General features: G+C 66.3%; 38 protein-coding genes, 1 tRNA gene and 1 pseudogene (1 of these 40 only partly in view). 23 read left to right on the plus strand and 17 right to left on the minus strand.

Translation table 11 applies throughout. The annotated features are described in order from the left end of the window. Nucleotides 1-160: 160 nt before the first annotated feature. A tRNA-OTHER gene (locus CUR96_RS17880) sits at nt 161-252 on the plus strand. A 636-nt stretch (nt 253-888) separates the two neighbouring features. Here CUR96_RS17880 and CUR96_RS18890 read toward each other — a convergent pair. From CUR96_RS18890 to CUR96_RS17910, 6 genes are all read right to left on the minus strand, one after another. Then, nucleotides 889-1,896 (minus strand): helix-turn-helix domain-containing protein, encoded by a 1,008-nt coding sequence (locus CUR96_RS18890; protein ID WP_102194679.1) that lies wholly within the window; start codon nt 1,894-1,896, stop codon nt 889-891. Nucleotides 1,897-1,953: 57 nt separating this feature from the next. Next, nucleotides 1,954-2,904: an alpha/beta hydrolase gene (locus CUR96_RS17890; protein ID WP_219722018.1), complete on the minus strand. Its 951-nt coding sequence runs from the start codon at nt 2,902-2,904 to the stop codon at nt 1,954-1,956. A gap of 112 nt (nt 2,905-3,016) precedes the next feature. Beyond that, a complete protein-coding gene (locus tag CUR96_RS17895) occupies nt 3,017-3,901 on the minus strand; it encodes an ABC transporter ATP-binding protein (RefSeq protein ID WP_102194680.1) in 885 nt (294 codons plus the stop codon). Continuing rightward, nucleotides 3,898-5,631, minus strand: a complete 1,734-nt coding sequence (locus tag CUR96_RS17900) for a dipeptide/oligopeptide/nickel ABC transporter permease/ATP-binding protein (RefSeq protein WP_245861474.1) — start codon at nt 5,629-5,631, stop codon at nt 3,898-3,900. The genes CUR96_RS17895 and CUR96_RS17900 overlap by 4 nt, the downstream gene beginning before the upstream one ends. Nucleotides 5,632-5,687: 56 nt before the next feature. After that, the gene (locus CUR96_RS17905) at nt 5,688-6,629 is read right to left on the minus strand and encodes an ABC transporter permease (RefSeq protein WP_102194682.1); all 942 of its coding nucleotides are present in this window, start codon (nt 6,627-6,629) and stop codon (nt 5,688-5,690) included. 128 nt (nt 6,630-6,757) lie between these two features. After that, entirely contained in the window at nt 6,758-8,290 is a 1,533-nt protein-coding gene (locus CUR96_RS17910) for an ABC transporter substrate-binding protein (protein WP_180969096.1), read from the minus strand. A 357-nt stretch (nt 8,291-8,647) separates the two neighbouring features. On the opposite strand from CUR96_RS17910, the gene CUR96_RS17915 reads away from it, so the two are divergent. From CUR96_RS17915 to CUR96_RS17930, 4 genes are all read left to right on the plus strand, one after another. Then, nucleotides 8,648-9,640, plus strand: coding sequence for an alpha/beta hydrolase (locus tag CUR96_RS17915; RefSeq protein ID WP_245861494.1), 993 nt, complete (start codon nt 8,648-8,650; stop codon nt 9,638-9,640). After that, nucleotides 9,637-11,061 (plus strand): serine hydrolase, encoded by a 1,425-nt coding sequence (locus CUR96_RS17920; RefSeq protein ID WP_102194685.1) that lies wholly within the window; start codon nt 9,637-9,639, stop codon nt 11,059-11,061. Before CUR96_RS17915 ends, CUR96_RS17920 begins: the two co-directional genes overlap by 4 nt. Before the next feature lie 64 nt (nt 11,062-11,125). Further along, complete coding sequence (locus tag CUR96_RS17925; protein WP_146008180.1) at nt 11,126-13,951, plus strand: alpha-L-rhamnosidase; 2,826 nt, start codon at nt 11,126-11,128, stop codon at nt 13,949-13,951. Nucleotides 13,952-14,142: 191 nt separating this feature from the next. After that, a complete protein-coding gene (locus CUR96_RS17930; protein ID WP_180969098.1) occupies nt 14,143-15,408 on the plus strand; it encodes a multidrug effflux MFS transporter in 1,266 nt (421 codons plus the stop codon). Between the two features lie 42 nt (nt 15,409-15,450). Here CUR96_RS17930 and CUR96_RS17935 read toward each other — a convergent pair whose 3' ends face one another. Further along, nucleotides 15,451-16,470, minus strand: a complete 1,020-nt coding sequence (locus tag CUR96_RS17935) for a LacI family DNA-binding transcriptional regulator (RefSeq protein ID WP_102194688.1) — start codon at nt 16,468-16,470, stop codon at nt 15,451-15,453. Between the two features lie 343 nt (nt 16,471-16,813). Between CUR96_RS17935 and CUR96_RS17940 the strand changes: the two genes are divergently transcribed. The 11 genes from CUR96_RS17940 (at nt 16,814) to CUR96_RS17995 (ending at nt 36,743) form a co-directional block, all read left to right on the plus strand. Beyond that, the gene (locus tag CUR96_RS17940; RefSeq protein WP_219722019.1) at nt 16,814-18,202 is read left to right on the plus strand and encodes an ABC transporter substrate-binding protein; all 1,389 of its coding nucleotides are present in this window, start codon (nt 16,814-16,816) and stop codon (nt 18,200-18,202) included. Between the two features lie 20 nt (nt 18,203-18,222). Further along, nucleotides 18,223-19,164 carry an ABC transporter permease gene (locus CUR96_RS17945; RefSeq protein WP_102194689.1) on the plus strand — a complete coding sequence of 314 codons (942 nt, stop codon included), beginning with the start codon at nt 18,223-18,225 and terminating at the stop codon, nt 19,162-19,164. Next, complete coding sequence (locus CUR96_RS17950) at nt 19,161-20,957, plus strand: dipeptide/oligopeptide/nickel ABC transporter permease/ATP-binding protein (RefSeq protein ID WP_102194690.1); 1,797 nt, start codon at nt 19,161-19,163, stop codon at nt 20,955-20,957. Before CUR96_RS17945 ends, CUR96_RS17950 begins: the two co-directional genes overlap by 4 nt. Beyond that, nucleotides 20,950-21,786, plus strand: a complete 837-nt coding sequence (locus CUR96_RS17955) for an ATP-binding cassette domain-containing protein (protein ID WP_102194691.1) — start codon at nt 20,950-20,952, stop codon at nt 21,784-21,786. Before CUR96_RS17950 ends, CUR96_RS17955 begins: the two co-directional genes overlap by 8 nt. A gap of 137 nt (nt 21,787-21,923) precedes the next feature. After that, nucleotides 21,924-24,383, plus strand: a complete 2,460-nt coding sequence (locus CUR96_RS17960; protein ID WP_245861497.1) for an alpha-L-rhamnosidase — start codon at nt 21,924-21,926, stop codon at nt 24,381-24,383. Continuing rightward, nucleotides 24,380-26,779: a glycoside hydrolase family 3 N-terminal domain-containing protein gene (locus CUR96_RS17965; protein WP_102194693.1), complete on the plus strand. Its 2,400-nt coding sequence runs from the start codon at nt 24,380-24,382 to the stop codon at nt 26,777-26,779. Before CUR96_RS17960 ends, CUR96_RS17965 begins: the two co-directional genes overlap by 4 nt. Continuing rightward, the gene (locus CUR96_RS17970; RefSeq protein ID WP_102194694.1) at nt 26,772-28,298 is read left to right on the plus strand and encodes a glycoside hydrolase family 43 protein; all 1,527 of its coding nucleotides are present in this window, start codon (nt 26,772-26,774) and stop codon (nt 28,296-28,298) included. Before CUR96_RS17965 ends, CUR96_RS17970 begins: the two co-directional genes overlap by 8 nt. Before the next feature lie 259 nt (nt 28,299-28,557). Beyond that, nucleotides 28,558-30,273: a PKD domain-containing protein gene (locus tag CUR96_RS17975; protein ID WP_219722020.1), complete on the plus strand. Its 1,716-nt coding sequence runs from the start codon at nt 28,558-28,560 to the stop codon at nt 30,271-30,273. A gap of 82 nt (nt 30,274-30,355) precedes the next feature. Then, nucleotides 30,356-32,179, plus strand: coding sequence for a DUF5605 domain-containing protein (locus CUR96_RS17980; protein WP_102194696.1), 1,824 nt, complete (start codon nt 30,356-30,358; stop codon nt 32,177-32,179). Next, nucleotides 32,169-33,119, plus strand: coding sequence for an aldo/keto reductase (locus CUR96_RS17985; protein WP_102194697.1), 951 nt, complete (start codon nt 32,169-32,171; stop codon nt 33,117-33,119). Before CUR96_RS17980 ends, CUR96_RS17985 begins: the two co-directional genes overlap by 11 nt. Nucleotides 33,120-34,832: 1,713 nt before the next feature. Next, on the plus strand, nt 34,833-36,743 hold the full coding sequence (locus CUR96_RS17995; RefSeq protein WP_102194699.1) for a glycoside hydrolase family 127 protein: 1,911 nt from the start codon (nt 34,833-34,835) through the stop codon (nt 36,741-36,743). Nucleotides 36,744-36,966: 223 nt separating this feature from the next. On the opposite strand, the gene CUR96_RS18000 is transcribed toward CUR96_RS17995, so the two are convergent. The 6 genes and pseudogenes from CUR96_RS18000 to CUR96_RS18020 all read right to left on the minus strand — a co-directional run. Next, entirely contained in the window at nt 36,967-38,085 is a 1,119-nt protein-coding gene (locus tag CUR96_RS18000; RefSeq protein ID WP_245861500.1) for a Fic family protein, read from the minus strand. A 232-nt stretch (nt 38,086-38,317) separates the two neighbouring features. Further along, entirely contained in the window at nt 38,318-39,961 is a 1,644-nt protein-coding gene (locus tag CUR96_RS18005) for an amidohydrolase (RefSeq protein WP_180969099.1), read from the minus strand. Then, the gene (locus CUR96_RS18670) at nt 39,958-41,205 is read right to left on the minus strand and encodes an MFS transporter (protein WP_180969100.1); all 1,248 of its coding nucleotides are present in this window, start codon (nt 41,203-41,205) and stop codon (nt 39,958-39,960) included. The genes CUR96_RS18005 and CUR96_RS18670 overlap by 4 nt, the downstream gene beginning before the upstream one ends. A 48-nt stretch (nt 41,206-41,253) precedes the next feature. Then, nucleotides 41,254-42,282: an agmatine deiminase family protein gene (locus CUR96_RS18010; RefSeq protein ID WP_102194793.1), complete on the minus strand. Its 1,029-nt coding sequence runs from the start codon at nt 42,280-42,282 to the stop codon at nt 41,254-41,256. A 67-nt stretch (nt 42,283-42,349) separates the two neighbouring features. Continuing rightward, nucleotides 42,350-45,226, minus strand: coding sequence for an aminotransferase (locus CUR96_RS18015; protein WP_102194702.1), 2,877 nt, complete (start codon nt 45,224-45,226; stop codon nt 42,350-42,352). A 415-nt stretch (nt 45,227-45,641) separates the two neighbouring features. Next, a pseudogene (locus CUR96_RS18020) lies at nt 45,642-47,315 on the minus strand (amidase); the annotation flags it as partial. A gap of 153 nt (nt 47,316-47,468) precedes the next feature. Here CUR96_RS18020 and CUR96_RS18720 point away from each other — a divergent pair. Beyond that, complete coding sequence (locus CUR96_RS18720; protein ID WP_281255081.1) at nt 47,469-48,104, plus strand: TetR family transcriptional regulator; 636 nt, start codon at nt 47,469-47,471, stop codon at nt 48,102-48,104. A gap of 13 nt (nt 48,105-48,117) precedes the next feature. Here the strand turns inward: CUR96_RS18720 and CUR96_RS18030 are convergent, their stop codons facing one another. Genes CUR96_RS18030 through CUR96_RS18040 form a run of 3 tightly spaced genes read right to left on the minus strand, consistent with a single transcriptional unit; the run spans nt 48,118 to nt 51,202 of the window. After that, entirely contained in the window at nt 48,118-48,918 is an 801-nt protein-coding gene (locus CUR96_RS18030) for a sulfite exporter TauE/SafE family protein (protein WP_102194704.1), read from the minus strand. Beyond that, nucleotides 48,915-50,459, minus strand: coding sequence for a gamma-glutamyltransferase family protein (locus CUR96_RS18035; RefSeq protein WP_102194705.1), 1,545 nt, complete (start codon nt 50,457-50,459; stop codon nt 48,915-48,917). The genes CUR96_RS18030 and CUR96_RS18035 overlap by 4 nt, the downstream gene beginning before the upstream one ends. Next, nucleotides 50,456-51,202, minus strand: coding sequence for a FadR/GntR family transcriptional regulator (locus CUR96_RS18040; protein WP_102194706.1), 747 nt, complete (start codon nt 51,200-51,202; stop codon nt 50,456-50,458). Before CUR96_RS18040 ends, CUR96_RS18035 begins: the two co-directional genes overlap by 4 nt. Nucleotides 51,203-51,312: 110 nt before the next feature. Between CUR96_RS18040 and CUR96_RS18045 the strand changes: the two genes are divergently transcribed. From CUR96_RS18045 to CUR96_RS18055, 3 genes are read left to right on the plus strand one after another with little or no spacing between them, the layout of a single operon-like run. Beyond that, the gene (locus CUR96_RS18045; RefSeq protein ID WP_102194707.1) at nt 51,313-52,167 is read left to right on the plus strand and encodes an ABC transporter substrate-binding protein; all 855 of its coding nucleotides are present in this window, start codon (nt 51,313-51,315) and stop codon (nt 52,165-52,167) included. A 52-nt stretch (nt 52,168-52,219) separates the two neighbouring features. Beyond that, a complete protein-coding gene (locus CUR96_RS18050; protein ID WP_102194708.1) occupies nt 52,220-53,032 on the plus strand; it encodes an amino acid ABC transporter permease in 813 nt (270 codons plus the stop codon). An 8-nt stretch (nt 53,033-53,040) separates the two neighbouring features. Then, on the plus strand, nt 53,041-53,844 hold the full coding sequence (locus CUR96_RS18055) for an amino acid ABC transporter ATP-binding protein (protein WP_102194709.1): 804 nt from the start codon (nt 53,041-53,043) through the stop codon (nt 53,842-53,844). A gap of 42 nt (nt 53,845-53,886) precedes the next feature. Here CUR96_RS18055 and CUR96_RS18060 read toward each other — a convergent pair whose 3' ends face one another. Beyond that, on the minus strand, nt 53,887-54,498 hold the full coding sequence (locus CUR96_RS18060; protein WP_102194795.1) for a TetR/AcrR family transcriptional regulator C-terminal domain-containing protein: 612 nt from the start codon (nt 54,496-54,498) through the stop codon (nt 53,887-53,889). 211 nt (nt 54,499-54,709) lie between these two features. Between CUR96_RS18060 and CUR96_RS18065 the strand changes: the two genes are divergently transcribed. The 3 genes in view from CUR96_RS18065 to CUR96_RS18075 are tightly spaced (at most 49 nt apart) and all read left to right on the plus strand, a layout consistent with a single transcriptional unit that may run on beyond the window. Beyond that, nucleotides 54,710-55,150, plus strand: coding sequence for a DUF3237 family protein (locus tag CUR96_RS18065; RefSeq protein ID WP_219722021.1), 441 nt, complete (start codon nt 54,710-54,712; stop codon nt 55,148-55,150). Nucleotides 55,151-55,199: 49 nt separating this feature from the next. Continuing rightward, a complete protein-coding gene (locus tag CUR96_RS18070) occupies nt 55,200-56,759 on the plus strand; it encodes an ABC transporter substrate-binding protein (RefSeq protein ID WP_245861475.1) in 1,560 nt (519 codons plus the stop codon). A gap of 37 nt (nt 56,760-56,796) precedes the next feature. Continuing rightward, on the plus strand, nt 56,797-57,671 hold the 5' portion of the coding sequence (locus CUR96_RS18075) for an ABC transporter permease (protein WP_102194796.1). The gene runs 130 nt beyond the window's last position; the window shows 875 of its 1,005 coding nt (coding positions 1-875); the start codon lies at nt 56,797-56,799; its stop codon lies off the right edge, out of view.

A 57,671-nucleotide genomic window follows, 5' to 3' on the forward strand; every position in this document is an offset into this window, starting at 1 on the left:
CGTGCTGATCAGGGCAGTGGCCAAGTGTCCCCCAGGTGTCCCCGGGTGTCGCGAGGATACTGATTTAGCTAGCTCCACGCGTTTCCGAAGTGCGTCGCGTGCATCCTGAGAATCCCTGATCATCGGACTAAAGTTCAACTTTCCCGGGCTGATCAGGCCTGGGGACGTGGAATCGAAACGCTGCGAAAATCACCCTGCTAAGGTGGAGTCCCCTCACGGGGACCGAGGGTTCAAATCCCTCCGTCTCCGCCACAAAAAGTCCTGGTCATCACAAGTATTCCCACGTCAGGCGCTTCCCCTCTCACGCCTCCAGCGGAGACGCTTTTGGCGTTCAAGGGTCCCCCTGGGGGACCCCCGGGGGACCCCTGCGGTGCGCCACCCTCACCCCACTCCTGCAGGGTGCAGCACCCGCAGGAGCACCGCGCCGCATGATTCCGCGGCGGCGCATGGTCGGAGGCCGCTGGGGGACACCACCCCGCACAGGTGTTGCCCTCTGGTCGAGTATCGGCGTTCGACCTTGCCCTCGTCAGCAAGGGGCGTTTCTGCCCAACGCGGTTATCCACAGACGCCGCAGAACATCGATCATCGCCTCAACTCAGGTGTCCGGAAATGCGGGTCATGCTCCCGTGGCCGACATCCCGTCTGCGGAACCACGCCCGACGGACTGCGGCGCCATCGTAGCCGTCCACTTCGGTTGTGTACACGAGTTCAGGCGCGATGCTCTCGATCGGAGCTTCGGCTAGGGTCGAACGTCTTCAGCCGCGCTCGGAGCCGCGCCTTGTGTCCGGGGTCGGCGAGGTGGCGGCCGCGAATCCATCCGAGGAGCGCCTTCATCGACGCGAACCCGCTTTGCCGGTCGTGTTCGCAGCGTTGCGGTGAGGCCCGTCGCTACCGTGCACCTTCCCGGACGGCCTGGTGGCTGGGGGATCGGGATGCGCGCCTGAGGAGCAGGGCTAGTTGAAGGCGGAGCCGTCCATGGGGTTCGCGAATGTCCCACCCAAGTGCGCGTTCGGCCTGCTCCAGCCGATCTTGCAACGTGGAGTGGTGGAGGTGCAGTGCACGAGCGGCAGCTCGGAGACTCTCAGACCAGCAGATCGCTTCGCATGTCGCGAACATCCAGGGCGCCGTTGCCCCAGCCCGCATCAGAGCGGTCAAGTCGGGCATTTCCGTCTTCGATGTGTCGGCGGCCTGGATGAGTATGGCTACGCTGCCGAGCTCGTCGGCGTATACGACCCGGGGCCCCGGGTCGTGCTCTGTCCCTTCCGCTGTCAAGCGCAGAGCCAGCTGCGCCGCGCTGTGCGATCCCGGCAGATCGAGAACATCGACCAATGGCCCCACGCCCATCCGCCGGTCGGGCGGGAAAGGAGCTCCACCGGGGATCAGCAGAGTTGAGCCGTCGGCGAAGCAGGCCGCCCTGGCCGGACCGGACAGTCCGAGCCGGCGTGCGGCAACGACGCGGTCGGCCTCGGCCGCGCCGGCATCGAGGATCACCTCGACAAGAGCAGGATCATCGGCTGGATATATCGCTCGGGTGCGCTGCACCACAGTGAGTGCCGCAGCTGCTGCACGTTCCAGGATCATGGCGCCGACTGTGCCGGCGGGTCCGGGTCGCTCGAGCCAGATCCGCGCACCATCGGAGCCCACCGGTTCTGACGGCCACTCGGCATCAGGGGGGTCGCCCGGCTGTGCGACCAATCCGTCGGCGAGGACGCGGACGGTCAGCCTCCGTCCAGGGTCGACGAGTTGAACCGGGCACTTCGCCAGTGAGGCTGCACCGCGCACTATCGACTGGAGACCGGCTCTGGACGCGACTAGGGAGTCGAAGTGCGCGATGACCGCGAGTGCCTCTCCGGCCTCAGCGTCGATTGAGCTGAGCCGCACCGTCAGCTCATTCATGTCGATATTGTCCGTCGCGAGGACCGAACATGCCAGTGCCCCCGACGGGTGGTCCGATCACGGCGCCAGGAGGCGACGAAGCCACCTGATTCGGGCAGCTCGCGCGTCCTGAGAAAGCTGCGCGTGCGAGGCATAGACGTCGAAGCCGTGGGCGCCGCCCGGCCAGGCGTGAAGCTCTGCTTGTACGCCCACTTCCCAGAGTCGGCTCGCGTAGGACACCGTTTCGTCGCGGAAGATGTCGGAGGTGCCCACATCGAGGTAGGCCGGCGGCAGACCCGTGAGATCAGAGGCTCGTGCGGGTGCGGCATACGGAGAGACGTCCGGACCTCCCCGCGCGCCCCCGAGAAGGGCTGTCCAGGCGATCGTGTTGGCAGGGCGCGACCAAACGGTGGGGCCGATCTGATGGGATGAAACCGAATCGAGGCGGTCATCGAGCATCGGAGAGATGAGCATCTGGCCGACGGGTTCCGGGCCGCCCCTGTCGCGAGACATCAGAGAGATCGCGGCGGAGAGACCGCCGCCCGCGCTGTCGCCCGCCACGACGATGCGGGAGGGGTCGATCCCGAGCTCCGCCGCATGCTCCGCTATCCACACCAGCCCTGCGTAGCAGTCTTCCGCGGGCCCGGGGTGCGGTGTCTCCGGCGCCAACCGGTACCCGACCGAGATTACGACCGACCGGAGATCCTGCGCCCAGTCCAGCACCTGCGATAGCCCTGACCGGATTGTCCCCGCCACCATTCCCCCGCCGTGAGAGAAGTAGATGGCTGACGTCATGAACGGTGCACCGGCCGGCGTGCAGATCAGCAGGTCGACATCCGGGGACCCGGCGGGTCCGGGAATCGTGCGCTCGCTCACGGTGAAGGCGCCGTCCCTGCGAAGATCCTCATCCGTCAGTTCAGGCGAGAACGGATTAGGCAGTCGCAAGAGCGGAATGAAAGTCTCGGCGGTGATCGCTCGCCCGAAATGATCCATGTGTGGTGCCAGAACGGCGGCGATCTCAGGATCCATAGGCGGAGGGGGGCCGAAGTTCGCCATCGTCGCCGCCCCCGTCTGCTCGGCGTTGGGGGGCGAACCAGAGGTCATGGTTTCTCCTGGGGCATAGTCATCGGGCATCAGCGTGCTAGACAACGGCATCCTCGCCGAGGCCCTCGAGGTGGAGTCGGTCAAGGAGGTCTTGCCGCTCCTGTCGTCGCTGGCGTTGCAGAAGTGGGTGCGCGACGGGGGCTGCCATCTGAAGGCGTTGGGTGTACGGATGCTGGGGCTCATCTGAGACTCGCTCAGCGTCGCCGATCTCAACGATCTGGCCATGCAGCATCACTGCGATGCGGTGGCTCATCGCGCGAGCCACCGCGAGGTCGTGTGTGATGAACAGGTAGGAGACGCCGGTTCGCTCCTGAATCTCGATCAGCAGGTCCAGGATCTTCGCCTGGGTCGCGAGGTCGAGGGCGCTCGTCGGTTCGTCACAGATGATCAGCTTCGGAGAGATGGAGAGGGCTCGGGCGATGGCGATGCGCTGCCGCTGGCCGCCCGAGAACTCCCGTGCGGTACGCCGGCCGGCGTCTGCAGGTAGGTGGACTTTGTCCAGAAGTTCGCGAACAGCATTGTGACTTGTCTTGACGCCGCCGGCCCGCAGCGGCTCGCTGAGGATCTCTTCGATCGTCAGCGTCGGGTTGAGCGAGGAGTACGGGTCTTGGAACACGACCTGGATGTCCTTCGCGAGTCGGCGTCGTTCCTTGGGTGGCAGTGCGCCGATGTCCCGGCCGCTGTAGAGAACGCGCCCCGCAGACACCGGCGCCAAGCCGAGCAGCGCCCGACCGAGGGTCGTCTTGCCCGACCCGGACTCTCCGAGGAGCCCGACGGTCTCAGACTGCGCGATGTCGAGGGAAACTCCGGTGAGGACTCGTGCCGGCGAGGCTCGAAACCCGCGGCCGGGGTAGGTGACGTGCAGGTCCCGTATCGACAGGAGAGCCTCGCGGTCGTTGATATCGGCCTCCGTGCGGGTCATCGGCCGGCTCCGGATTCGGTTCGGACCCGTCGCGATGGCGCGCCGTCGAGGGTGGACCCAAGCAGCATTTGGGTGTAATCGTGAGACGGATTCGAGAACAGTTCGAGCGTCGGTCTGCTCTCGACGATCCGTCCTTGGTTCATGACGCTGACGGTGTCGCAGATGTCGGCGACGACGCCGAAGTTGTGGGTTACGAGGAGCATTCCCAGGTCGCGTTCGCGTTGCAGGTCACGCAGGAGTTGAAGGACGTCAGCCTGCACGGTGACGTCCAAGGCCGTGGTCGGCTCGTCCGCGACGATCAGTTCGGGGTCACCGGCGAGTGCTCCGGCGATCAGTACGCGTTGTGCCATACCCCCGGAGATCTGATGCGGGTACAGGTCGTAGACTGCGCGCGGATTCTTGATCCCGACCTCGCCGAGGAGGTCGACGAGCTGTTCCCGGGCCTGACGGCGACGAACGTCCTTCACCGCGCGCAGCCCGTAAGACAGCTGCTGGCCGACGGTGAACGTGGGGTCGAGGTTGGTCATCGGCTCCTGGGGGATGTAGGCGATCTGGCGGCCACGTACGCGCCGCATTCCGCCGGGCGTCGCCAGGAGGCCGGCGCCGTAGAACTGGATCGAGCCGCGAAGGACCACGGCCTCGGGCGGCAGAATGCCCAGGATCGCGAACGCGATCTGAGACTTTCCCGAGCCCGATTCGCCGACCAGGCCGTGGATCTGTCCACGTTCGACGACCAGGTCGACGCCATGGACGACTTCCACAACCGAGTCCGGCGAGTCGGGGTAACCGAGCGCGAGATCACGCACGCTGAGGAGAGGGGCCTCGACCGCCTGGACCGTCGTCGCTGTCGCGACGCTCGGCGCCTGTCGATCACGGAGGCGTTGGATGTCGGCTGCTTTCAGCGGTGCATATCGGCTGCTCGATTCCTGGAGGGCGTCCCGGGCGGCGTTGCCGAGGATGACAAGACACAGGGTCGTTACGCCGATGAGCACGGCGGGCCACACGACGGCCAGTCCGTTCACATAGATGTTCGTGAAGGCGTCTTGGAGCATTCCACCCCAGGAGGGTTCGCGGGGATTGCCGAGACCGAGGAACTCCAGTCCAGCCTGGATGGCTATTCCGGCCGCCAACACGTAAGAGGCATGAACGATCACCGGTCCACTGATCACGGGCAGAATGTGCCGCGACATGATCCGCGTGTCCGACAGACCCGCGACCTTTGCCGCATCGACGTACAGTTCATGCCTGACTTTCTGCACGAGTGAGCGAACGAGCCGGAAGAATGTCGGTGCGATCAGCACCCCGAAGATCGCCATCGTGATGAGCGTGTTAGGCCCGATGACCGTGTAGAGCGCGATCAGCAGCACGAAACCGGGGAGGGCCATCACAAAACTGGACACTGCATCTGTGGCGTCGTCTATGCGGCCACCGAAATAGCCGGCGATCAGACCCGAGCTGAGGCCGATCGTGGCCGACACGACCAGGACGACCAGGCACGCTTGGGCGGTGCCCAGGGTGGCGACCATGAGACGGCTGAAGATGTCGCGGCCGGCATGATCGCCCCCCAGGAGGAAGTCCGAGGAGAAGGGGGCGGCGTTCGTGAGCTCCAGTCGGGTGAGGTTCGGATCGAACGGCGCGAGCAGGGCAGACAGCACCCCGAAAAGCAGGATCGCGACCAGCACCAGCGCTGACACCAGGCCCAGCGGGTTGCGAAGGACACGACGCCACATTCGGCTCCGCGGTGCGGATGAGACCGTCGGTGCGACTTCGGCCGCGGCTATTCCACTCATGACAACCTGACCTTGGGGTTGACCCATCCGTTCGCCACGTCAGCGACGATGTTCACAAGCACGATCACCAGCGTGCTGAATACAACCACTCCCATGACGGCAGGCAGATCGCCGGTGAGCGACGTGGTCACGGTCCACCGCCCGATGCCGGGGAGGGCGAAGACCTGTTCGATGAGCACCGCTCCACCGATCAGACTGATCGTCTGCAACGACAGGACGGTGAGACCGGGGCTTGCCGCGTTTCGCAACGCGTGACGAAAGACGATCGCTCGTTCCGGCACGCCGCGCGATCGCAGCGTCCGTATGAAGTCCGCCTTCATCGCATCGACCATCGCGCCCCGGAACTGCTGGGCCGCGCCTGCGACCAGCTGAAACAGGATCGCCGCCACAGGAAGCGTCAGCGCTATTACCCAGCCGGCCGGGTCATCCGTGAAAGCCACATATCCCGTCGCCGGGAACACCCGAACGGCGATGGCGAGCATGAAGACCAGTGCGATCGCAACGAGGAAGCTGGGCAGCGCCGTGGCCGCTGTCGCCGTGAGCTGCAATACTCGGTCGACCCACCCTCCCTTGACGGCGGCGACCACGCCGATGACTACGCTCAGAAGCGTCGTGAAGACCATCGCGAGAAGCACGAGCGACAAGGTCACCGGGATCCGGGTCGCCATCATGTCGGTCACCTCCTCGCCGGTGAAGAAGCTGCGACCCAGGCTCCCCGTCAGCAGACCGCCCAGCCATCCGAGGTACTGCGTCAGCACCGGCCGATCGAGGCCGAGTTCCGCGACCCGCCGAGCGACCTGCTCGTCTGTCGCGTTCTCGCCGATCGACTGGCGCACGCTGTTCTCGCCGTTGGCGAAGACGAGCATGTACGTCACCGCCGTAACGACCAGGAACAGCACCGCACCGGCGACCAGCTTGCGGGCGAGGAATCGCAGCATTAGGACCTCCTTCCAGTCGTCCGAAGTGGTTTGGGCATGTCATCCCCGTGTGGGCTCGCAGGAACTACGCCGGCCTGGTCGACGGTCAGGTACCGCACCGCCGACCAAGCCTCGCGTGTGCGTAGAACCTATTTGAAGGTGTACAGGTAGGGATCCGCGCCGAGAAGCGCCTCGGCCGAAGCCCCGTCGTCAAACGCCCAGAAGTACTCGGGGTACCCGAGAGGGGCGAACCACGCCTCCTCCAAGATGAACCGGTTGATCTCCTGGAACACCTCATCGGCGTCCGGGCCCTGCGCGTAGGCCATCGTGATGAGTTCATTCAGCTGTGGGTCTTCGGTGTGGAAGACGTTCCAGACCGCGTCGGGCTCGATATAGCCCTCGAGGACGCTCAACGGCGCCCCCGACGGGAACTCGACATAGAAGAGGGGGAACTCCGCACTGAGGTAGCGCCCGATGAACTGTTCGGCTTGAACGCTGATGACGTTCGCGCGAATCCCCAGCTCGCCCAGCTGTTGCACCACCAGTGAAGTCACGGGCGATGAGAATCCCGCCACCTCGGGATAGTCGATCTCGAAACCGTCAGCGTAGCCTGCCTCCGCCATCAACTCCTGCGCGGCCTGGATGTCGTAGGGGTACTCTCCCGCGAGGTCTTCGGAGTAGGCGGCGGTCTGCCGGTTGAAGATCTGGTTGCTCGCGGTGCCCTTGCCCTGCCACAGTGCTTGAATGATGGCGTCACGATCGAAGACCATGTTGATCGCCTGACGAACTCTCACATCCGCCAGTGCAGGAACGATGCTGCCGGCGCGATCAGCGATGATGAGACCAGCCCAGTTCGTCTGGTAACTCAATAGCTCCAATCCCGCGTTCTCGGCCTGGGCCGTGCCCGCGACGGAAATCGGCGCCCCGTCGATCTGTCCCGACTGCAGAGCGTTCAGACGAGCGGTCTCCTCCGGCATCACGTTGAGTACGATCTCGTCGCGTGGGAAGGCCTCGGCGTTCCAGTAGTCGTCGTTGCGCTCGTAGACGAGCGTCGTCCCGCTGGTGCTTCGCTCGGCGTTGAAGGTGTACGGGCCGCTGCCCACCGGATTCGTCGCAAGATCGTCCGCGACGAGAGAGGCGGGACTGGCCAGGACCCCTGCGCTCCACGCGAGATATGTCGGGAGGAGGGGGTTCGGGGTTGCCGACGTCACGGTGAAGGTGAGGTCATCGACGACGTCGATTTCGGTACCGGCCAGGCGTACTGCGCCGGGACCTGTCGAATCCCGATAGTGCTCGAGGCTTGCTTTCGCCGCCGCCGCGTCGACGGGTGCGCCGTCCGTGAACGTCATTCCCTCCCGAAGCGTCAGGGTGAGCACGGTGGAGTCTTCGTTGAACGAGAATTCCTCGGCGGCGTTCGGTCCCGCGCTGCCGTCCACTTCATAGCGCAAGAGCGTGTCGAACACCGGCTGCCAGGTCAACACCGTCGGCCCGCCGTCGATCAGCTGCGCCGGGTCCCAGCTCGTCTTGTCGCCACCGATCGCAAGAACGAGCGGGGCGGTCGTCTCGTCTCCGGCGTCGGCAGAAGGCCCACCGCCGGTGCACGCTGCAACCGACATCGTGACCCCCAGGATCAGACTGATCGCACCCATCGCCTTGCGGTGCCTCGCTGGGCCGGTCGACACTGATCGCTTCCTCGACCGGGCCCTGACCTCTCGTGACGTGTTCTCGAGCTGTGACATCTCTGTCGCCCACTTCCTTGTCGGCAAAACTTCGTTCGGGTGATCACCGCGTGTACGGTTCCCCACAAGGTTGCTCGCGAACGCAGCGCCATACTAGCGTCATATGGCGGGAATCTTCCGCCAACTGGCGGGTGCGCCAGTGAGACCGCCTGGGCCAGATTGGCTGCTGAACGGGTCCCCCGGCTGTCCACTCGTTCATGGCCGACGATGCGGCTTCACCCGCCGAGAGAAGTATCCCACCCATGGCCGAGCGGGCAGCGGCATCCCGTCACACTCAAGCTCGAACAAGAGGAACACTCGATGGCGATTGACCCATTTTTCGCGCGACGGCTCGCCCCCCTGCGCGAATCGACATGGTCCGACATCCGCGACGATCCCACTCACAGGGCGGACTTCTTGGAGCCGCTGAAGGGATGGCGAATCCCGGAGGATGTAGAAATCACGGAAGGACGGGCCGCTCAGCCTGACGGCGTGGGGGTGCGAATCTATCGCGGACCGCGCCAGGGCGGGGCGCGACCGGGGCTGGTGTGGATGCACGGCGGCGGATTCAGCAGTGGATCTGTGGACATGTGCGAGGCGCACGTCGTCGCCGCTGAGCTGGCGAGCCGTGCGGGTGCAGTCGTGGTCTCGGTGGACTATCGCCTCGCGACCGGCGGTGTGCACTATCCCGTACCACTTGATGACGTCACGACCGCCTGGCGCTGGCTGGTCGCGGAACGCGCAAGCCTAGGGATCGACGGTGCCCTCTTCATTGGTGGAGCGAGCGCTGGCGCCAATCTGGCTGCCGGTGCGGCGCTTCGTGAACGAGACATGGGACGCGTGCTACCCGACGCCATGCTTCTCGCCTACGGCGTCTTCCACCTCCCCGGCCCGGGAGGAGGACACCCCGCAGCGGACTCCGGCGAGCTGCCGCCCTTCCTACGAGGGACCGCAGAAGCCGGCATGGAGATCATCCGCGGGTATCTGGGCACCCTCAACGCCATCCCGGCATACGCGTCTCCTGGTTCCACTGATCTTCGTGGCATGCCCCGAGCTGCGATCGTCGCCGCGGAGTACGACGAGCTGTACGCATCGAGCGCGTTCTTCGCAGCCCAGTTGGGGGATGCCGGCGTGGGGGCGACGACGTACCTCGCCAAGGGGATGATCCACGGGCACCTGAACTGGGGCATCGGACCGGAACTCCCCGAAGCAGAGCAAACCATCCAATTCTTCGCCGATCAGATTTCCGGCGCGGTGTCGGCCTCCAGGCGGCCGGCGGGCGGCACGGTCCAGCGCGCTAGGGCGCAAGCATGAACGCATCGCTGCCACGACGTGCCCCGTCAGAGCTCAACGTCGATGCCGCAGGCATCACCGCTTTCCTGGATGGGTTGGAGACGTCGGTTGACGTGGAACCGCACAGCATCGTGCTGCTTCGTGGAGGAGCTGTGATCGCCGAGGGGTCGTGGGCGCCGTATGCGGCGGAGCGTCCGCAGCTCTTGTACTCGCTGAGCAAGAGCTTCACCTCGACGGCGGCGGGGTTCGCATTCGACGAGGGGCTCCTCGCCCTCGACGACACCGTGCTGAGCTACTTCCCCGAGCTGGATGCCGAAGTCACTGACATCCGCGCACGTTCGATTCTCGTGCGGCATGCCCTCGCGATGGCGAGCGGCCATCACGCCGACACGATAGAGGAAGCGTTCGCCATCGACGCCGCGAACCTCGTGCGCGGCTTCCTGCTCACGCCGCCCGACAGTGATCCTGGCACGGTCTTCGCCTACAACCAGCCCGCCACCTACGCAGTGGCCGCCATCGTGCAAAGGGTGACCGGACAGCGCCTGACTGAGTACCTGCGTCCGCGGTTGTTCGACCCGCTGGGAATCGGCGACGTCGGATGGATTCAGGATGCCTCCGGGCGCCAGCAGGGATACAGCGGCCTGTTCGCCCCCAGCCACGCCATCGCGCTCCTCGGGCAGCTCTATCTGCAGCGCGGGAGATGGAAAGACGATCAGATCCTCTCCACCGCGTGGATCGACGAGGCGACCTCTCTCCGCGTCGTGACCACAAGGGAGGCCAACCCCGACTGGAGCGAAGGCTACGGATACCAGTTCTGGATGGCCCGACACGGATACCGCGGCGATGGCGCTTACGGGCAGTTCTGCGTCGTGCTGCCCGACCACGATGTCGTTCTCGCCCTCACAGGCCAAAGCTCCGACATGCAACGGGTCCTCGACTTGGTGTGGGAGCATCTGCTCCCTGCCTTCCGGCACGGCCCAACCCGGGATGTCGACCGAGAGGCCGACGCTCTGCTCGCGCAGCGGCTGTCCGCTGCCCAGCTTCCTCCAGTCGCGACGAACCTGGCGATCCCGGCCCCTCAGTCGCAGTCGTTCTCGCCAGAAGAGGGCAACGACTGTCCGGATCTGGCGCGACTAGACCTGACGGCCGACGCGCATGACCTCGCGTGGTCACTGACACTGCGCGACGGCGACGACCGACTCGAGGTCGTCCCGGGCCTGGGGGAGTGGAACGTCGACGGGGCGACGGCAGTCAGCGCCGGTCGGCTTGCACCCGGCGCTGAGACCGCCGCGGGTGAGCGCCTCGCCGTCGACGTCATCTTCCTCGAGACACCACATCGCCTTCACCTCGTGCTCGACCCCGCCTCTTCTCGCTTCACGGCGAAATGGGCCACAAACCCGCTGGGTGCCATGCCGTTGCGTGCGATGAGGATGCCGGAATAGTCGCCGCAGGACGGACGGCCCATCGTGGTAGCCACGAGCTGCCCCCGGAACCCGAAGGAATCGCGTGCCAAACGGAAACGGCTGTCACCATCTCACCGTTGAATACGCGGTCGCCCCCCACGACGTTGCGACGCCGAGGCCGCGCTTCTCCTGGATGACGGACGAACCGACCTTGGACCACGAGATCGAGGTTCGCGACCAGAACTTCACGCGCGCGTGGCAAGCCGTCGTGAGAGGCACGGAGACGAATCTCCTCGAGTATGCAGGCGACGATCTCTTGTCCGATAGTAGGTATCACTGGCGCGTTCGACCGCTCTCGGCAGAACCCGCCGGTCGTCCGTGGGCGGAGTCGGTCTTCGAAACTTCACTGCTGTACGTGAGCGACTGGGCGGCCGACTGGGTGGAACCTGTGCAGGACGACGCCGTCGTCGAACGGTGGAGCCTGCAGGACTGGGTGCGGGGCACCAAACCTGACGTCGGCGTTGCGGACCGGCTCAAGCCCCCCAAGTTGCTGCGTCAGCGATTCGAGGTGCGCAACGGCCTCGTCTCCGCGCGCCTGCATGCGACCGCGCACGGGGTCTATTCGGCGTGGCTGAACGGCGCTGTTGTCGGAGACGAAGTGCTCGCACCCGGATTCGACAGCTATGCGCATCGGGTGAGTGCCCAGCGGTACGACGTCACCGCGCAATTGGCCACCGGCGCGAACGTGCTCGCCTGGGCGCTCGCAGATGGCTGGTGGGCAGGACGGATCGGCTTGACAGGTTCAAGCGCTCAGTTCGGGCGACGGCTCGCGGCGATCTGGCAGCTCCACCTCACCTACGCCGACGGTTCCACCGAGGTGGTTTCATCGGGTGCCGATGTGCGCTGCTCGACCGGGCCGTGGGCATACGCCGATCTCTTCGTCGGCGAGTTCTTCGATCGGCGCGCGGAACAGTCCGGATGGACAGGACCCACCTTTGATGACGGTGCCTGGGAACCGGTTACGACCTTCCAAGACGGGCGGGAGCGAATCGTCCCGTTCGCCGGGGAGCCGATCCGCCGTGTCGCCACCCTCTTGCCAGTCTCCATAGCGCTCACGCGCGACGGTCAGGTCGTCGACTTCGGGCAGGTGATCGCCGGTCGAGTCCGGCTGAAACTGCGGGACACAGCGCCCGGCCAGCGGGTGACGATCGAGCACACGGAGACTCTGGACGCGAACGGCGAGTGGTTCGTCAACATTGTCGGGGTCAACAAAGAGCAGACAGATGTCTTCATCGCCGCAGGGGGGAGCGACGAATGGGAACCCGAGTTCACTTTTCACGGCTTTCGCTACGCGCGCGTCGTGGGCGTGGCCGAGCCGTTGACGGTCGACGATCTCGTAGCTGTGGTTCTCTCGACGGACCTGCCGCAGACCGGGTCGCTCCGAACGTCGGACTCACGCCTCAACCGCCTCCACGACAACGTCGTGTGGAGTCAGCGGGCGAACTTCCTGAGTGTGCCCACCGATTGCCCCCAGCGCGAGCGAGCAGGCTGGACGGGCGACATCCAGGTGTTCGCACCCGCTTCGACCAACAATGCGATGGTCGCGCCCTTTCTTTCGCGGTGGCTGGAGAACCTTCGTGCCGACCAACTGGAGGACGGTCGCATCCCCATCATCTCGCCGCGCTCGCGTTTCGACGACGAGAATGCAGCTTCAACCGCGGGTGGTCTGGGCGCGATTGTTGCGGCCGCAGGCTGGAGCGACGCGATCGCCATCGTGCCGTGGGTGCTGTACGAGCGCTACGGCGATGTGCGCGTCCTCGAGAGGAATTTCGACGCCGTGCTCCGGTGGGTCGAGTATCAACGACATGCCGCTGAAAGCGCGATCCCAGAGCGCCTTGGCGGGTCACTTGGAGCCGAGCAACGGCGCCGCCATGCGCTGATGTACAACACTGGCGACCACTTCGGCGACTGGCTCACGCCGTCGACTCTCGAAGGCAAGTCCCTGCATGAGGGGATCGGCATCGCGCCGGCGATGACGAGCGAATACATCGCGCCCATGTTCCAAGCTCAGACGCTGACCCTCGCGGCGCGCATGGCAGACGTGTTGGACGAAGCGGCGACCGCGGAGAGCCTTCGCGAGCACGCGGCGGCGGTGCGCGCGGCGTTCGCGGCCGAATACATCGACGAACACGGTCGACTACCCGTTACCCTGCAAGGTCCTCACGTCCTCGCTCTGGCGTTCGACATGGTGCCGGCCCGGTTGCTGCCCGCGATGATCGCGTTTCTCGTCGACCTTATCCATGTCCGCGGCGATCGGCTCGACACCGGCTTTCTAGCCGTCCCGCATATTCTCGATGTGCTCTGGGAGAACGGCCATCCGGACCTCGCACGCCGGCTTCTGTGGCAACCCGAGGCGCCGTCCTGGCTGTACGCGGTCGATCGTGGAGCCACCACGATCTGGGAGAGCTGGGATGCCATCGCCCCCGACGGCACACCCCGCGCCGTCTCCCTCAACCACTACGCGTTCGGCTGCGTCGACGACTTCCTTTTCCGGCGAGTCGCCGGCATCCAACCGACCGCACCCGGGTTCCGCACGGTCGTCATCGAGCCCGACCTCTCGATGGGGCTCGAGTCGCTCGCCGCTCATGTCACCGCCCCAGCGGGAAGAATCGCTGTCGAGTGGGAGCAGTCCGCCGGGGGCTACACGGTCATGGTGGACGTGCCCCTCGGCATTTCGGCGACCCTGCGGCTCGGCAAACGAGACATACCCCTCGCGGCTGGCAGATCGTCGCACTCAGTGCCCGCGCAAGACGCTGGAAGGGCGTGGGAAAGAACGCAGACAGATCGGACACCGCAAAGGTCACCGTCGAAAGTTCGAGAACCGCGCAATGACGCGGCAAGTCCACCCCTGCGCGCCGCTGAGAATTGATCGGATGTAGGTTCAAGTCCCACCGTAGGTCGCTGGTGAGATCGCCTCCTTGGCGGCGGAGCTACGTTTTGCGCAAACGATTCACAGTTTCCGCCGCGGTCCCCTTGGATAGAAGGACACATTCCACTCACTCACGCGTTGGGCGCCACGCGCGATCCCCTCGGTGATGCTTCGTCATCATGGAGATCCGAATGCCCAAAATCGCTGTCGCGCGCCGCGAGCACACATCGACCGCGTCGATTCTCACCGTCGTCGCCGGCCGAGCATTGCACCCGGTCGCGTTCATCATGGTCCTGGGTGGCCTCACCGCGCTGGGCCCGTTCACGATGGACCTCTACCTCCCGGCGTTTCCGCTGATCGAGACCGACCTGGACACTACGGCGACGATGGTTCAGCTCACGCTCACCGCGACCGCCATCGGCCTGGGCCTGGGTCAGCTCGTCGTCGGCCCGTGGAGCGACTCGATCGGCCGGAAGGTTCCCGTAGCTTCGGCGACGGGGCTACACGTCGCGTCGAGTCTCGTGATCGCACTCGCTCCGAGCATCGAGATCGTCGCGTTCGCGCGGTTCGGCCAAGGCTTCGGCGCCGCCGCCGGCTCGGTGGTCGCCGCGGCGATGATCCGGGATCTGTTCGGCGGGAAGCGGCTCGTGCGGATGGCCGCACGCATCGCCCTGATCAGCGGCCTCGCGCCGATCGTGGCACCGATCATCGGGTCTCAGCTTCTTCTCATCACGGACTGGCGTGGCGTGTTCTGGCTGCTGGCGGCCTTCGGCGCGATGATCCTCGCGGCCGTCGTGATTCTGCTGCCCGAGACTTTGCCGCGCACGGTGCGCGGAAGCTCGCAGCGCCGATGGACCGACCGCGTCGCGGTACTGGTGCGCGACCGGGTCTACGTCGGTTCTGTGATCGTCGGGGCAATGATCTTCGCGGCGATCGTGAGCTACCTGTCCGCGTCGCCGTTCATCTTTCAGGACGGCTATGGCTTTTCCGAGCAGGCGTTCGGGCTCATCTTCGCTGTGAACGCCATCGGGCTGCTCGTGGCGACGCAGGTCTCCGCACGGCTCATGCGACGGTACCGGCCGGCCAGTCTGCTGTGCGGGGCTCTTCCCGCCATGGTGCTGAGCGGGGTGGCTTTCGTCGCGGTCGGCCTTCTGGACGCTGGATGGTGGTGGGCGGTCGCGGCGTCGTCGCTCCTGGTCGCGCTTCACGGCTTCTCCGGCCCGTGCCTGAACGTCCTCGTCCTCGCGCGCCATCAGCAGCAGAGCGGCACTGCCGTTGCGCTCGGCGGTTTCGTGAACTCCGTGGTGGGCGGCATACTTTCGCTCATGCCCGCGTTCCTCGGCGGCGTGAGCGTCATTTCCTTGGGTGTGGTCGTAGTGGGCAGCGCCGCTCTTGGGCTGGTCGCACTGCTGTTCGTCGTCCGTCCCTCATCGGTGCCGGAGCTGACGGCCGACTGACGGCCGGCTTGCCGGGCCCTCTTCGTCCGCTGTCTGGCCGAGTCAGCGCGCCGTTCGGGTCGACGAGCGGACGATCAACTCAGTCGCCAGCTCAACACGCTCATACGGCGGAGCATCGTGGTACCGCAGCTCACGTACGAGTTCCACGGCGCGCGCAGCCATGGCCGTCAGCGGTTGGCTGACGGATGACAGGGGCGGGGACGCCGCCGCCGCGCGGGCCTCGTTGTTGAATCCCACAACGCCGATCTCGTCGGGGATCTTCCGCCCGAGCATGAACGCGACACGATACACCGCGAGTGCCATCTCGTCGTTGCAGGCGAAGACCCCAACGGGCGAGGTGTCCGTCGCAAACGGCCGAACCAACGCTTCCGTCAGAGGCGCTTGACTCCATTCCGAGTTCACGCGAGTCACCGTAGCGTCCGGCCGGTGCTCTGCGAGTGCCGCACGGAAGCCCTCTTCGCGCGCTCGACCAAAGCGGTATGGTGGCACGCCCGTCACCACAGCGAAGCGTTCGTATGCGCGCGACAGATGAACGCCGGCGTCGTAGCCGCCCTGCCAGTCCGTCGTGCCGACACTCGGGAGCGCGCCACCCGGGTCCGATCGAGGGTCCAGCAGCACCACGGGGATTCTCAGCCCTTGCAATTCAGCAAGTTGGCGCGCCGTAGGTGTGATGATCCCGATGATCACCCCCGACGGGCGGCGGGTAGCGACGCGCGTGGGCCAGTCAGCGGTGGGATCGGGTCGCTCCAGCGTGAGCACCAGATCGAAGCCGGCCGCGAAGGCCGCTTCTCGCGCCCCACGCGTCATGGCATCGGTCCACGCGTCGTCGAAGCTACCCAGCACGAACTCGATGAGCCGCGGGTCCAGCGTCGTGGGACGGCCCCGACCACCGCCCGCTCGCTCATACCCCAGGCGTTCCGCGGCGGCGACCACCCGCGCCCGGGTCTCCCGTGACAGATCCCCTCGGCCCGCAAGCGCGCGCGAGGCGGATGCGATAGAAACGCCCGCGGCTTCCGCGACGTCGCGGAGCGTGGCAGGCTCGTTGGCAGGCGTCGTCGACATCGCTTCTCCTTTATTGCGCAATCAGTTTATGGCTCGATCAGGCCCATTCCAAAGGCTTCGCTCGGTTTCGACCGCTGAGAATTGCGCAAAAAACGTTCGGATGATTGTCGCTATGGGGTGGCTGACATAGTCTCCTCCAGCAGACACCACCACCGCGTCGGTGACGGGTCGCGTCGGTTCCCTCCGACTAAGAGAATCCAACAAAGGAGTTGTTATGCAACGCATGCGAAACTTCGCTGCGCTTCCGCTCGCCGTGGTTGCAACAGCACTCGCATTAACCGCCTGTGCCCCGGCCAGTGGGAGTGGGCAGGCAGCTGGGGAGAAGGACACGCTCACCCTCGGCATGACTGCCGATCTGCCGGGCTTGAGCCCGTTCATCCAGCCGTCCTATCAGGGCTGGTTCGCTGATGCGGCATGGGACGCCCTGCTGATCTGCGACGAATTCGGCAAGCCGTCGGCCCAGCTGGCCACTGAATGGGAATACAACGAGGACCAGAGCGCGGCTACCCTCACGCTTCGCGAGGGAGTCAAGTTCTCCGACGGCAGCGACTTCGATGCTGAAGACGTCGTGGCCACTTTGGCCGCCGTCGGCGAGGTGAACGCCCGATTCGCGGATCTCGAATTCGACGTCGTCGATCCGTACAACCTGACGGTCACCTTCCCGCAGCCGATCCCGACCCTCGACCTCATCATGTGCGAGGCGAACATCACCTCTTCGGAGGCGATCGAGGCCGACAAGCTCGACAGCGAGGTCCTGGGTTCGGGGCCGTACATCTACGACGCGGCCGCCAGCACGCAGGGCTCTTCATACACGTTGACGAAGAACCCCGACTACTGGGATTCCGACACGTACCCGTACGGCGAGCTCGTGCTCAAGGTCTTCACCGACAGCACCGCCGGCCTCAACGCATTGAAGACCGGGCAGATCGACGGCATTCTAGGCGACGCATCGACTGTCGAGGAGGCGGAGGGTTCCGACATGGAAGCCGTCACCCTGCGCGGCGTCACAACGCGTCTGCTGATCACCGACCACAACGGCGAGAAGATTCCGGCGCTGGGTGACGTGCGGGTGCGTCAGGCGATGAACATGGTGTTCGACCGCGACGCGATCTCGGAGGAGCTCTACCGCGGATTCGCAGACCCGGCGTACCAGATCTTCCGCGTGGGCAGCGATGCCTATCTCGAGGACCTGACCGAGGACCCGTATCCCTACGATGTAGAAGCTGCACAGGCGCTCATGGCCGAGGCCGGATTCCAAGACGGCTTCACCCTGCAGATCCCGTTCTTCGAAGGACAGGGCCACGACCTGCTTTTCCCATACGTGACCGAACAGCTCGGGCTGCTGAACATCACCGTCGAGCAGGTCAACCTGACCGGCCCCGACGCCATCACCCAACTCCTCAGCGGAGAGTTCCCGGTGCCCCTGTGGCAGCTGGGTAACTACGGCGAGTCACTCCAGGACATCAAGGACTACATCCTGGACGACGGCATCTGGAATGTCTCACACCAGCCGGACGAGACCATCGACGGCCTGTGGCAGACCATCCTCGCCTCGAGCGGTGACGAGCGCGTCGCCGCCCAGCAGGAGATCAACCAGTACGTGATCGACCAGGCATGGTTCGTGCCGATGGCGTACCCGGACGGCTTCTACCTGTACAACCCGGACATCTCGGTCCCCACCATGTCCGACTTCTCCGCGCTGCACCCGCTTCTGCGCGACTTCCAGAAGTAATAGCCGATCGGGCCCCAGCAATGCTACGTACAACTGTCCTCCTGCTCCTCCGAGCCCTGGCGGTGCTGCTCTTGGTGACCTTCATCACCTTCTGCATCACCTACAGCGACGGCATCGGAATCGCGCGAACCGTTCTCGGTCTGAACGCGAGCGACGAGCAGGTCGCGGCAAAGGTGACAGAGCTGGGGCTCGATCAGCCCCTCATCGTGCAATACCTCGATTGGCTCTCCGGACTCGTCCGGGGCGATCTCGGCGCATCGTTCCTGACAGGCCAGCAGGTGACGGCCGCTCTGTCCACCCGCGTCCCGGTCACCCTGTCGCTGATCATTCTGACGATGATCCTCACAACGATCATCAGCGTCGTGCTCGGCGTCACGTCCGCCCTCTACGGGGGGTGGCTGGACCGCCTCCTGCAGTTCATCTCCGTCCTCGGCGCTGCGGTTCCGGGATACATCCTGGCGATCGGCCTCATCTTCGCCTTCGCGATCGCGATACCCCTGTACCCCGCCACGGGCTACATACCGATCACCGACGGACCACAAGGTTGGCTGTGGTCACTCACACTTCCGGTGACAGCCCTCCTGATCGGTGCGATCGCGAACGCCGCCGCTCAGTTCCGCGGATCTGTTCTCGACGCTCTGTCACAGGACTACGTGCGAACTCTCCGCTCCCGCGGCATCCCCGAGTCGAAGCTGCTTTTCCGTCACGTGCTGCGCAACGCCGGAGGCCCCGGCCTGGTCGTCCTCAGCCTCACCACCCTCGGCCTGTTCGGCGGCGCACTCTTCATCGAGGCGATCTTCGCGCTCCCCGGAGTCGGCCAGCTGTCGGTGTCCGCCGCGCTCGCCGGCGACGTGCCCATGGTGATGGGCACCGTCATCGTCGTCACGATCCTCGTCTTGGTGGTCAACCTCCTGGCCGACATCCTCGGCAGCCTGCTCAACCCGAAGGCGAGGATCCGATGACCATCGACCAGCACCAGATCGATTCCGAGTTGCAAGGGACCGCCGCCCTCTCCAAGAAGCGCGTGCGGAAACCAACGTTCCGCACCCTGCTGAAGAACCCGTTCGCCCTGTTCGGCATCATCTTCCTCACTATCGTCTTCACCGCGGGCATCCTGGCGCCCTGGATGGCCGCCTACTCCCCGAACGCCACCGACCTCGCATCGACCAATGCGCCGCCGTTCAGCGACGGACACCTGCTCGGCGCGGACGCATCGGGGCGCGACATCCTCTCCCGGCTCATCTGGGGAACACAGCAGACGATCATCGCGTGCGTCCTGGTTCTCGGCGTGTCGCTCCTCTTCGGCATGACCTTCGGTCTGCTCGCCGGGTTCTACCGCGGCCGTCTGGAAGCCGTGGCGAACTTTGTGTCGGACGTGACCATGTCGCTCCCCGGAATCCTCACGATCGTCGCTGTCTTCACCATCACCGGACCGAACATCCCGCTGTCGATGACCGTCTTCGGTTTCATGGTCGCGCCCTCGATGTACCGGCTCGTTCGATCCGTCGTCGTCTCCGTGCGCTCGGAACTGTACGTCGACGCAGCGAAGGTCGTCGGGCTGTCGGACACGAGAATCGTAGGACGCCATGTGCTCTCGGCGGTGCGTGCGCCGGTCATCGTGCAGAGTGCGTTCGTTTTGGCCACCGCCGTCGCCATCGTCGGCGGCGTCGACCTCATCGGGCTCGGCAACCCTTCCCAGGCCTCGTGGGGTCGCGTACTTCAGGACGCGTTTAACAACATCTACACGAACCCGGCGAGCCTCATCTGGCCGGCATCACTGATCAGCCTTACCATCCTCTCGTTCGTCTTGGTGGGAAATGCGCTCCGCGACACGCTTCAAGCGTCCAACCGCAGCGCCGCTCTCAAACCGGCGCGGCGCAAAGCGATGTCGCGCGCCGCTCAGGATGAACGCGTCGCCGGCGTCAACGACCTCACACCCGCCCAGGACATCATCCTCTCCGTCCGAGGCCTGCGCATCGGGTACCCCAGCTCGGCCGCCGACGTGCGGGAAGTCGTGCACGGTGTCGACCTGGACGTGCGCCGCGGGGAGATTCACGGGCTCGTGGGAGAATCCGGCTCTGGCAAGTCCCAGATCGCGTTCTCCACGCTCGGCCTGCTCCCCCGCGAAGCTGTGATCATCGGCGGCAGCGTCTTCTTCGAGGGCCGCGACCTCCTTGCCGACCCGGCGCGGATGCGCAAAGTCCGGGGAAGCAGAATCGCCTACATCCCCCAAGAGCCGATGTCGAACCTCGACCCGTCATTCACCGTCGGTGCGCAGCTGATATACGGACTGCGCGAAGCAACCGGAGTCTCGAAGAAGGGCGCACGCGCCCAGCTCACCGCACTCCTCAAGCGTGTCGGCATCGAAGATCCGGAACGTGTGATGCGGCTCTACCCGCACGAGATCTCGGGCGGCATGGCGCAACGCGTGCTGATCTGCGGCGCTGTCGCCTCGGGACCGGAGCTCATCGTCGCCGACGAGCCGACCACAGCCCTGGATGTCACAGTGCAAGCGGAGGTTCTCGAGCTCATGCGCGAGCTGAGCATCGAGCGTGGCCTCGCCATGATCATCGTGACCCACAACCTCGGTGTCGTCGCCGATCTCTGCCACACCGTGAGCGTCATGAACGACGGGACGATCGTCGAGAGCAACGACGTCGACACCCTCTTCGCCTCACCCGAGAACGAATACACCCGCGACCTGCTGACCAGTTCCCGGTCGGTCGAACTACTGGAGGCGATCGGCGATGAGTGAGCAGCTGCTCGAAATCAAGAACCTCGTCGTACGCTACGGCGGACGCCGGGGCGGCAAGACCGTCATCCAAGATGTCTCCCTCGGACTTCGGGCCGGCGAGACGGTGAGCCTCGTGGGCGAGTCGGGGTCGGGCAAGACGACCATCGGACGAGCCATTCTGGGCCTCGCGCCAGTGACCGGCGGCACCATCGCCTTCCGTGGGCAGGAGATCAGCGGGATCTCGCGGGCGCAGCGTCGTCAGGTCGCGCGCGACATCCAAGTCATCTTCCAGGACCCCTATTCGTCCCTCAACCCGTCGATGACGGTGGAAAGCATCCTCGTCGAACCCCTTCGAGCAGCGGGTGCGACCGAGGGACGTGCTCGCGTGCGCGAGCTGCTGGATGCCGTCGGCCTCCCCGCCGACGCGGGTTCGCGCTATCCCCGGGAGTTCTCCGGCGGCCAACGGCAGCGGATCGCTATCGCGCGTGCGCTCGCGCTCGACCCCGCGGTCATCGTCTGTGACGAGCCCACCAGCGCGCTCGACGTCACGACGCAAGCCCGTGTTCTCGCGCTTCTAGCGGATCTGCAGAAGGACACCGGCGTCGCATACCTCTTCATCAGCCACGACCTCGGTGTCGTCCACGCGATCAGCGACCGCATCGCCGTCCTGAAGGGCGGCAGCATCGTCGAGATCGGCGACGCACACCAAGTCGCAACGGCACCCACCCACCCCTACACACGCCGACTGCAGATGTCCGCGCCGATCGCCGACCCACCGCGTCAGCGTGCGCGCAGGGCAGCGCGCCTGCGGGCGCTGGCCGCCGAGGCCGCGACCAGCCCGAGCGCGTGACACCCCCTCGCCCGACTCAGCCGCCGGGTCCTCCCATGACGCGACCCTCTCGCCCCACAGCCGTGCGCTTCGAATACTTCGACGGCGACGTCCTCGGCATAGGGATCGCATCGCCACGTCTGTCCTGGCAGATGCCGATGGCGGCGGCAGGCTTCGCCCAGGTTTCGTACGAGATCCAGATCGATCGCTCCGGTGCCATCGACACGTTCGCGGTCGCGTCCGCGGATCAAGTGCTCGTACCGTGGCCGGGCGCTCCGCTGAGGTCACGAGAGCAGGTCAGCGTGCGCGTGCGGGTCCGCGATCGGTCCGGCAACTGGAGTGGCTGGAGCGAACAGGTGCGCGCTGAGGCCGGACTCCTCGACCGCCGGGACTGGACGGCTCACTTCGTCTCCCCACGCGGCATCGGCGGCGTGGATCAGCCCGCTCCCGTCCTGTCCACGGAGTTCTATCTGCCCGAAGGCGCCGTCTCAGCCCGGCTCTATTCGACGGCGCACGGAATCTACGTCGCCGACCTCAACGGTCACCGCGTGTCCGAGGATCAGTTCGCCCCCGGCTGGACCGCCTACGACGCGCGGCTTCGCTACCAGGTGTACGACGTCACCGCACTCGTCGCGCCCGGGCGCAACGTGCTGACCGCCCTGCTCGGCAATGGCTGGTATCGCGGCCGACTCGGATACCTCGGCGATCGAGGGATCTATGGGGATCAACTCGCCTTCCTCGCGCAGCTCGAGATCACGATGGCATCCGGTGATGTCATCTCCATCGCGACCGACTCGCACTGGCGCGCCGCCGAGAGCGGCATAATCGCGGATGACTTCTACAACGGTCAGACCGTCGACCTGCGGCATCCGTTCCCGCACACTGCCACGCACGATGTCGATGACATCGAAACTGATCACTCTCTCCTCGTTGCCGCCGAAGGGCCGCCGGTCCGCAAAACCCAAGTTCTCCCTGCGCAACGCGTGTGGCGATCACCGTCTGGTCTCACGCTGGTGGACTTCGGTCAGAACGCCGTCGGCCGGGTGCGGCTGCGCGTCCGCGAATCGAGGGCAGGACAGCAGGTCCTTATCCGCCACGCGGAGGTAATGGAGAACGACGAGCTTGGGACGCGGCCCCTGCGGGCCGCGGAGGCGACCGACAAGTTCTTCTTGCGCGGAGGGACGAGCGAGATTCTGGAGCCGCTGTTCACATTCCACGGCTTCCGCTACGCCGAGGTCACGGGAGTGGAGGACCTACGTGCGGACGACATCGAGCTCGTCGTCCTGGGCAGCGAGCTGCGGCGCACGGGATGGTTCACCTCTTCGGACGCCCACCTCAACCAGCTGCACCAGAACGTGGTGTGGGGCATGCGGGGCAATTTTCTGGACGTGCCCACCGACTGTCCCCAGCGCGACGAGCGGCTCGGATGGACCGGTGACATCCAGATCTTCGCGCCCACCGCCGCATTCCTGTACGATGTCCGCGGCTTCCTCAGCTCGTGGCTGGCCGACCTGTCCGCGGAACAGTTGCCGGACGGCACGGTCCCTCACATCATCCCGGACATCTTCAAGAGCGACGTGTCGTCCTGGCCGGCCGCGGCGTGGGGCGACGCGGCGGCGGTGGTGCCATGGGTGCTCTACGAGCGCACCGGCGATCGCGGCATCCTCGAGCGCCAGTTCGACAGTGCACGACGGTGGGTGGATGCCGAACGCGCGCAGGCTGGATCCGACCTGATCTGGCGCAGTGGCCGCCAGTTCGGGGATTGGCTTGACCCGACGGCGCCGCCGGACGATCCGTTTCGCGCGAAGGCCGATCCCGACCTAGTCGCCAGCGCACATTTCGTACGTTCCGCCGACATCGTCGCCAGAATCGCCGCGGTGCTCGGCCGAGCTCAGGAAGAAGCCCTCTACTCTGACCTCGCTGCAGCGGCCCGTAGCGCATTCATCCGGGCGTTTGTCGAACCCGATGGCGCCGTTCACTCCGACTCGCAGACCGCCTACGCCGTTGCCATCCTTTGGGACCTGCTCCCCGACGAGAAGACGAGGGATGCCGCGGGGGAGCGCCTTGCTCAGCTCGTCCGAGACAGCGACTGGCGCATCAGTACGGGATTCGTCGGCACGCCGCTTGTCTGCGACGCGCTCGAGATCACCGGTCACATCGACGACGCGCACCGACTGCTGTTCCAGTCCGAGCTGCCGTCCTGGCTCTACCCCGTCCGGATGGGCGCCACCACCATCTGGGAACGGTGGGACAGCATGCTGCCCGACGGCACGATAAACCCGGGCGAAATGACCTCGTTCAACCACTACGCGCTGGGCGCGATCGCGGACTGGATGCATCGGAGCGTCGCCGGTCTCGCTCCCGCTGCACCGGGATACCGCGAGATTTCCGTCCGGCCACACCCACCCGCACGGCTCGACTTCGCCGAAGCCCGACACGACACTCCCTATGGCGAAGCGATCGTCAGATGGGATCGCACGACCGTCGGCATCGAACTCGCCGTCACTGTACCGGTCGGCACCACCGCCGTCATCGAACCACCCGGCACCGACGAGATTCATCGCGTCGGTGCCGGCATCCATCGCTTCATCTCCCCCCACCAGAAAGACCATCAATGACCCGCAACGACCATCACGACGACGCATCGATGACCGCCGAGTCACGCGCGTCCCAGTTGCTGAGCCGAATGACGCTTCGAGAGAAGTGCTTCCAGCTCGTCTCGGTGCCGCCCTGGTACCTCGTGACTGCAGACGGCAGTCCGTCGAGCAGTGCCGAGGAGTACAACGAGCAGGCCCCCGGCCATATCTGCAATTTCGGCGTCGACGACCCGATCACGATGTCGCGCATTGTGGGCGGCCTTCAACACGCCGCCGTCGACGGCACGCGGCTCGGAATTCCCCTTCTGATCCACGCGGAAGCCCTGAACGGCTTCTTGGCCGGCGGCCACATGGTGTTCCCGACGCCCACGGGCCTCGCGGCGACCTGGAGTCCAGAACTCGTGGAAGCGATGTCGGACATCATCCGCCGTCAGATGAAGCGTGTCGGGGTGCGTCACGCGCTCTCGCCGAATATGGACATCGCCATCGACCCCCGATGGGGGCGCATGCACGAGACCTACGGCGAGGACCCGTACCTGGCCGCTGCCTTCAGCGTCGCGTACACACGGGGTCTGCAGTCCGCTGATCTCGGCAATGGCGTCATCGCGACGGCAAAGCATTTCATCGGCTACGGGCTACCGGAAGGGGGGATCAACCTGTCCGCGTACGAGGGCGGAACACGGCGAACCCGGGACCTGTTCGCGTACCCCTTCGAGGCCGCGATCCAACTCGCCGGGCTCGGGTCGGTCATGAACTCATACGCCGATGTCGACGGTGTGCCTGCGGCCGCATCATGGCCGGTGCTGACAGAGCTCCTGCGCGACACTCTCGGCTTCGACGGGTTCGTGTCCTCCGACTACACGACACTGCAGCACATGGTCACGCGCCAACAGGCCGCTGACGGTCCGGCAGAGGCCGGGCGCCTCGCCATCCACGCAGGACTGGACACCGAGTTTCCCACCCCGTACGGCTACGGTGACACGCTCGCCGAAGAGGTCGCCGCCGGTCGTGTCGACATCAGTGACGTCGACACGTCGGTGCACCGCATCCTCACAGCGAAGTACCGCCTCGGGCTATTCGAAAACCCCTACCCCGCTGAATCCATCGACCTCGCTGCCGTAGCGAGCGAGGGCCGTGACCTGTCTCGCGAACTTGCCCGCCGCGCCATCGTCCTCGCCAAGAACGATGGCCTTCTCCCCCTCGCCGTCGAGTCCACGATCGCGGTCATCGGCCCTCACGCGGACGCGGTCACGTATCAGTTCCCGACCTACAGCTACCCTGCCTTCCGCGACATGACCGTCTTCATGTCTTCGGGCGGGATGGGGAACATGGTCGGTATCGACCCCGGCATGGTCGCCTGGAACAACAGTGTGTTCCCGCCCGTCCCGGTCGAGGAGTATGTGCGGGATCGACTCGGGGCGACCTCGCTCGCCGACGAGATCGCCGTCCGTACGCCGGCGGTGCTCGTCGAGCGGGGCAGCACGCTCACCAGCACGCTTGATGAGGACGCTCTTTCGCGCGCCGTGGAGGTGGCCGCGCGGGCCGACGTCGTGATCCTCGCCCTCGGCGGCGGGAGCTTGTGGTTCAACGGCGAGCGCACCGAAGGCGAGGCGAGCGACTCCGCCGACATTTCCCTGCCGCTCGCGCAGCAGCACCTGGCCGAGGCGGTCGCGACGACCGGCACCCCGATTGTCGCGGTGCTGGTGCAGGGCCGCCCTTACGTACTGCCACGGGCCGTGCGCGATGCCGCTGCCATTGTGATCGCACCCTACGGCGGCCCGTTCGGCCCGGCGGGGGTCGTCGATGTGCTCTTCGGGACAGCGGAACCCACGGGCAAGCTGCCTTACAGCATCCCGCGCCATACCGGTCAGATTCCGGTCTACCATCACCAGCACGCCGGCACCGGTTACCGCAATCCACTGCCGCCGGACGTCGATCGGCACTACCTCGACCTCGAGGCCACCCCGCTATACACCTTCGGTCACGGCCTGAGCTACACCGAGTTCGCGATCACGGATCCTGCATCCGATAGCGAGTTCGCCACCGATGGGGCCGCCCGCATCACCTTCACACTCACGAACGTGGGCGAAAGGGCGGGCGCAACCGTCGCGCAGCTGTACGTCCGGGCCAGCTCCTCCGGAGTCACCCGACCCGCACAGCAGCTGGCGGGCTTTGGCCGTGTGGAACTGGCCGCAGGCGAATCGCGTCGCATGTCGTTCACTCTCGACGCGTCGCAACTCGGGTACACGAACCTCGCGGGCGAGTTCACCGTGGATCCCGGGGTGATCGAGTGGCACGTGGGCCTCGATGCCGACCACCAGGCTGCCGCAGGAACACTGCGGCTCACCGGAGAGTCACGGCCCCTGCGCAGTGCAGACCGCACCTTCCTGTCCGAGGTGGTGATCTCGGATGTCTGAGCAGTCCGTCACGGCGCCTGCACCGCGCGGCCGGACACGCGGCAGCGGCGCGGTGCGCCCCATCATTCCGGGCTTCCATCCCGATCCGACGATCTGCCGAGTGGGCGAGGACTACTACCTGGCGACCTCGAGCTTCGAGTACTTTCCCGGAGCGCCGATCTTCCACAGTCGAGATCTGGTCAGCTGGCGGCAGATCGGCAACATCCTCGACCGGCGGTCCCAGTTTCGCCTCGGCAACGGAGGACCATCGACAGGCATCTACGCCGGCACGCTGCGACACCACGACGGCCGCTTCTGGTTCATCACCACCAACGTGAGCGAGTTCGGAGAAGGACACCTGCTCGTCCATACCGAGGACCCGACCGGCCCGTGGAGCGAACCGATCCTCATACCCGAAGCGACGGGCATCGACCCCGATCTCGCCTGGGACGAGCACGGTACGTGCTACCTCACCTGGCACGTGCTCGACTTCACCCGCGGGGGGTATGGCATCCGTCAGGCGCCCATCGACCTCAACACCGGTCGCTTCCTGGAACCCGCCTACCCGGTGTGGCAAGGGAGCGGCATGGCCGCCGCCGAGGGTCCGCATCTCTACCGGATCGGCGAACACTGGTACCTCGTCCTCGCTGAAGGAGGGACCGAACGAGGCCACTCCGTCACCGTCGCGCGGGCGTCCAGTCCACGCGGTCCTTTCCAAGCGTGTCCCCGAAACCCCGTCTTCACCCATCGCAGCAGCACTCACCCCGTCCAGAATGTCGGCCACGCCGACCTCGTGCAGACCCCCGACGGCGACTGGGCCGCCGTCTACCTCGGCGCGCGCACCCGCGGCTCGACCCCGGGCTTCCATGTGCTCGGGCGGGAAACCTTCCTCGCAGGTGTCGACTGGTCTGACGGGTGGCCCGTCTTCGATGAAGCCAGATACGACGTTCCCGAGGCGGATTCGGGATTCACCGACCGATTCACTGATCCGCGCCTCGATCCGCGGTGGGTCGTTCCGGGTGGAGAGCCGAGCGCCGTCGCCTCCGTCGACGCCGGCGGCCTCCGACTGCGCTTGTCGGAGCGAGGCACGGCGTTGCTGTGTGCGCGCGTGCGGGACCTCGCCTGGTCGGCCGAAGTCGTACTCCACGGCTCGGGACGATTCTCGCTCCGTGTGGACGAACGCCATTGGACAGGACTTACCTACGACGGGGACAGGGTGGTGGCCGAAGTGCGGATCGGAGAGATGCGCCAAGTGCTCGCGACAGCCGCCGGGCCGGGTGGGGAGGTGACGCTCCGCATCCAGTCGACCTCGCCGCTTTCTGCGCCGGTCCCGATCGGCAATGCCGGGCCCGACGACATCGTCCTGTCCCTGGTTCATCCCCACGGTGACGAGGAGCTCGCTCGGCTGGATGGGAGATACTTCTCCACCGAGGTCGCGTCTGGATTCACCGGACGGATGCTGGCATTGAGCGCGCTGCGAGACGACAGCCGGGTGCGGCAAGTGAGCTACCAGCCGATCGTAACCGTCGTTGCGCAATAAACCCGGAACTCGTTGATCGCCCTGAGCGACGGGCTTAGTGTCTGCCGTGGTGATCCGGACCCGCTTCTGGGCGCCGCCCCCGCCACGATCGCGTGGCACCCACCGATGACGTTGGAGAAGTCCCATGACACAACTGCCCCGGCCGCGCCGCGCACCGATTGCGCTCGGAGCGGCGATCGCGCTGACCGCGATCCTCCTGCCCACGATCCCCGCATCGGCCGAATCGTCAGTCTGCGCGCAAAGCAACCCAGGCGCCGCGATGCAGGTGACTGCTGACTGTATAGACGCCCTGTACGCCCAGCCCGTCATCGACGCCGAGACCGACGAAACGTCGCCCGTTCCCCATCACCGCGTCTCGGGGCATTTCGAGGGCACCAACATCCAGTTCAACATCTACCTGCACGCCGAGCAGGACGAAGCGGCCTGGGACGGACGGTTCTTCCAGTTCACCTACCCGGCCGCGTTCGCGCCGCAGCAGAACACCGCGCGCGCTGACGACCGAGCCATCGGGTTCGCACTGGCCAGCGGCGGCTATGCCGTGCAGGCGGGCAACGGCTCCGTCTCGATCGGATACCGGCACACGGCTGCGGCGGCGAAGTTCGCCGAGGGGGTGGCCGCCGACTACTACGGAAGCGACCAGCCGATCTACGGCTACCTTTACGGGCCCAGTGGCGGTTCACTGCAGGTGGTCGGCGCGGCGGAGAACACCGACGGGGTATGGCAGGGCTTCGTCCCGATGGTGCAAGCGGTCCCTCAGCCCACCAGCTACAACTTCCTCGGACGGTCGGCCGCGGAGCTCATCCTCGCCGACAAAGCGACCGCGATCCGGGATGCCCTCATGCCTGGCGGCAGCGGGGACCCGTTCGCGACGCTCGACGAAGCGGAGAGCGCCCTCCTCAGCGAAGTCCACGCGCTCGGCATCCCCTGGAAGGCGTGGGAATACCCCGATTACCTCCTCGGCTACGCGGCGGAGTACTACGGAGCTGGCCTGGCCTCCGACGCCCCGCTCGCGTACGACCCCACCTACGTCGATGACTTCTGGAACACGGAGGGCTACCTCGGTACCGAGCAGTCGCCGCTCGGCGAGCGCGTTCGAGCAGAGTTGGTCGAGATGGGTGACACCATCGCACACCGATGGAACATCGCGAACCGCTTCTACTACCGCTATCAGGTGCCCGCGCAATCCGAAGGGTGGGTCGGACTCGATCAGTTCCGCAACTCCGACGGAACCCCCCTGTACCCTCAGCGCCCCGTGACCGCTCCCGGCTTTTCCGGCTTCGCCTCGGGCAACGCCGCATTCGACGGCTCGGTCAACGGCAAGGTCATTGCGATCGCGAACCTGTACGACACCGACGCGCTGCCGTGGCACACGGACTGGTACGGCGAACGCATCGCGGCGGCGCTCGGCGGCGCAGCCGCGGACACGTACCGCGTGTATTACAACGACCACGCCGATCACCAGGACGCCCCCGTCGCGGGGGAGCGGGCCAAGCATCTCATCAACTGGTACGGCATCGTCGAGCAGGCTCTCCGGGACGTCGCCACGTGGGCGGAAGATGGGGTCGCCGCTCCAGGCTCCACCCGCTACTTGGTCGACGATGCTCAGATCGTCGTGCCCGACCTCGCAGCGCAGCGCGGTGGCCTCCAGCCGACCGTGGAACTGGAGTCGCGGTCAGATCGAGTGGTGAAGGCGAAGGTGGGCAAGCCCGTGAAGCTCTCCGCCGTGGCCCGCACTCCGCGAGGCGGAGGCGAGGTGATTCGGGTCGAGTGGGACTTCGAGGGCGATGGCGAGTACGTCGCCGGAGCGATCAACAAGCCAAAGCAGGTCCTCACGGCGAAGACGACACACACCTTCACTGAGCCGGGGACATACTTCGTGAGCGTCCGCGTCTCAGCCGAGCGCGACGGGAACACCGGCGCTCAGTACGCGCTCCTGCAGAACATCGATCGCGTGCGGGTCGTCGTGACCGAGTGAGGTAGATGTGCGGACGGGGCTGCGGCGCGGCCCCGCCCGCACGGACGCCGACGTACATTCGAGACCAGAGGACGGATCAGTCATGACCACTTTCCATTCACGCTCCGCGCTCAAGGACGTGCTCGCTCAGCCGGACGCACGCGCCGTGGTGGGTGAGATCGCATCGGAAGTGCTCGACTCTGCGCTCGCCAGCAGCGGCGACCCCTTTCCGTTGGGGTCGATCCTTCGCGTCATCCTGGAGCCCTCCGATCCACGTGTAGCGGAACTGCTTGACCGCCTGACGCAGATCGAGGATCTCACCCCGCGCCCGCGGGAAATCCCGCCGATTGTGCCGCCCGCCGACTACGAGCGCGCAGAGACCCCGCGAGCGAGCGCATCGGTCTTGCTCCCGTCCGGCGCCGTCGCGAACCGCATGCTGGAAATCGCCATTGCCGGACCTTCACACGGCAACCCCTTCACCGACGTCGAGCTGGCGGCCCGATTCTCGAAGGGAGACCAGCACGTCGAGGTCGGGGGCTTCTACGACGGCGACGGCCGCTTCGCCGTGCGCTTCCTTCCGATGGAAGCGGGAACGTGGGAGTACGTCACGAGGTCGAATGCGCGGTCGCTCGACGGATTGTCCGGCTCCGTCGAGGTCGATCCGTCCGATAGTCGAGGTCCTGTCCGCGCCGACGGGTTCCACTTTTCCTACCCTGATGGCACGCCATTCACCCCGTTCGGGACAACCGCCTACGCCTGGACCCACCAGGATGACGTGCTGCAAGAGCAGACGCTCGAATCGCTGGCGAAGACCTCGTTCTCGAAGCTGAGAATGGCGCTGTTCCCCAAGCACTTCCTGTACAACACGAATGAGCCGGACCGCTTTGTCTTTCCTCGGACGGACGGTGGCTGGGACCTGGAGCGGTTCGATCTAAAGTACTTCCGAGCCCTCGAGCAGCGTCTCGAGCAACTCGCCGTCCTCGGGATCGACGCCGATCTGATCCTCTTCCACCCCTACGACCGTTGGGGCTTCTCTCAGCTCGGCAAGGCTGCCGACGACCGTTACGTCAGCTACGTTGTGCGCAGGCTCTCAGCCTTCCCGAACGTGTGGTGGTCGCTCGCCAACGAGTACGACCTGCTGCTTGACAAGAGCACGGAGGACTGGGATCGCATCGGGCGGCTCGTACGCGCCAACGACCCCTACGGCCACCCGATCTCCATTCACAACTGGCTGGAAATATGGGACTACGCGTCGGAATGGGCGACCCACTGCAGCATCCAGTACGGCGACGACCTGCGTGGTCACGTGCGGAAATGGCGCCGGCAGTTCGGCAAACCGGTCATCATCGACGAGTGCGGGTACGAGGGTGATCTCGACCAGGGGTGGGGCTTCCTCACGCCCGAAGAACTCGTCAGCCGGTCCTGGGCCGTGGCGATGAGCGGCGGCTACGCCACCCACGGTGAGACCTACTACTCCGACGACGAGACGGTGTTCTGGGCCAAAGGTGGCCGGCTTCGCGGCGAGAGTCCTGCACGTCTGGCATTCCTCCGGGAAATCATCGAAGAATCACCCACCGGTGGAATCGACCCCCTCCCATCGGATTTCGACGCCTCGCGCGCGGGCGTGCGCGGCGAGTACGAGCTCATCTACTTCGGCGCCGGGCAGCCGGCCTTCCGTACGGTGACGATCCCGCAGGGCATGAGCGCACGCGCCGATGTCATCGACTCCTGGAACATGACCGTGGAGCGACTGCCCGGCATACACGAGGGGACGGTCCGGTTCGATCTCCCGGGTCGCCCGTACTGCGTGCTGCGTTTAGTGTCAGCCAACAGGTCGAACCCGACCCGAGCAGACGACATGGAGGTCGTGGGGGCCGCCCCCAGAACGTCTACGGACCCATCGCGGAGAAGCGCAGATGAGCGGTGAAGAGGCCTGGAGTCCGCGTCTGGCTCCGCGGGCGTTGGGTGATTCCGGTCCGTACGTCTCCGAGTTGTGCATCGGAACCAGCCCGCTCGGCGGCATGCCGGCGATCTACGGTTATGACGTAGAGGCTGAGACCGCAATCGCAACCGTCGAGTATGCGATCGAAGCTCCCTCGATCACCTTTCTCGACACCTCCAACAACTACGGCAGCGGCGAGAGCGAACGGCGGATCGGGGAAGCGATCCGCCGGGTCGGTGGACTGCCCAAAGGCTTCGTCGTCGCTACAAAGGCGGACCCCGCTCCCGGTGACAGGGAGTTCAGCGGAGCCCGCGTGCTCGAGTCCTTTGCCGAGAGCCTTGATCGTCTCGGCCTGGAACGCGTACCCGTCTTCTATCTCCATGACCCCGAAGCGTTCGACTTCGATGACCTCATCGCACCGGGTGGACCGGTCGACGCCATGAGGGAATTGAAGAGGCGAGGGTCAGTCGACGTCATCGGAGTAGCCGGCGGTGAGCTAGACGCCATGCGGCGCTACGTGGATACGGGGGCATTCGACATCCTCCTGAATCACAACCAGTACACGCTCTTGGACCGAAGTGCCGACCAACTCATCGATCACGCCGTAGGGTCCGGACTTGCCTATGTCAACGCTGCTCCGTACGCCAGCGGTCTGCTTGCGAAGCCTTGGGTGGATCGGCCGCGTTATCAGTACCGGGAGCCGTCCAGCGACGTCCTCGCTCGGACACGGCGACTGCAGGACGTGTGCGCGAGCTTCGACGTCCCGCTTGCTGCAGCGGCTCTGCAGTTCTCGACGCGGGATCCGCGGGTCACTTCCACGGTCGTCGGAGTGTCCTCGCCCGCCCGCGTCGAGCAGCTCGTTTACAACGCGGCGACGCACATTCCCTCAGAACTCTGGAGGGAGATTCAGGAGATTAAGGAGTGATCGCGCTGCTTCTCATGTCCCGGCCCACCGCATCGCGCGCAGCATCCCGCCCACGCCCGTCCTCGCGCGACATCCGGTGTCCTGAGTCAGCCCACCTCGACACCGGTAGTCATTTCGCCCCGCAGCGGAGTTGTGCGCCCACCATGCAACGAATCAAGGCAAATGAAACGAGGCGGTGTGCCGTGAACCACCCCACCGGATCATCGGAACTGTCCCGCCGCAATGCCCTGGTCTCAGCCACGAGTCTCAGCGCCGAACACCAGCCTTTCGGGCATGACTGGCCATTCGTAGAGGGTTGGACTCTCATCCGGCGGGGACAGTTGATGGTCGAGGCGGTCACCCTGCCGCACGATGTCACTACAGGTGGGGGCTGGTCTGCCGGGGTCAACACAGTCAACCGGGGCGCTTGCCCTCCTGTTGGTCGACATTGGTATGCAAAGACCTTTCGACTCCCCGCCGATGCTGACGAAAACGAGCTCAGCCTTCGATTCGAGCGCCTGAGTGGCGACACCGTCGTTCGCGTGAATGGCCGCGAGGCCGCGCGCTGCAAAGAACGTGACTGCGAGGTGCTGGTCCCGTTGACACCATTCGTCACGCGAGGAGTGCACGTCATCGTCGTGGTCGACGTCGATGGCACCTGCACACCCGAGGGTCGAACCCGCCCCGGACCGGCAATACACCGTCCAGTCTGGTTGCGACGCATCCCGAAGGTCCGCCTCGGTGGCAATGGGACTCAAATCGACGCGGGTCACGCCCCGCAGCGGAGCGTGATCGTTGGCGATGCTCGCCGTTGTTGAAAGCTAGGCCATCGCGATGCTTGCATTCGAGCAGCAGTGCCAACGGGGAAGCCGCAAGAACGTGGGGAAGATCGTTGGAAGGAATACATCGTTGCACCGCCTAGAAATGTCGGGATCCCCGGAATGACGAGGAAAGTCCACCTTCGCGCACCACTGAAAGGTGGTCGCACAAGGGTTCAAACCCACCGTAGGTTGCTGGCTGCGATCGCCTCATCCAAGGCAAGTTTTCATCGTCGCCAATGCCGACTTCGAGGCTCCGATCGTCGCGACGCTCAGGACGAGTCAGGTGTCCCCCAGGTGTCCCCGAGCATCGTGAGGACGTCGATTCTCACCGAGTGTGGAGTGCGTCAAGTGTGTGGAGAGGGCTTCACGGCGCGCCAAGATCTGGCTGATTAGGTGCAAGTTTCCCGCGATTCCGCGGCAGATTGAACCCCAGTGGATTGATCCGGTCGGATCGCCATTTCACCCTGCTAAGGTGGAGAACCCTCACGGGTTCCAGGGGTTCAAATCCCCTCGTCTCCGCCACTAGAACTCCTGGTCAGAGTGTGCTCTTGCTCGGCTGGATCTCGTTCATCGCGGCTCTCAGATCCGGATTCTCAACGTGTGATGTGTACTCATTGCGTACCGTCCGAGGCGCATCCATATCCACGCCCGTTCGCGAAGCCATTTGACAGCCAGTCTTGTGCTCTCCGCTGTCCGCCCCTACACTCGGTCGAAGCGTTTCGACAGCAAGAGCCCTGTACGACACGTCCGTTCTCCTACTTGATGGCGAGTGGAGCCCCGATGTTCGATGCCTTGAACTCTGCGGAGCATCCGGTGGGCTCTGGATTCCGGGGTCCGCCCGGCGTGGACGGTCCCACCTCGCGCGGGCGCGCACTGCTTCCGCCCACCACCGTTTCGACGTATGAAAGGACGCATGTTGACCGGCACTGCGACCCGCTCCCGCCCGCTCGCCATTTCCGACGTGACCATCGCGGACGCCTTCTGGTCGCCGCGCCGAGAGATCATCCACACGTCGACCCTCCCGCAGCAGGAACGCCAGCTCCGTTCTCCCGGACAGCAGTTCGACGCGTTGCGTCTGGCATGGCGCCCGGGAGATCCGCACGAACCGCACATCTTCTGGGAATCGGACATTGCGAAGTGGATCGAGGCTGCGAGCTACGTGCTCGCAGGAGAACACGACCCGCAGTTGGAGGCTTCAGTGGATGAAGCCATCGAACTCCTCGCCGGCGCCCAGGAGGAAGACGGCTACCTCAACACCTACTTCACGGTCGTGCGGCCGGGCGAGCGCTTCACGGATCTCCAGGACGCACATGAGCTTTACTGCGCAGGTCATCTCATCGAAGCAGGCGTCGCCCACTATGAAGCGACCGGCAAGATCGCGCTGCTCAACGTCGTCCGCCGCTACGCTGACCTCATCGACAGGGAGTTCGGACCCGGCGGATCAGCCGAGGGCGGGTACGACGGACACCAGGAGGTCGAGCTCGCGCTCGTGAAGCTCTACAACGCGACGAATGAGGATCGCTATCTGCGCCTCGCCGAACGCCTCATCGATAACCGAGGCACTCAGCCGTTCTACTTCGAAGCCGAACGGGTACGACGGGGCACGCCAGGGTATTTTGACTTCCTCTTCGAGGACCGCGCTCGTCGTGCGGACTGGTATCGGCAATACAACCAGTCGCATCTGCCGGTCCGTGAGCAGACCGAAGTCGTCGGTCACTCCGTCCGCGCCATGTACATGTACAGCGCTATGGCAGATCTCGCGTCGCACAACGATGACGCCGCACTCCGTTCGGCATGCGAACGGCTGTGGAACGACCTGGTCGACAGCAAGCTGTACATCACCGGCGGCATCGGCGCACTTCACTCGATCGAAGGCTTCGGCCCCGCCTATCATCTTCCGGATGCGGACGCCTACGCGGAGACATGCGCGGCCATCGGGCTGGTGTTCTGGGCGCAGCGGATGGCGCTCCTGACCGGCGAAGCGAAGTATGTCGACGTTCTCGAACGTGCGCTCTACAACGGTGTCCTGTCCGGAAGCTCTGAAGACGGAACGTGCTACTTCTACGGAAACCCTCTCGCCAGCGACGGAGACGTTCAACGAAGCGAGTGGTTTGGTGTGGCCTGCTGCCCGCCGAACTTCGCGCGCCTACTGGCATCGCTCGAGCACTACGTCTACGCGGTCGACGACCGCGGCCTGACCGTCAATCTCTATGTCGCCGGCGCCGCGACGTTCGAGCACAACGGGCAGGACCTCACCCTGACGCAGCAGACCCGCTACCCATGGGGAGGGCGGATCGACATGAACGTGGAGACGTCCGCAGACACGGAGGCGACAATCCGACTGCGAATACCCCAGTGGGCGACGAACTGGACAGCCGCAGTCAATGGGAGTCAGGTCGTCCGCGAAACCCAGAGGGGCTACGCGGTGCTCGACCGGACCTGGAGTTCCGGCGACACCATCACGCTCGAACTGAGCATGGAGCCCACACGGGTTTGGGCGGATGCGCGCGTGGCCGCCGCTCGCGGCAAGGTTGCGATCCAGCGTGGTCCGATCGTTCATTGCATCGAGGAGACGGACAATGCGGCGCCCGTATCCGCCCTCGCGCTCTCCCGCGAGGCTCAGCTCCGTGTCATGCACGACCATGCCCGCGGGCTGGACAGCATCACCGCGGGCGGGACGCTCGAGTCGAGGATGACGGACGTTCTGTACACGAGTAGGGAGCCCGAGACATCCGCAATCGACGTCCGTACAACTCCGTACTTCTCGTGGGCGAACCGTGAACGCGGAAGCATGACCGTCTGGATGCGCGAGTCGGCGACCTGACGGGACTGGATCGATCGCCTAGTCTCGAGGCAATTTCCGCGCGCCGCGGGCTGTGCCGCCCGCGTGAGCATGCACCGCGTGAACGGGTGCCGAGAGCTCGTCGCTGTCACGCAACCATCGTCGTATGGGTTTGCGGTACTTCAGGTGGATGCGCGCGAACCCCGCCGTGCCCAGTGCGAACCGGCTGTCCCGTCGGCGGTGTTCTCCCGGATCCACTCGAGCATCAACCCTGCTTCTCCTTGTACATCGCTGCTTGGATGCGGCGGTCCAGGTCGTCGAGTTCGGCCATCACTTCGGATGCCGCCCAGACGCGGTCCTTCTTACGCCCCGTGATCTCCTCGATGAAGCCGGCGCCGACAAGCTGGTCGATCGCCCTGTAGGCGGCTGTGGGGGAACCGGCTGTGGCTTCGATCTCGACGGTGCTCATGACCGGGTGGTCGTAGAACGCCTGGATGAGCGCGGCAGCAGCGGAGTTCGCGCGTGGCTTCAGCTCTGCAGCCCACAGTGCGGGCATCGCCTTCAAGCGGGCGATGGTCTCGCGCGAGCATTCGGCGGCCGCGCGCGTAGAGAGAGCGAACAGGTCGATGAGCGGTGCAGGGTCGCCGAGTCGGTAGGAGCCGAGGGCGGCGAAGTAGTCGTCGCGGCGGGCGAGCAGGCCGCTGGCGAGGGGGACCACTGCGTTTCGGGTGACGCCTCGACGCCGCAGCACGGCGGAGACGAGAGCGCGCCCGATGCGACCGTTACCGTCGGTGAAGGCGTGGATGGACTCGAACTGGGCGTGACCAATCGCGGCCTGCGTCATCACGGGTACGTCGTCCCGGTTGAGGTAGGCGATGAGGTCGTCCATCAGCTCGGGCACGCGTTCGGGCGCCGGGGGAACGTGGAGTGCGTCCCGCGGGGAGTGGTCGCTGCCGCCGATCCAGTTCTGCATGTCGCGGAGGCGACCAGCGTATTCGGATTCCTGGGGGTCGTCAGCCATGAGCGCACGGTGGGCGCTCTTGAGGTGGTCGAGCTCGAAGCGACCGCTCTCGCCGACGTCTGCGATCAGCTCGTGGAGCGCGGCGGACGCCGCGACCATGCTGGTGGCGGAGGGGTTGCCCTTGTTGCCGGCCAGCGCCTTGGCGTAGTCGCGGGCGGAAGCGCTGATGCGTTCGATCTTCGACGAGGCAGTGGACTCGGATCGGACCATGAAGCGACTGAGGGCCGCGGAGTGCCCCTCGGCGTCAGTGTCGGCCTGGGCTACGGCGAGCAGCGCGCGCTCGGTGTGGAGCATCACTTTCAGCGGCGGCAGGTGGTCGAGTTCGCGGATGAACGGCGGAATGGTCGCAGCCACGGACCTCATCATTCGGTCTTCGCGTGTGCCACCGCGAACCTGTTGCTGCCAGGAAAGCGTTTCGACGCGGTGGTGCGGCCACTGCAAGATCCGAACTTGGTCCATAATCGGCAGTTTATCAGCGCAAATCACCACTTGTAGTGGCTAACCGGTAATTCACCGGATTTCGCACTGATGCTCGAAGGCAGCTCGGCCGTGCTCCTCGTCGTCGCACTGATCGCGGCCGCGTCCGACAGGCAGCTCAAACGGCTGAGGACGCGTCGCGCCGGTACACGACCTCTCCGCCGGTGACGGTGAACGCGACGGCGTTCTCGCGGAAACCGTCGGCTTCCAAGGGGTGTCTGTCGAGCACGACGAGGTCGGCCAGGTATCCCGGTTGCAGGCGACCGATGCGGTCGTCGGCCGCGAACGAGGCCGCCGAGTCGATCGTTGCGTGTCGCAGCGCGGAATCACCGGCGACGGCGGACTGCGGGGTGTGGGCCGGCAACTCCGGGTCGATCACGGATCGTCGCGTCGTCGCGATGTACAGATTGTCGAGGGCCTCGTGAGGCGCGGTCGGCGCGTCGGTGCCGAACGCCATCAGGGCGCCGGCGTCGCTGAACGTGCGCCACGGATATCCGCGCTCCACGCGGTCATCGCCGAGCTGCGCACGCCAGTTCGGCTGGATCGCCGGGTCGGCGTGCACGGGCTGCACGGATGCGGTGATCCTCGAGGCGGCCATTCGTGCGGGAGTTCCGTCGGACACCACCTCCAGATGCTCCAGACGAGGGCGCCGATCCCAGACCGGGTTCGATTCGATGACCGACTCGAGCACGTCGAGGGCGACGTCACTCGCCAGATCGCCGATCGCGTGCATGGCGATCCGGAGACCAGCGGCGTCGGCTGCCAGTAAGACGGTGCGCAGCCGTGCCGGGTCCCACATCAGGCTTCCATTGCTTCCGTCGGCATACGGATACGTCATCGCGGCCGTGCACGCGTCGATGACGCCATCGAGCACGAGTTTGATGCCGATCATCGCGACCCACTCGGATGACTCGGTGCTGGCGTCGAGCGCACGACTGACCTGCGCCAGATTCTCGGCGTCGTCGCCGGTGTCGAACACGAGCCAGTGCGCAGATACGCGAACGGGCAAGGAGCCACCGCGTGCGGCCTCGGCGGCCCGCAGCGCCTGCCATCCGGCGTCATCCATCCCCATGTCGACGACGGATGTCACGCCCGCGGCGGCGAACGCGTCAAGGGCGCGGAAGACCGATTCGACGCGGTCGGCGTCACTGGTCGTCGCGGTGAGATGGGCCCAGCCGATCTCGTGCGCAGCGCGCTCGTACAGCATCCCGGCCGGCTCGCCCGACGGTGACCGCGAGAGCCGTCCGCCCGCTGGATCCGGCGTCGTGGCGTCGATCCCGAGGGCATGGATCGCCGCCGTGTTCACCCAGACGGAGTGCATGTCGTTGGAATCGAGGTAGACCGGGAGGTCGGAGACGACCTCATCGATCATGGCGGCCGTCGGCTCGCCGTCGATCGAATCGAACAGCCATCCTTTGCCGCGAAGGACGGTGGCGTCCGCTCCGAGACGATCGCGTTCAGCGCCGATCCTCTTCTGGATCTCCTTCAGGTTCGCGGCGTCGGTCAGAGCGACGTTGGCCAGGCTCTGCCCGGTCCACACGAGATGCACATGCGAGTCGACGAAGCCGGGCAGCAGCACCTTCTCCTTCGCGTCGATGACGATGTCGCCGGCGGCAGGCGTAACGTTCCCGCCGACCGACGCGATCCGCCCGCCTTCGATGACGATGGTCGTCGGTTCCCCCTGGGCGGCGGAGACACGCGCCGCATCGGTCTGACCCGGGTCGACGATCCGGGCTCCGGTGATGATGGTCCGGTCGCTCATCGCGACACCTCCTCGGTTGAGACGGGCGCCTGCCCGTCGGCGATCTCTCGTCGCTCCACGCGCGTGGAGATCCGCGCCACGATCACCATGGGCACGACCAGGATCCAGCTGATGAGTGCGATCACCCATCCGAAGCCGGGATAGCCGAACGTCTCGGCCAGCCATCCGCCGATCACCGGCGAGAAGCTCGAACCGAACAGGTAGACGCCGATCGCGGGTCCGGAGAAGCGGCCGTTCGCGTCCAGCGCCGCTGCCGTAGCGATGAACAGCAGGAAGACCGCCATGTACGCCGTGTTCCAGGCGATCAGCACGGTCGTGTAGACGGTGGGGTCGGTCGTGAGCGCGGCGATCAGCTTCAGCGCGCCGCCGGCGATGAGCAGGATCGCCAGAGGGACTGCTCGTCCGAGCTTGTCGCCGATGAAGATCAGCGCGATCGCTGCGACGAGTCCGCCGGCGCTGGAGGCGCTCAGCACCAGACCCAGTCCGGCATCCGAAAGGCCGGACTGATCGGCACCCATGACGCCGGCCAGCGCCCACACCGAGTCTTCGCTGATCGCCCAGAGCGCGTACATGATGAGCAGGGCGATGCCGGCGATGGTCACCGTGCGATTCGCCCGCGCATCCGCGGGCTTCGCCACCAGCACGGCTGCCGCCGCGATCACAGAGCCGCCGGTCTGGATCGGCGCACGCGGCAGCCACGTCGCCGCGAAGAGGAGTGCGAGCGACGCGCCGGCCACGAGACCGAACACGCTTCCGCTCGTGATCCCGATCAACGGCACCACCGCCAGGACGATCGTCACGACGCCGCGGTTCACGAGGCCGTTCGCCGCCGACATCCGATTCGGGTTGCGGAGCGCGGCAAGCGCGGCGCCGCTGGACGAGAGAGCGCCACCGGCGCCTGCACCGCCCACGATGACGGCGAGGATGGTGGCGACGTCGCCCGGGTTGAATGCGGCCACGGCGAAGGCCACGGCGGAGATCGCCAGACCCAGCCGCGCGACGAGGACTCGCCGCGACCCCTCCGCCAGACGGGTGGTGGCCACGCACGCCACGGCCGTGGCCAGCAGGCACCCGGTCATCACCGCACCGGCCTCGGTCACTCCGAGCCCCACCGACTGCTCGAGAGCGATGACCATGAAGGGCAGCAGGTTGGCGGTGAGCAGCCCCAGCACCGACAACCCGAAGGTGGAGATCGCCCGCCTCGTATTCAGGGACAGGCGTGCGTCGTGATCGGCAACCGTCATGATGACCTCGTTTCCCGGCTTCGTTGCCGGATCGGTGGGGGGAACAACTCAGCCCACGGCGGGCAGAGCAGGTTGCTGCTGGGTGATGCAGTGGATGCCGCCGCCCCGGTCGAACAGCGGGCGGGCGTCGACGGTCGTGACCGTACGACCGGGATACGCATCGCTCAGGATGGAGCGAGCGCGGGCATCGGCGGCCTCGTCACCGAAGCCGCACGCGATGACGCCGCCGTTGACGACGAGGTGATTCACATAGCTCCAGTCGACGAAGCCGCTCTCGTCGCGAAGCGTCGACGGCGCGGGCAGGGAGGTGATCTCGACGGAGCGCCCGAGGGCGGCGAACTGGCTCTCGAGCTCGCCGCGGAGGACCTTGACGACCTCGGCGTCGGGGTGCGCGGCGTCGAGCTGATCGTGCAGGAGGACGTGATCCGGCGCGGTGAACGTCGCGACGATGTCGACGTGCCCGTTCGTGCCGAGGTCGTCGTAGTCGCGTGTGAGGCCGCGCGAGAGCCAGATCGCCTGATCGGCCCCGATCGTGCGGGCCATCTCGGTCTCGACGCGCGCTCGGTCGGCGAACGGATTGCGCCGAGGATCGAGCTGCACCGTGTCGGTCAGCAGAACCGTTCCTGTCCCGTCGACGTGCAGACCACCGCCCTCGGCGACCAGGAGCGAGGAGATGATCTCCGCACCCACGGATTCACCCACGAACCGCGCGATATGGGCCGACTTCTGCCATTCCGCCCACGCCGGGGACCCCCAGCCGTTGAAGATCCAGTCGACGGCGCCGAGGACACCGGGTCGGTCGGCGTCGACGACGAACGTGGGTCCCATGTCCCGCATCCAGAATTCATCGACCGGCGCTTCGAGGATCTCGATGGATGGATCGAGCATCCGCCGGGCGCGCTCGATCTCGGTCGGATCGACCACCATCGTGACGGGTTCGAACTCGATGATCGCGTGGGCCACCGCGGTCCAGGCCGCATACCCTTCTTCTCGTGCGGCAGCGGTGTCGCCGAGCGTGAAGCCCTCGCGCGGGAAGGCCATCCATGTGCGGGTGTGTTCTGCGGTCTCTGCGGGCATGCGCCACATGAGGGGTCCTCTTTCTCGGTCGGATCTCGTGTCGGGGTGAGGGGAGCGGGAGGGGAGGTCACCACCCCGTCGCGAGTACATGCGCGACGGCGTCGGCGAAGTAGTCGACGGACTCGCGGGTGACGCACAACGGTGGTTTGATCTTGAACACGTTGAGATGATCGCCCGTCGGCTGCATGATGACTCCCCGCTCGCGCAGGCGATCGCAGATGGCGGCGGTGGCGCTGGTCGCCGGCTCGAGGGTCTCCCGGTCGAGGACGAACTCGAGCCCGAGGTAGAGCCCGGACCCGTGGACGGCCCCGATGATCGGATGCTCGTCGGCCAGCGCCTCGAGCCGGGCCTTCAGGTGCGCCCCGACCAGCCGGGCGTTCTCCTGCAGTCCCTCATCGCGGATGATGTCGAGCACCGTGAGTCCGATGACGGACGAGACGGGAGAGCCGCCGGTGGAGGAGAAGAAGTACCCCTGCGTGCGATAGCGGTCGGCGATCTCGCGGCGGGTGATGACCGCGCCGATGGGCTGGCCGGCTCCGATCGACTTCGCGACGGCGACGACGTCCGGCACGGCATCCTGCTGCTGGAATCCCCAGAACCACTCGCCGAGTCGGCCGAATCCGACCTGCACCTCGTCGGCGATCGCGATGCCCCCGTGACGGCGGATCGCCGCGTAGACCTGGCGCAGGTAGCCGTCGGGGAGAGCGACGCCGCCTGCGTTGCCGAAGTACGTCTCGCAGATGATCCCGGCAGGCTGTTTCCCGGCCGCGGCGAGGCCGTCGATGAGGTCGACGGCCTCGACCGCATACTTCGCGGCGTCGGCGCCCCGGTGCGTCCCGCGGTACGAGTTCGCGGCATCGACCGTGTGCACCCACTCCGGTCGGGTGGTGAGCGCGGAAGGGTTGTCGGCCACAGAGGTGGACACCGCGTCGCTGGCGAACGTCCAGCCGTGGTACGCCTCACGCATCGCGACCATGTCCTTCCGGCCGGTCGAGGCCTGTGCGATCCGAATCGCCAGGTCGGTCGCCTCGGAGCCCGAATTGACGAGGAACACCGTGTCGAGCTCGTCGGGAAGGGTCGCGGCGATCCGCTCCGCGTAGTCGGCGATCGCCCGGTAGTGGAACCGAGAGTTCGTGTTGATCAGACGCAGCTGTCGATAGGCCGCCTCGGCCAGGCGCGGGTGTGCATGGCCGACGGATGCGACATTGTTGACCATGTCGAGGTACACGCGCCCGTCGACGTCGATGAGGAACTCGCGCCACCCACGCTCGATCTGCGGCGGCCGGGTGTAGTAGTGCTCCTGGACCTCGGCGAGGACGGACTCTCTGCGGGCGAGGGCATCGTCGCGGTCCTCGGCGGCTCCTGCGGAGAGGCCGAACGCGGGACCGGGGTCGCCCAGCACAGACCTCCAACCGGCCGCCATGTCGGCGGTGACCTGTTCCGGAGCCACGGATGCCGCGCCGCGGTGCCGCTGCACGAACAGGCGCGTACCCGCGGGGAGATCGAGGGACTCGGGGGAGGAAGGCAACCCGGAGATCGTGATCGTCTCGCCGCCGACCGCGACGGCGAGCGTGCCGGGTCGGATCAGCGTCACCTCGCCGATGCCGCCGATCGTCGACGGCTTCGCAAGCCAGAGGCTGAGGCCGGTCGGGACCGTCGCGGGTGCAGCGGGCGTGCGTGTTGAAGCGCCGGTGAGTACGGCACTCCACGCCGGAAGGAACACCGCGTCCGCGCCCGTGCCGAGCGCGTCCTGCGCCGCCGTCTCGAGGGCGTCGGGCCGTAGCCAGTTCCCCTCATCGTTGAGAGGGGACACGGTGCCGCCGTCGAGCCCGATCGCCCGATCGAACGTGAGGAGCGGAACGCCGGGCCACGTCTCGTCCGGGCGGGGAGAGCCGCCCAGAGCATGACGGATCGCTCGGGTCATCACGGGGGCAGGAACGGAGGCCGCCACCTGGAGGATCCGCATCTCGCGATCCAGCGCGACATCCGCGTACGTGTTCGACTCGTCCAGGCGCACCTGCTGCCGACCGCTGAGCACGAGCACGGCGCCGCGGAGCACGACGAGCGGCCACAGCGCTGCGAGCTCGTTCTCATCGAGCGGACGCCGGGCGTGGAACTCCCTGATCGCGGGAAGCGTCGTCGCCGGCGTCGCGCCGTCGTGGTGCAGCAGAGACGACAGCGTCACCGCGATCTCGGCCACCCGCCACGAACGGACCACGTCGCCGAAGTCGATCACGGCGTCGGGCAGCGGATCACCCTCGCGGTGCAGCACGTTGTCGTCGGTGATGTCGAAATGACCGGACTGGAGCGGCAGCGACTCCGCCACGGGGTCGAGGGCCTGGAGGGCGTCATCCGTCGCGATGCGGACGAAGTCGCGGACGGCGGTATCCGGCTCCAGGGGGAGCAGCGTGTCGATGACCCGACTGGCGTGCCGAAGATCCCATTGCAGCACGCGCCCGGTCGCGTCGTGCTCGAAATCCGCGAGCGCCAGGCTGACCTTCGCCGCCAGCTCTCCCATGCGCGCGACGACGGCCGGTGACAGATATCCCGATCCCATGAGCGTCTTTCCGGCGATGTTCTCGATCACTCGGGCATGGATGCGTCCCTGTGACGTGTTCCACCAGGTGCTCATCGGTCCGCGCGGACCGGTCACCACTCGGGGAACCCTGAGCGTGGGCTCGCGGTCGGCGACGATCGCCGCCGCCTCATCCTGCATCGAGATCTCGGACTCGATGAAGACAGGGTTGCTGAGCTTGAGCACGCCCAGCGGATCGGATGACCCGTGCGCGAAGACACGGAAGTTCTGGTCCTGCTGGCTGCCGAGGGATTTCACCTCCACCTCGATCCCGAAGGCATCGGCGAAGAGCAGTCGCACCTCATCGTCGTCGAGGGTCGGCGAGGGCAGTTCGACATGTTCGAAGTAGTCGAAGAACTCGTGCGACATGATCTCTCTTCTCAGGTCTGTGGCGGTCGGATGCGCGTGCGAACCGCGCGTTCCGAGGGGATGGTCAGAGCGGGGAGTGCGGCGTCGTGGCCACGTCGCCGACGGTCACGCCGTCGGTGCTGCGGGCGACGACCACGACGAGGGGTCCGTACGCGTTCTGCCACTCGCTGTGTCGCCGGTCGTACGCATTCCGGTCGACGACGAGTTCCCCGGTGATCCTCTCGCCGATCAGTGTCGTCGGCACGGATACACCCTCGACATACGCTGCGCACTCGTCGATGAGTCCCCCGGTGAGTGTCGCGGTGAAACGGACGACGCCCTCGCGCCCTGCGTCTTCGAAGGTCACGGTCTCGATCTGCACGGCGATCGACCCCGGCGCGGCCGGGGCGGCGTGATCGAAGAGCGCCTCGGCCGCGAGTGCGGGCGTTCGCTCGGGTGCGGTCCGTCTGCTGCGCAGGGCTTCGACCGCGGATGCCAGCTGCAGCAGCCGGACATCGTCATGGGCGCGGCCGGCGATGGTCGCCCCGACCGGCATGCGGGTGTCCTCCATGACCCCCATCGGAATCGTGAACGTGGGGATGCCCAGATGACGGGGGACGAGGTTGCCGTTGGAGACCCAGACGCCGTTCCGCCACGCGATCTCCGCGGACGCGGGGTTCACATCGGCGTCGGTGGGGCCGACATCGGCGGCGGACGGGAAGATCACCGCGTCGAAGCCTTCAGCGTCCATCCAGTCCTCGAGATCGACGCGCCGCGCCTTCTCCAGGCCGCGCAGTCCCTCTTCGAGGGTCGGAACATGCGTCCAGTCGATGCGGCGCTCCGCCGCCCGCGGGACGTAGTCGGCGATGTCGTAGGCGATGTCGAACGGGAGAACGCCGTAGCGATCCTGCAGAGCGCCGCGAGGGTGCGGGAAGATGCGCGAGGCGTCGACATCGGCCAGCCGGTCGAGGGTGGGATCGCCGTTCTGCCGGAGGAAGTTGTCCATCGCCCAGATCGACAGTGCGCCCACTTCGTCGTGAAGGAACTGCTCGCTGACGAACCCGCGCTCGACGAGGTCGCGGTCGCCGCCGTGCAGCTTCTCGTAGTTGTCCACTGCGGGGAACGCCGTCTCCACGACCTCCGCGCCGGCGGCCTCGAGATCGGCCCGCAGTCGCGTCCACAGAGCGAGCACGCTCTTCCGCGTGTCGATCGGGTGTGCAGACCGGGGGTCACCGTTGATGTACATCCGCGGGACCGCGAATCGGAGACCCTCCAGCGGAGCATCCGCCAGATCGGCGAAGGAGTCGGGGCGCAACTCGGACGGCTTCGGGAGGGGGATCCACGGCTGCAGCCGCCAGAGATCGCCCTTCGAGTCGTCATCATCCGCGACGACCGCGTCCAGGACGAGCTTCATGTCGGCCATCGTGCGGGTGTGCGGCACGACGACGTCCATCGTCGGCACGAGCGGCCAGTTCCCCCGTACCGAGATGACGCCCCGCGAGGGCGTGTAGGCGACGAGTGCATTGTTGGACGCCGGAGCGCGACCGGAGGACCACGTCTCTTCGCCGAGCCCGAAGGCGCCGAAGCTGGCCGCGGTCGCCGTCCCTGAGCCGTTGGAGGAACCCGAGCCGAACGCCGAGGTCAGGTAGTCGCCGTTGTAGGGCGACTCGGCGCGACCATAGACACCGCGCTGCATTCCGCCCGCCGCCATCGGCGGCATATTGGTGAGGCCGAGGAACACGGCCCCGGCCGCACGCAGCCGCGCGATCGCGAAGGCGTCTTCCGACGCGACGAGGTCGGCGAAGGCCGGAGACCCCGAGGCGACGGTCAGCCCCGCCACTGCGTAACTGTCCTTCGCGGTGAAGGGGACGCCGTCGAGTACTCCGCGGGATTCTCCCGAGGCTCGACGGAGATCGGACGCTCGCGCTTCGTCGAACGCGCGGGGGTTCAGCACCGGGACGGAGTTCAACCGGATTCCCGATCGATCGTAGAAGGCGATGCGATTGAGGTAGCGCGCGACGAGCTCGACGCTCGTCACCAGCCCGGTCTCCATCGCGGCGTGAAGCTGCGCGATGTCGGCTTCGACGACGGTGAAGTTCGAGTGGTCCAATTCATCTCCTCATGCAGGTGCGAGATAAAACATACAGCGTTTGTTTAATGACCGCTAGATCCGCCACAATGCCTGTCGCCGCGTTTAGGCTGATGACAGCCGAAGGAGGCTCCCATCGCTCGTCCATCGAAACCACTGCTGAGTCGCGATCTCATCGCGCGCACCGCCCTCGCTCTCATCGACCGGGAGGGCACCGAAGGTGCGAGCATCCGACGTGTGGCGGCGAAGCTGGGGGTCAATCCGGCGTCGCTGTACAACCACGTGCCGAATCGGGCCGCGATGATCGAGGACGTGCGGGCGCTGGTGTCGGCGCTGATCGACTCGCGTCCTCTGCTCGAGCTGCCGTGGGAAGAGGGATTGCACGCCTGGGCGAGCTCGTATCGCCGCGCTTTCGCACGCCATTCCGGGACGATCCCGCTGCTCATGACCACGAAGGTGTCGGCGTCGGTGCTCCTGGCGGAGTACGAGGACTTCGCTGTCGCCGCGGAGGTGGTGGGCTGGGAAAGTCGTGACGTCCTGCCACTGCTGACGGCATTCGAGTCGTTCATCCTCGGCAGCGTTCTCGACATGTCGGGACCGACGGTGGTGTTCGACCCGAGTGGGCAGGAGGCGCAGTTCCCGCGGTTCGCCGCGGCCTTCGCGACTCTCCAGGAGGAGGATCCTCGCGACCCCGTTGCGACTCGTGCGTTCGAGCTGGGTCTGCGGATGCTGATCGCCTCCGCGCGCCCTGAGAGTCAGCTGAGGGATCGTGCGCGGCACCCGGAGACGACGGGGACGGCGGCCACCTGACGCGGGGGAGCGCTCAGCGCCGCCGCAGGTTCCGCACGACGAGTTGCACAGTGATGGCTGCGATCAACGCGGAGAAGGCGATGTTCGACCAGAGCGGCGTGAGGGATGTCGCCGTGAGGATGCCGAGCGGCGAGGCGAGACACGCGGCGATTCCCAGGAACATTCCGCCACGCAGGTCGACATTGCCGCGTCGCAGGTTGCCGAATGTGGCCGAGATCGAGCCGGGGATCATCATGAACAGCGAGGTGCCTTTGGCGATGAGATCGCTCGCGCCGAAGAAGAACATCAGCGCGGGGACGACGATGATGCCCCCGCCGACACCCAGGACTCCCGCCAGGATGCCGGTGATGATGCCCGCGCCCACGAGTGCGAGCGCTGTCCACACGGTGATCGCGATCGAGTCGTCGCGCGAAGGCACGTTGAGCCACAGGCTCGCGGCGGAGAAGACCAGGAACACGAGGAACGACCAGAACAGCGCGGGACGCGAGAGGCGTGCCAACAGGTAGCTGCCGATCTGTGCGCCGGCGATGACGCCGACGGCGAGAGCGATGCCCGCGATCCAGTCGATATGCCCGGTGAGTGCGTAGCCGACCGTGCCGACGATGGAGGTGGGGAGGATGGCCGCGATGGAGGTGCCCGCCGCGCGTCGCTGGTCGTAGCCGAGCATGAGGAGTGCCGGCACGACGATGATGCCGCCACCGATGCCGAACAATCCCGACAGGAAGCCCGCGATCAGTCCGAGAACGATCAGTGCGCCCGGCGATGCGCGCGGCGCGGCTGCGGGGGCTGTCCGCTCGGCCGAGGAGCGGGTCATCGGATGGTCCCGGTCTCGACGGCGGGTACCACGATCGCCGAGCCGTCCGAACGCGGATCGCTCGCCGCATCCCACCCGTGCTCCGTGGCCACGATGAGATTGCTGTGCCCGAGGGCTTCATCGCGCGGCGGTACGATGCGGATCGCAAGACCGCTGGCTGAGATGGCCTCGCGCGCGGTGCGGGGGACGTCGGCCTCGACCGTCACGGTTTCCTCGACGTCGCCGTCGTCCTGGATGCCGACGACCCAGCGCGGCGACGACGTCGCCTCCAGCGCGGATCTGCCCGCGAGCAGGTGCAGCAGCAGATGCGTGTGGATCTGGGCCTGGGCCTGGCCGCCCATGGTCGCCCCCGCGTACGCCAGCGCGCCGTCGCGTTCGACGAGCACGGGCATGAGCGTGTGCGGCGGGCGGCGCGAGGGGCCGAAGGCGGCGGGATGCGCCGGGTCCAGCGAGAACGACGTACCGCGGTTCTGGAACAGGATGCCGGTCTCCGGCTCGAGCACGCATGCGCCGAACGCCCAGAAGACCGATTGCACGAGGGATACCGCCCAGCCCTCGTCATCGACGGCGACGAGGCCGACCGTGTCGCCGTTGGCCGGCGCGGTGACGCGCGTGTGCTCGGCGGCGGGGGCCGTCATGCTCACCAGCGCGTCGGCGTCGTGCTGGGCGGTGTCAGGGTCGGAGAGCCAGGTTCGTCGGACGCCGTTGCTCGCGTAGAACGTCTGCGCGAGGAGGCCGGCGTCGGCGCCGAGCGGGTCCGGCCACCCGGCCTCGGACAGTGCGATCGCGTGGCGCAGGAAGGCGAAGCCCTGTGAGTTCGGGCGCCCCGTGTGAACGTCCAGACCGAACACCCGTCGAGTCAGCGGCTCTGAGACGGTCGGCCGGTACTCGGAGACATCGGTCGCGTCGATCGCGGACCCCAGCGCTCGCAGCCCCGCCACCCATCGTTCGGCGAGCGGCCCGCGATAGAACGCGCGGAGGCCGTGTTCCTGCAGCGCTGCGAGCGTGCGGGCGAGCGCGGGCTGACGCAGTGTCTCGTTCTCGCGGAGGGGGCGACCTTCGGGGAGGAAGATCGCCGCGCAGCCAGGATCGGCGGCGAGGGCGTCATGATCGACTCGGATGGCCGCTCCGAGGGAGCGCGAGACGGGTGCCGCCTCGGCCAGAGCACGGGCGGGTTCGAGCAGGTCGGTGAGCGGCAGGCGCGCGCCTATCGCGTGCAGCGCCTCCCAGCCGGCGACGCCGCCCGGGACGGTCACGGTGTCGATGCCGCGCGAAGGCAGGCGCTCGCCATGCCGCGCCCGGAGGACATCGAGACCCTGAGCCCGCGGTGCGCGCCCGGTCGCGTTGACGAAGCGGATGCGCCCGGCCGGATCGCGCACCAGGGCCACGAGGTCGCCGCCGAGGGCCACGTTGTTCGGGTACACGACGCAGAGCGCCGCTGCAGCGCTCAACGCCGCGTCCAGGGCGGTGCCGCCCCGGCGCAGAGCGCGTTCGCCCGCCTCGGTCGCGAGATAGTGCGACGAGGAGATCGCCCCGCTCATGCGTTCTTCCCGGCGGGGGATTCACCAGATGCCGCGGCGCGCAGGATCTGCTCGAACACCGTTTCCACGTGAGCGCGAGCGGCAGCCTCCGCCATCGCGCTGTCCTGCTTCTCGATGGCGGCGAAGATGAGGCGATGGCCGTCGTTGGAGGTGTGGCGGCGCTGCGGCGTCTGCAGTGTGCGCCGCCGGCTCGGCGCGATCTGCGTGGCGATCAGGTCGGTGAGCTGTGCCATCAGGGGGTTGTGCGTGTACTGCGAGATCGCTTGATGGAACGCTCTGTCGAGTTCCGAGTATCGCGCGAGGTCGGTCTCGTTCTCCATATCGGAGATGAAAGTGCGCAGCTGCTCGATGTCACGGGGTGTGACCCGTGCGGCGGCGAGCGCTGCGATCGGCGGCTCGATCAATGCGCGCAGTTCCATGATCTGTGTGAGCTCCGTCCCCCGGCCGGTCATCGCCGTGAGCACCGCGGCGAGTGAGTGCGCGGCGGTACCCGATTGCAACGACGCGGCTCGCACCGTCGTTCCTCGACCGGGCTTGCGGTCGATGAGTCCGCGCTGCTCCAACTCGTGCAGCGCCTGACGGATGGACACGCGGGAGACTCCCAGCTGTTCGGCGAGCGCCTGCTCGTTGGGCAGCCGATCTCCTGGTTTCAGCTCGCCCTCAAGGATCGCACGCTCGATGTCGAGCGATAGGCGATCGGGGACGGACAGCGCGGGTGAGCGGCGCAGCGTCGACCATTCCATGAGTGTCCTCTTTCCACATCGAATAAAGACAGCTTGACAGTTAGTCCTACAAACTGTCAAACTCACCCCAGCCGATCCATCGCTCGGTGCTTTATGAGAGAGGAAGCGACATGTCGCACACCCGATTCGCCGCTCTGGCCGGCGCTGCTGCACTTGCGGTCCTGTTGGCCGGTTGCGCCGGTTCGTCCGGCAGCTCCCCGTCGTCCGATGGTGGCGAGGGTGAGGATCTCGGCCTTCTGAAAGCGGGCACCCTCACCGTCTGCGTCAACCTGGAGGCGCCGCCGAACGTGTTCGCGGAAGCCGACGGCACACCCGTCGGTGTGGAAGTCGATCTCGCGAAGGACATGGCGAAGAAGATGGACCTGGACATCGCGTTCAGCGAGTACTCCTTCGCCGGGCTGATCCCCGCACTTCAGGCCAAGCAGTGCGACACGATCATCTCGTCGTTGTACATCAAGCCCGAGCGCGAGGAGATCGCGAGCTTCGTGCCCTATCTCCTTTCGGGGTCGGGAATCGTCGTGGCGGAAGACAATCCCGCTGACGTCACCGGGTTCGATGAGAGCCTGTGCGGCACGAAGGCGATCGGCATCAACGGCGCCACCGGAGCCGGCCTGCTCGACGAGCAGTCCGCGAAATGCACGTCGGATGGCAAGGAAGCGATCACCATCACCCTCACAGACAAGGCCTCCGATGCACTGCAGCAGGTGATCGCCGGACAGCAGGATGTCTACCTCGACACGGCCGAAGGGGCGGCGTACTTCTCGAAGCAGTCCGACGGCCAGCTGATCCCCGTGGGCGAACCGGTCGGAGAGATCAAGATCGGAGCTGCGTCGTTGAAGGCGAACACGGCGCTGCATGACGCGCTCGCGGACGCCTTTGCGGCGCTGCAGGAAGACGGCACGTACCAGGGCATCCTCGAGACGTGGGGCTTCGAGTCCCTCGACATCGCGAACGCCACATCCTGACCATCGCTGAGGGCGCGGCAACGCCGCCGCGCCCTCCTGAAAGGGAGATCCCATGAACTTCGACTGGTCATACTTCTGGGAGAGCCTGCTCGCGCCCAGCCCGCGGTTCCTCAGCGGTGTCGCGCTGACGGTGATCATCTCGGTGACAGCCATGGTCCTGGCGCTCATCCTCGGGTTGTGCATCGCCCTGCTCGGACGCAGTCGCTTCATCGTGTTCCGGCTGTTCTCCAGCTTCTACATCTGGGTGATCCGCGGCACCCCGCTGCTGGTTCAGCTGGTCATCCTGTACACCGGCTTCGCCGCGATCGGACTCTTCCGTTTCGATGATCAGGACATCGCCGGTGCATTGATCAAGGGCGCGGTCCAGGCCGCGGTCGTCGGGCTGATGCTGAACGAGAGCGCCTACATCTCCGAGATCGTCCGCTCCGGCTTGGAGTCGGTGGATCGCGGTCAGAACGAGGCCGCTCTGTCGTTGGGCATGACTCCGTCGTCTTCGATGAGGCGGATCATCGTGCCTCAGGCGATCCGCGTGATGGTTCCGCCGCTGGGCAACTCGTTCAACGGGCTCATGAAGCAGACCTCCGTTCTCTCCGTCATCGGTGTCGCCGAGATGTTCCAGGCCGGCGCCACGATGAGCGCGGCCACCTTCAAGGTGTTCGAGATCTACCTCGTGGTCGCGCTCTACTACCTTGCTCTCACCACCGTCTGGACGATCGTGCAGACGTGGATCGAGAACGTGCTCAACGCCCGTGCGGGACTGCCGCCCGCAGAATCCGTGTGGAAGCGGCTCTTCGGCTTGCGCCCCCAGCGCCGGACGGTCACCAGCACACCCGTACTGCAGTCGCAGCCCGTCGAAGCCGCGTGAGGATTCCCATGACCAGTACTTTCACCACCCCTGTCAGCACGGTCCCGGCGGGACCGATCGTCCGCGCCGAGAAGGTCACGAAGTCGTTCGGCGACCGACGCATCCTCACCGACGTCGACCTCGAGGTCGAGGCGGGCGAGGTCGTGGTGCTCGTCGGCCCTTCCGGGGCGGGAAAGACGACGTTCCTCCGCACGCTCAACAGGCTGGAGGACATCGATTCCGGAGAGATATTCATCAACGGCGAGCGACTCGGCGCCCGTGAGGGTCGCGGTGGCCGCCTCCTGGAACTCTCCGCCCGCAACCTGGCGCGTCAGCGTTCCGACATCGGATTCGTGTTCCAGCACTTCAATCTGTTCCCGCACATGACCGTGCTGGAGAACATCTGGAACTCCCCCGTCAACGTCAAGCACGAGAAGAAGGCGGAGGCGGTCGCATACGCGCGCGAGCTGCTCGGCCGGGTCGGGCTCGCCGAGAAGGCCGATGTCCGGCCGCGTTCGCTCTCCGGTGGACAGCAGCAACGCGTTGCGATCGCCCGAGCTCTCGCGATGCGGCCGGCCCTGATGCTCTTCGACGAGCCGACGAGCGCGTTGGATCCGGAGATGGTCGGCGAGGTGCTCGCGGTCATGAAGGACCTGGCGCTGGCGGGCATGACGATGATCATCGTCAGCCACGAGATGGGATTCACGCGTGAGGTCGCCGACCGCGTTGCCGTCATGGATGCCGGCCGGATCATCGAGAGCGGTACGCCCTCGCAGGTGTTCACCGAGCCGCGACAGGAACGGACCAGACAGTTCCTGTCGAAGGTGCTGTGACCTCCGGAGCGGTCCCGAGTTCCGAGAGCGGGTGTGCGGGATTCAGCGGCGAGACTCGCGGATGGCGAGCGCGTCCAGGTACATCTCCACCTGCTTCGCGAAGACTTCTTCGGCGTTGACGAGTGCCAGTTGGGACTTCGCCGCTTCGGCATAGGGGAACTGGGCGGGGTTCTTCGGTGCGTAGACCTGGACCCAGCCTTCTTCTGCTTCGCCGCTGTCGGGTGCGCTGAGTCTCGCGCCCTGGGCGCTGGCGGAACCGAGGACGAGGTTCGAATAGACCTGATACTGGATGACGGCCTCCGGTCCGCGCAGTCCCGCCATATGGATCGCCCGCAGCACCCACTCGACGGCGCGCAGCTCGTTCAGGCCGTTCGTCACGAGTGGGAAGGATGTCGCGGCCGCTGCGGGGTGCGCATTCGCGGTGCGCCAGGCGCGCCACGCCAGGTTCTCGAGGTCGATGCGCCACTCATCGGTGGGCTCGTATCCCTCGATCGACAGTCCGTCGAGGTGGTCCGCCAGGGCCTTGAGCACGTCGTGACGACCTGCGAAGTGGCGGTAGACCGCGGTCGGAGACGCCTTCAGCTCCTCGCCCAGCCGGGCGAAGGTGAGAGCGGGCTCGCCCTCGGCGTCCATGATCCGCAGCGCCGCAGCCACGATCTCCTCTCGCGAGAGGGACCCGCGCTTGCGTCGCTTGTGCACTTCTGGACTCACTGTTCATCCCTCCGCCGACGATGCGATTCACCATCGTCGATGTTCCCGGCGGGTTTCCCCGACGTTCCATTTTAGTGAATGGCATTGACTATAGCTTTAACTATCCCCATACTCGACTCAACACGCAACGATGCGATTCGAGATCGGACCCACGATGAACTCCTCTACCGCCCCGGCGCTCCGGTTCGCGTTCCGGATCGTCGCTGAAGTCGGATCGTACCTTCCTCTGCAGAGGAGAGACGCAGAACTGCTGGAGTTCATCCCCATCACCGGTGGAACCGTCGAGGGCGACGTCGCCGGCACGGTCCTTCCCGGCGGGGGTGACTGGTGTCTCACGCGAGCCGACGACGCGTACGAGGTCGAGGCTCGATACCTCGTGCGAACTGCCGACGGGCAGATCATCGACGTCGTGAACGTCGGCCTGGTGCGCCACCTTCCCGGTGAATCCGGTGAGGCGATGGGGTACTTCCAGTCGACACCCCGATTCCGCACCACGGCTCCCGATCTGCAATGGCTCACGCGCTCCGTCTTCATCGGGCGTGGCACGGCGAACGAGAACGACACGACGATCGACATCTTCGAAGTACAGGCCTGACCCGCCGCTCCGCGCTCGGAGCAGCATCACATCCACCGAGAGGCACAGCATGTCCCACCGACGACACACCCTCATGACCGCGGCAGCACTCACCGCCGCCGTCGCCCTGACGACGACATCGTGCGCCGCAGGCGGAGGCGCGGAATCCGTCGCCACCGACACGATCCGCACGACGATCGACGTCCCGGCGACGTTCGATCCCAGCCTGACGCTCTCCCTTCCGGACAATCTGCTCGCCCGCACGAGCTACGACACGCTCGTTCGACGCGACGAGAGCGGGCTCGTCCCCGGACTCGCGAGCGAATGGACGGCCACGCCCACGCAGGCTGTGCTCATCATCCGGGAAGGAGCGACCTGCGCCGACGGGACGGCGATCACGCCGACGGTCGTCAAGGATTCGCTCGAGTACTTCGCACGTCCCGACAGCCCTTCGACCACCGCAGGTCAGGTCTTCGGCGGCACACCGCCGACGATAGCGGCCGACGACAGCGCGGGCACCGTCACGATCGATCTCGGCGCGCCGTGGCCCGATCTGATGACGGGGCTCAGCATCTCGTCCACCGGCATCGTCTGCCCCGCCGGTCTCGCAGACCCCGAGGGTCTCGCTGCCGGGACGGTGAAGGGAAGCGAGTCGGGTCCGTACACGCTGGAGTCCTTCGAGCCTGGCGTGAAGTACCGGTTCACGCTCCGCGAGGACTACGACGCGTGGCCGGAATGGACGACCACGGTGAACGGCACCCCGGCAAAAACGCTGGAGTACGTGGTGTCGCCGGACTCGACGGCGACGGCGAACCTCGTGATCAGCGGTCAGCTGGACATCGGCAAGATCCAGGCGCAGACGATCGAGCGGTTCGACGCCATGGACGGATACGAGGTCGCGATCAATCGCTTCTCGGACTTCTACCTGATGTTCAACGAACGTCCCAGCAGCCTCTTCGCCGACCCTGCTCTGCGTCTCGGGGTCGCTCAGGCCATCGATCGTGCGATGTTCGAAGAGGTGTCGTCTCTCGGAACGGGTGAGATCGCCACCTCGCTCGCATCGAATCTGACGCCGTGCGTCGCCGAGGCGACGACCGCTGTCCCGGATCAGGATGTCGAGGCTGCGACAGCCGCACTCAGCGGGCTCAGCATCCGCTTCATCGGTCCCACCATCGCAGGCCCTGCCGGTGCCGGCAACGAGTACATCGCCGAGGCGCTCCGTGCGGCCGGCGCCGAGGTCACGATCGAGAACACCGACGTCGGCACCTGGATCGCCACCGTCTTCGGGGAGCCGGACGGATGGGACCTCACCATGTTCGCCGACCTCAATTTCCTGGGCTCGCTCACGAGCCCTCTGGGAAGCTTCGTCGGACCGTCGATCGGGGACGGCGGCGGGAACATCGGCGCGGCCTCGAACACTGCTGCGGAAGAGGCGTACGCGGCCGCCCTCACGGCAGCGTCCGAAGAGGAGCGCTGCGCCTCCCTCAACAGCGCGGTGAATGCGCTGGTCGAGAACGTCGACGTGCTGCCGCTCATCAACGACGCCTTCATCTACGTGCAGCGGCCAGGGTTCACGGTGCAGATGCTCGGCGGATCGCTCGACGATCCGATCTTCCGGATCGCGGACTGACCCTGTGTCCGGCGCAGAGCTGTCGACGCGCACAGAGTTGTCGACGCGCACAGATACGACGGCGATCGTCATCCGCCGCCGTCGCGCACAGAACTCCTGGGGCAGTTTCGCTCTGCGCCGGCTGGGTGGGCTCGTCCTCTCGCTGGTGCTGCTGGCCGTCCTCACGTTCCTGATCGTGCCGCTGATCCCCGGTGACCCTGCGCTCGCGATCCTCGGACCGGACGCCACTCCCGCGGCGATCGCGACGGTGCGCGAACGGCTTCATCTCGACCTGCCGTTGTGGAATCAGTTCGGTCTCTATGTGCAGGGACTTGCCACCTTCGACCTGGGGGAGAGCTTCCGATACTCCACCCCGGTCACGGAGACGATCGCGACGAAGCTTCCGTACACGGCGACGCTGGCCTTCGGCTCGATCGCCGTCGTGGTGATCGTCGCGATTCCGATGGGCATGCTCATCGGCGTCCTCACCCGCGGCGGTCGCCGATCCGGCCTCGCCACCGGATTCGGCGTGGTCGCCGGGTTCTTCGCATCCTTCCCCGCCTATGTGGCGGCGACCCTCCTGGTGATCGTCTTCGCGATCTGGCTCCGGGTGCTGCCCGCCGGCGGCGCCTCCGCCGCCGGCGCCTTCGTCCTCCCCATCGTCGCCCTCGCGATCGGACCGACGTTCGCCGTCGCGCGGGTCGTGCGTCAGGAGACGTTCGAGGTTTTGCAGCAGGACTACATCCGCACGGCGCGTGGTCGCCGTGTCCGATCCGCTCGGCTGTACCTGAGACATGCGCTGCCGAACCTGATGGCGTCCACGCTCACGCTCACCGGTCTCATCCTGGCCGGACTGCTTGGAGGTGCGGTGATCATCGAAAGCGTCTTCAGCCTGCCGGGCCTCGGCATGGAGGTCGTGCAGGCCATCATCTA

The organism is Microbacterium aurantiacum (assembly GCF_002872075.1).
GTDB lineage: Bacteria > Actinomycetota > Actinomycetes > Actinomycetales > Microbacteriaceae > Microbacterium > Microbacterium aurantiacum_A.

Coding starts and splice junctions, on each gene's coding strand:
- CUR96_RS18890 (WP_102194679.1), bottom strand. CDS start 1,896: ATGAATGAGCTGACGGTGCGGCTCAGCTCAATCGACGCTGAGGCCGGA.
- CUR96_RS17890 (WP_219722018.1), bottom strand. CDS start 2,904: ATGGATCCTGAGATCGCCGCCGTTCTGGCACCACACATGGATCATTTC.
- CUR96_RS17895 (WP_102194680.1), bottom strand. CDS start 3,901: ATGACCCGCACGGAGGCCGATATCAACGACCGCGAGGCTCTCCTGTCG.
- CUR96_RS17900 (WP_245861474.1), bottom strand. CDS start 5,631: ATGTGGCGTCGTGTCCTTCGCAACCCGCTGGGCCTGGTGTCAGCGCTG.
- CUR96_RS17905 (WP_102194682.1), bottom strand. CDS start 6,629: ATGCTGCGATTCCTCGCCCGCAAGCTGGTCGCCGGTGCGGTGCTGTTC.
- CUR96_RS17915 (WP_245861494.1), top strand. CDS start 8,648: ATGGCGATTGACCCATTTTTCGCGCGACGGCTCGCCCCCCTGCGCGAA.
- CUR96_RS17920 (WP_102194685.1), top strand. CDS start 9,637: ATGAACGCATCGCTGCCACGACGTGCCCCGTCAGAGCTCAACGTCGAT.
- CUR96_RS17930 (WP_180969098.1), top strand. CDS start 14,143: ATGCCCAAAATCGCTGTCGCGCGCCGCGAGCACACATCGACCGCGTCG.
- CUR96_RS17935 (WP_102194688.1), bottom strand. CDS start 16,470: ATGTCGACGACGCCTGCCAACGAGCCTGCCACGCTCCGCGACGTCGCG.
- CUR96_RS17940 (WP_219722019.1), top strand. CDS start 16,814: ATGACTGCCGATCTGCCGGGCTTGAGCCCGTTCATCCAGCCGTCCTAT.
- CUR96_RS17945 (WP_102194689.1), top strand. CDS start 18,223: ATGCTACGTACAACTGTCCTCCTGCTCCTCCGAGCCCTGGCGGTGCTG.
- CUR96_RS17950 (WP_102194690.1), top strand. CDS start 19,161: ATGACCATCGACCAGCACCAGATCGATTCCGAGTTGCAAGGGACCGCC.
- CUR96_RS17955 (WP_102194691.1), top strand. CDS start 20,950: ATGAGTGAGCAGCTGCTCGAAATCAAGAACCTCGTCGTACGCTACGGC.
- CUR96_RS17960 (WP_245861497.1), top strand. CDS start 21,924: ATGGCGGCGGCAGGCTTCGCCCAGGTTTCGTACGAGATCCAGATCGAT.
- CUR96_RS17965 (WP_102194693.1), top strand. CDS start 24,380: ATGACCCGCAACGACCATCACGACGACGCATCGATGACCGCCGAGTCA.
- CUR96_RS17970 (WP_102194694.1), top strand. CDS start 26,772: ATGTCTGAGCAGTCCGTCACGGCGCCTGCACCGCGCGGCCGGACACGC.
- CUR96_RS17975 (WP_219722020.1), top strand. CDS start 28,558: ATGCAGGTGACTGCTGACTGTATAGACGCCCTGTACGCCCAGCCCGTC.
- CUR96_RS17980 (WP_102194696.1), top strand. CDS start 30,356: ATGACCACTTTCCATTCACGCTCCGCGCTCAAGGACGTGCTCGCTCAG.
- CUR96_RS17985 (WP_102194697.1), top strand. CDS start 32,169: ATGAGCGGTGAAGAGGCCTGGAGTCCGCGTCTGGCTCCGCGGGCGTTG.
- CUR96_RS17995 (WP_102194699.1), top strand. CDS start 34,833: ATGTTGACCGGCACTGCGACCCGCTCCCGCCCGCTCGCCATTTCCGAC.
- CUR96_RS18000 (WP_245861500.1), bottom strand. CDS start 38,085: ATGAGGTCCGTGGCTGCGACCATTCCGCCGTTCATCCGCGAACTCGAC.
- CUR96_RS18005 (WP_180969099.1), bottom strand. CDS start 39,961: ATGAGCGACCGGACCATCATCACCGGAGCCCGGATCGTCGACCCGGGT.
- CUR96_RS18670 (WP_180969100.1), bottom strand. CDS start 41,205: ATGACGGTTGCCGATCACGACGCACGCCTGTCCCTGAATACGAGGCGG.
- CUR96_RS18010 (WP_102194793.1), bottom strand. CDS start 42,282: ATGCCCGCAGAGACCGCAGAACACACCCGCACATGGATGGCCTTCCCG.
- CUR96_RS18015 (WP_102194702.1), bottom strand. CDS start 45,226: ATGTCGCACGAGTTCTTCGACTACTTCGAACATGTCGAACTGCCCTCG.
- CUR96_RS18030 (WP_102194704.1), bottom strand. CDS start 48,918: ATGACCCGCTCCTCGGCCGAGCGGACAGCCCCCGCAGCCGCGCCGCGC.
- CUR96_RS18035 (WP_102194705.1), bottom strand. CDS start 50,459: ATGAGCGGGGCGATCTCCTCGTCGCACTATCTCGCGACCGAGGCGGGC.
- CUR96_RS18040 (WP_102194706.1), bottom strand. CDS start 51,202: ATGGAATGGTCGACGCTGCGCCGCTCACCCGCGCTGTCCGTCCCCGAT.
- CUR96_RS18045 (WP_102194707.1), top strand. CDS start 51,313: ATGTCGCACACCCGATTCGCCGCTCTGGCCGGCGCTGCTGCACTTGCG.
- CUR96_RS18050 (WP_102194708.1), top strand. CDS start 52,220: ATGAACTTCGACTGGTCATACTTCTGGGAGAGCCTGCTCGCGCCCAGC.
- CUR96_RS18055 (WP_102194709.1), top strand. CDS start 53,041: ATGACCAGTACTTTCACCACCCCTGTCAGCACGGTCCCGGCGGGACCG.
- CUR96_RS18065 (WP_219722021.1), top strand. CDS start 54,710: ATGAACTCCTCTACCGCCCCGGCGCTCCGGTTCGCGTTCCGGATCGTC.
- CUR96_RS18070 (WP_245861475.1), top strand. CDS start 55,200: ATGTCCCACCGACGACACACCCTCATGACCGCGGCAGCACTCACCGCC.